Origin of the sequence: Novosphingobium sp., assembly GCF_037133355.1 — a bacterium.
Lineage (GTDB): Bacteria > Pseudomonadota > Alphaproteobacteria > Sphingomonadales > Sphingomonadaceae > Novosphingobium.
This window is the reverse complement of record NZ_JBAXOI010000023.1, coordinates 1-44320: the sequence shown is the minus strand read 5'-3', so window position 1 is coordinate 44320 and position 44320 is coordinate 1. Positions and strand designations below refer to the sequence as shown.

Genomic DNA, 44320 nt, shown 5'->3' with positions numbered 1-44320 from the left:
GCTCGTCAGGCTCATAACCTGAAGGTCGCAGGTTCAAATCCTGCCCCCGCAACCAGCCTTTGGCTTGGTCGGCGTATAACTTGACAAAAGGCCCCCGCTCGCAAGAGCCGGGGCCTTTTGTCGTTTCTGAAGGGTCCCAGATCGACTGCTTCCATCGGTTCGATGGACTTGGGTTCGATGGACTTGTCGCTGCGGCGACGAAGCATCGGCTAATGTACCGTCGCCGCGTGGAAAATTACCGCTTCACGATGCGCCGCGAGTTAGGTGACGGCACTTATGTCTCGCTGGTTAGGGCTAGTTTCGCACTGATAGCATCTGACGTCTGACCAGATCACCTGGCAAACCAACAATCGATCCCGGGCACCCCAGGGCAAATCTCAGTGACCGCAGCGCAGGCACAACGCGGTCTGGCCCCACTGCCCCACTGACTGGGCTCATCGAGGGCGACTTAGTTCCGCCTGATTCTTTATAGCGCCCCCTGACCAGTCTCGCCCGCAAACAAGGTTGACGTGTTCCCACCAACCCAAAGCGGTCCGCCGGGGTCCTGTGTGATGTGGATCCGGCCTGCGCGGCCGAGGCGGGCGCCTTGTGTGGCAGTGTATGGGGGCGTTACGAGGCCCTCTGCGATCATCCATTGGGCGGCGGAGGCATTGAGACTGCCGGTCACTGGGTCCTCGATCAGTCCGCCGCACGGATCGCTGAAGATCGCGCGCACTTCATAGGCATAAGGACTTTCGGCGCCGTGCAGGCCGACCAGGCCAATGTCGATCCGCCCGCTATGCGACCGTGCCGGTTCGACCGCCAGAACGCAGGCGGCATCCCTCAGCTGAATGCCGAGCCAGCCGGGTCCGTTGTCGATCCACTGCGCAGCGATAACCTCGCTCTCCCCAATCCCCAGCACTTGGCACGCTTCGGCAAGCTTGGCCGTATCGACGGGCCCACTACGCAGCAGCGGCGGCGCGGCGAAGGCAAGGCCGTCCGAGCCCCGGCGCACGCTGATGAGGCCCGCGCCGCATTCCTGCACGACCACGTCTGCATTCTTCGGAACGCCGCCCCACGCAAGCCAGGCATGGCATGAGCCGAGTGTCGGGTGGCCGGCGAAGGGCAGTTCACGGTCGAGCGTGAAAATGCGCACGCGATAATCCGCATCCGGCGTGGTTGGCGGCAGGAGGAAGGCGGTTTCGGAAAGATTGAGCCAGCGGGTTATGGCTTGCAACTCGGCGGTCTCACGATCGGCCTGAAGCGCGATTACGGCGAGCGGGTTACCGGAAAACGGCGCTTCGCCAAAGACGTCGACAAGTTGGAACGGATACTGCGACATGGCTTATGCTTCTCTTCGCGCTGGGATGGTCGGAGAACTGAAGTTTGCCAGCGGGCGCCTATTTGCAAGCGTGAAAAGCGTGTGCGGGTAGCAGCTCAACTATCGGGAAGGGCGAAGCTGAAGCGCAGGCCGGCAACGAGCACATTGCGCGCAGTGGGGTTCCAGCCGGGATGGACCACATATTGCAGATCAGGCTGGACGAGCAGCCACGGTGCAAGCGGGCGCTGCGCGGTGAGTTCGATCACGGTTTCGGCCTGGCGAGCGTGGTCCGTGGCATAGAGAGTGCGGCGCGCAGCGCTACCGAGACTTGCATGCGCCCCGGCGAGGCCAAGCCGCCAGTTGCCAACCGTGGCGACCGCTCCGCCGCCGAAATAGGCAGCGATCTGATTGGCGCGGGGATCTGCGGCGCCGACACGTAGCCACGCGCTGACCTTGCGGGTGATCGCTCCTTCGACGAGCCCATAGACTCCCTGTGAAATCGCGGGCGGGCGTGCCGGATCGAGCGCGTCGAAGCGTGTGGTGTAATGCCATGCGCCGGCTTGAAGCATCCATGTGCCCAGCGGCACGCGCGCTTCGGCGATTAGCAGCGCGCCGGTCGTGCCAGGCAAACGCAGCGCTACCTTGCGCGGATCATGGCTGCTGCCGGCGAGTGCATCGAACACGCCGAGTGCGAGGCCCTTGCGACCGTGTTGCAGGCGCAGCACTGCGGCCGCTGCGGTCATCGGGAAAATCGAAGGGCCGTTGAGTCCGCTTTGCGAGATATCGGGCCCGATGCCAAAGGCGCTGTTGACGAACAGCGCACCGGTGTTCTGGATGTCGAACTCGGCGTTTAGGTCGATCAGGCCGGCCTTGGCCGAGACATGCGGATTGGGCTTCCACAGTGCCCAGGCCTCATAAACATGGGGGAGGGTATCTGCCTCCAGGCTGCTGATCGTTTGGTAGGCGCCGACGCGGCGGCCGGAAAAATCCGGACCATGCACGGCCATCACGTCGATATGTGAGGAGAGCTTGTCGAGGCCGATGGCGGCGCCTTCGAGATCTAGCCAGGCATCGACGCGGCCAACGACGTCGGTGCCGTATTCGGGACTGCCGACCACGGCGGACAGAACATCGACTGTCCACGATGCGCCCGGTTGCACGGCAGATTGCGCAACCGCGGGCGCGGCGAAGCCTGCCGCGACCGAGGCCGCGGCGAGAGCGAAAGCGAGGGTGAACGGGCAGCGCATCATTGAACCGGATACTGCAGGAATGGCTAATCTGAGCCTTTTGCACGATCAGGAAAAGGGCGCAGCATGGGTGCAGCAATCTGTCAGGGTTTGGCGAGAGTGTTGCCCCACTGCACCGCCTTGAAGCCTTGGCGCCCGACCGTCACATATCTCGCAATTTCATGATGACTCCGCCGCATCTATGCGGTAATTGCCCGATCACAATGCAAGTCGTTCACCCGGCGCGGCCTTGGGAGAGGATGCGTAAAATTGCACCGCGCCGGGTGTCCAGATTTTTTTGTCCCCTGACCTTGATCGAGACTCCGAAGCGCGCAGCCGCAAGGTTTTGTGCGTTTTGTTGCTGATTGATCGACGCGGTCGATCATAGTGAGCGGACAAATGAACTGGCCCTGAAAGGGGGCCATGCGCCAGAAGGTAACGGCTCGGTGGCCCCCTCCTCCTCCCGGCCCCGGGCACTTCGATCACGAAACCAGAGCGGTATCCGGCCGGGATGCGCGCGCGGGTCGCCATGCGGGCGGCTGCGTCCCCATGTCCGGCTTCCGCAATACGAGAGGACCATAGAGATGCGCGCTTCGCTTTCTACCCTTGCCATGGCGCTGCTGGCAGCCATGCCGGTGGCCGCACAGGCAGCCGATGCGGCTACGACCGGCCCCGCCTCCACTGCCGAAAAGCCCACAACAAACAAGGACTGGTGGCCTGATCAGCTCGATCTTACGCCGCTGCGGCAGAACGAGAACACCGCCGCCAGCCCCTATGGCGCCGACTTCGACTACACCAAGGCATTCCTCAGCCTCGACCTCAAGGCGGTGAAGGCCGATATCGCCAAGGTGCTGACCACCTCGCAGCCGTGGTGGCCGGCGGACTATGGCAACTATGGCCCGTTCTTCATCCGCATGGCCTGGCACAGCACCGGCACCTATCGCACGATGGACGGGCGCGGCGGCGGTGCGGGCGGTGAACAGCGCTTCGAGCCGCTGAACTCGTGGCCGGACAATGCCAATCTCGACAAGGCGCGGCGCCTGCTCTGGCCGATCAAGCAGAAGTATGGCCGCAAGCTCTCGTGGGGCGATCTCATGGTGCTGACAGGCAACGTCTCGCTCGAGCAGATGGGCTTCAAGACGCTGGGCTTTGGTGGCGGCCGCGCGGATACGTGGCAGCCCGACGCGGTCTACTGGGGCACCGAGAAGAAGTGGCTGGAAGCCAATGGCGACCGCTGGAACGAGAAGCGCCAGCTCAAGGGCCCGCTTGCTGCGGTGCAGATGGGGCTGATCTATGTGAACCCCGAAGGCCCGAACGCGAACGGTGATCCGATTTCGGCGGCGCATGATATCCGCCAGTCGTTCGGCCTCATGGCGATGAACGACGAGGAGATCGTCGCGCTGATCGCGGGCGGCCACACCTTCGGCAAGGCACATGGCGCGCATGCGGCGACCTGCGTCGGCGCGGCACCGGCGGGCGCGGGGATCGAGGCGCAGGGCACTGGCTGGAAGAACAGCTGCGGCACCGGCATGGGCAAGGATGCGGTGACGAGTGGTCTCGAAGGCGCCTGGTCGGCCAACCCGATCGCGTGGACGAGCCAGTACCTCGACAACCTGTTCGGCTTCGAGTGGGTCAAGGTGAAGAGCCCGGCCGGGGCGACGCAGTGGCAGCCAGCCAATGCAGCGGACGTGCAAATCGTGCCCGACGCGCACGAGGCGGGCAAGACCCACGCGCCGATCATGTTCACCACCGACATGGCGATCAAGCAGGACCCGGCGTTCCGCGCGATCGCGCTGCGTTTCAAGGACAAGCCCGAGCTCTATGCCGATGCCTTTGCCCGCGCGTGGTTCAAGCTGACCCACCGCGATATGGGGCCGAAGAGCCACTACATCGGCACGGACGTGCCGGCGCAGACCTTCACCTGGCAGGACCCGCTGCCGGTCGAGAACCACCCGCTGATCGGCACGGCCGAGATCGCTGCGCTCAAGGGCAAGGTTCTGGCCTCGGGCCTCAACCCGGCGCAGCTGGTGCGCACGGCCTGGGCCTCGGCCTCGACCTTCCGCGTGTCCGACTTGCGCGGCGGTGCCAACGGCGCGCGCATCCGGCTTGCTCCGCAGAAGGACTGGGCGGTGAATGAGCCGGCTGAGCTCGCCAAGGTGCTGGCCGCCCTTGAAAAGGTGCGCGCCGATTACAACCGTGCTGCGCAGGGTGGCCGCACGGTGAGCATGGCGGACCTGATCGTGCTGGCGGGCAATGCCGCGGTCGAACAGGCGGCCGGCAAGGCGGGCGTTTCGCTCGAACTGCCGTTCACGCCGGGCCGGGTGGACGCAGGCGCCGAGCAGACCGATCCCGCTGCTTTCGCGCCGATGGAGCCCAAGTCCGACGGCTTCCGCAACTTCCATGCGGCGGATGCGTGGCAGTCGCCTGCCGAGGCGCTGGTCGACAGGGCGAGCTTGCTGGGGCTGACCGTGCCCGAAATGACCGTGTTGGTAGGGGGCCTGCGCGTCCTCGATGCCAATGCGGGCGGATCGAATGCGGGCGAATTCACCAGCCGCCTCGGCACGCTCTCGAACGACTTCTTCGTCAACCTGCTCGGCATGGATACCGTGTGGAGCAGGGCTGGTGCAGCCTTTGAAGGCCGCGACCGGGCGAGCGGCGCGGTGAAGTGGACCGCGACGCCAGTGGACCTGATTTTCGGGTCCAACTCGGAGCTGCGCGCGGTAGCCGAAGCTTATGCCAGCGACGATGCGCGCGAGCAGTTCGTGCGCGATTTCGCCAAGGCCTGGACCAAGGTGATGAACGCCGACCGTTCGTAAGTCGGGCAAAGGAAAAGGGGCCGGATCGCTTGCGCGGTCCGGCCCCTTTTTCGTGTCAGGCGTTCGGGCGGTTCGCCAGCAGGTTGTCGACCACCGACGGATCGGCCAAGGTCGAGGTATCGCCCAGATTGCCGGTGTCGTTCTCGCCGATCTTGCGCAGGATGCGGCGCATGATCTTGCCCGAGCGGGTCTTGGGCAGGCCGGGGGCAAACTGGATCACGTCCGGGGTCGCGATGGGGCCGATTTCGTGGCGAACCCATTGCACGAGTTCCTTGCGCAAGGCCTCGTCCGGCTCGACATCGGCGTTGGTCGTCACGAAGGCGTAGATACCCTGGCCCTTGATTTCGTGCGGCATGCCAACGACTGCGGCTTCGGCGACCTTGGGGTGGGCGACGAGCGCGCTTTCAATTTCTGCGGTGCCCATGCGGTGGCCCGAGACGTTGATCACGTCGTCGATGCGGCCGGTGATCCAGTAGTAGCCGTCCTCGTCGCGGCGGCATCCGTCACCGGTGAAGTAGTAACCCGGGAAAGTGGTGAAATAGGTCTGGAAGAAGCGCTCATGATCGCCCCAGACAGTGCGCATCTGGCCGGGCCAGCTTTGCGTGATGACGAGGCAGCCATCCGCCGCGCCTTCGATGAGCTGGCCCTCCCCGGTGAGGAGCGCGGGCTTGACGCCGAACATCGGTCGCGTGGCCGAGCCTGGCTTCAGGGCGGTAGCGCCGGGAAGCGGAGTGATCATCGCACCGCCGGTTTCGGTCTGCCACCAGGTATCGACGATCGGGCAGCGGCCTTCCCCGACGACCTTGTGGTACCATTCCCAGGCTTCGGGATTGATCGGCTCACCGACCGATCCGAGGAGGCGCAGGGATTGCCGTGCGGTTTTCTTCACCCATTCGTCGCCTTCGCGCATGAGGGCGCGCAGCGCAGTGGGGGCGCCATAGAAAATCTCGACCTGGAACTTGTCGACGACCTGCCAGAAGCGCGACGGCTCGGGGAAGTTGGGCACGCCCTCGAACATGACCGTGGTCGCGCCGTTGAGGAGCGGGCCGTAGACGACGTAGCTGTGGCCCGTCACCCAGCCCACATCCGCCGCGCACCAGTAGATCTGGACAGAACCGTCAGATTTAGGCCGATAATCGAAGACGTACTCATGCGTCATCGAGGCCCAGACGGAATAGCCACCGGTAGAGTGGAGCACGCCCTTGGGCTTGCCGGTGGAGCCCGAGGTGTAAAGGATGAAGAGCGGGTCTTCGGCGCTCATTTCCTCCGGCGGGCAATCGGCGGATTGTGCGGTAACCGCGCTGGCCCAGTCGACATCGCGGCCGTCTACATGCGGCACAGCGGCGCCGGTGTGCTTGAGGACAATGACGGTGTCCACGCCGGGGCATTGGGTCAGCGCTTCATCGACGTTGGTCTTGAGCGGCACACGCTTGCCGCCGCGTAGGCCTTCATCGGCGGTGATGACCAAGCGGCTGTCGCAATCCTTGATGCGGCCGGCGAGGGCATCGGGGGAGAAGCCGGCAAAGACGATCGAGTGGATCGCGCCGATGCGTGCGCAGGCGAGCATGGCGACGGCGGCTTCGGGGACCATCGGCAGGTAGATCGTAACGCGCGAGCCGCGCACGACGCCGCGCGACTTGAGCAGATTGGCAAAGCGGCAGACAGCTTCGTGAAGCTCGCGGTAGGTGATGCGGCGGTCGGGCGTTTCCGGGCTGTCGGGTTCCCAAAGTATGGCGATTTGGTCGCCGCGCTCCGCGAGGTGGCGATCGAGGCAATTGGCGGCGAGGTTGAGCGTGCCATCCTCGAACCACTTGATGCCGAAATCGGCCTCGTGGAAGCTGGTGGTGCTGACCTTGGTGAAGGGCTTGATCCAGTCAATGCGCTGCGCTTCCTCGCGCCAGAAAGCGTCGGGTTCGGCCAAGGAGCGCGCGTACATGGCCTGATAGCGTGCATCGTCGATCAGGGCGCCCTTGGCCCAGTCTTCGGGGACCGGATAGGTGGTCTGGCTCATGGGGGCGTCCTCTCGGCTAGTTTGGTTTGGCGCCGTATAAGACGCAATCACCGGGGTTTGCCAAGCCTTGAAATCGTCCCTCCGACCCGCCTGCGGCGGGCCACCTCCCCGAGACAAGCTCGGGGAGGGATGGGCGATCAGTGCGCTGCGGCCATGGCGGTGAGGAACATGAGGACGACGGGGTGGGGTTCGATAGTGGCCAGCTGCGCTTTCACCGAGGCGAAGGCTTCGTCGGCAGCGGTGAGGGCGAATTCGACATCGGCCTCGGTCATCGCGGCGCAGAAGAACATGTTGTGCCAGGGGTGGACGTAGACGCCGCGCTTCAGCATCGCCTCGCCCCATGCGAAGCCCACGCGGTAGTCCGGATCATTGTCGAACAGGATCTGCGGCATCTGGACAGGGCCGGTTTGGCGCAGGGCAAAGCTGTGTTTGGCGGCGAGGGTGTCGAGGCCTTCGCGCCACATTGTGCCGAGGCGGATGGACTTTTCAAGGTAGTCGCTCTCGCGCAGGATCTTCAGCGTTTCGACCCCGGCAGCCATCGGCACAGCGGCGAACCAGAACGAGCCGGTGACGTAGATATGGCTCGCGCCTTCGCGGCAGCGGTCGTTGCCGAGGAGGGCCGAGATCGGATGGCCGTTGGCGAAGGACTTGCCCCAGCAGCTCATGTCCGGCCGCACGCCGACCAGTTCCCAGCTGCAATCGCGGATCAGGCGGAAACCGGCGCGCACGTCGTCGACGATGAGCATGGCGCCGGTCTCGTCGCACAGTTCGCGGGCGCGCTTGGCATAGGCGGGATCAGGCAGCGCCTGATCGACGAAGGCATCGTGCTTGAAGGGCGAGGCGAAGATCGCGGCGAGATCATCGCCCGCTTCGGCGACCGCGGCTTCGAGGCTGGCGATATCGTTGAACTGGTACTTGGAGATGAACGCACGCTCTTCGGGGACGATCCCGGCGGGCATCGGCGTGCACCATGGCGCGGCGCCGTGATAGGCGCCTTCCGCCACGAGAACGCGGCGCTTGCCGGTCTGCGCGCGGGCGGTGGTCATCGCCATGGTGGTGGCGTCGGTGCCGTTCTTGCAGAACATCGCCCAATCGGCGTGGCTGATCATGCTCACCAGCGTCTCGGCAAGCTCGACGAAATGGGCGCTGGGGCCGGTAAGCGTATCGCCCTTGGCGAGTTGGGCGACGGCGACATCGTTTACCTGCCGGTTGTTGTAGCCGAGCAGGTTGGGGCCATAGGCGCACATGAAGTCGAGGTAGCGGTTGCCATCGACGTCCCAGATGTAGGCGCCTTCACCGCGCTCGAAGAACTGCGGGTAGGAGGCGGGAAGCAACTGGGTCGATTCATGGCCATACATCCCGCCCGGCACGACTTTGAGGGCGCGCTGGCGCAGGGCTTGGTCGGCGGCGTTCGTTGTCATTGGACTCTCCCTCTTGTCGTTCAGGCGGCTTGCTCCGCTGCGGCGCGCAGCGGCAGGTGTTCGGGCAGGAAGGTGCGGGCATAGGCTTCACGCGCGAGGCGGGCCTGCTCTTCATAGGCGTCGGTGATCGCACCGTGGCGGTGGACCGAGAGAGTCCAGATCGCATCGTTGATCACGAGGAGTTCGGTGAAGCGCTCGACCAGGTCGGCGCTGGGGGCCACATCGAACAGCTGGCAGAATTCGGCCATGCTGCGCTCCGCCAGCACACTGTCGTTTTCGAGATCGCGGGCGCGGATCGAGGCCGAGAGGCCAGAGCCGAGCAGAAGCCGGCGTGCAGCGCCGTGGGCGTTGTAGTGATCGCGGCCGTGGCCATAGCGCGCGGCAAAGAAGGCCTGCCAGGTGGTGACGCCGGGCGGCAGCGGCTTGTCCAGCAGTTCGACAAACTGGCGCGTGTAACGTTCGGAAAGGGCTACGAAGACTTGCCCCGCATCGGGGAAGAAATGGTAGATCGAAGGGGCGGAGAGGCCTGCTTCCTCGGCGAGGGTGTAGATGCTGATGGCCTCGGGTTCGAGCGTCTCAAGCAGGCGGTCGGCCGAATCGAGAATCGCCTCGAAGCGCTGCTGGCTGCGCTTCTGGCGCGGGCGGCGGATCGCTTCGGCTGTGCCGGGCGCCGCGGGCCGGGGGATCATCGTGACCATCGCGCCAAGCCTAGCGCCAATCGCGCGCCATTCAACCCAGTTTCGGATAAAAATCCGAATTTATGTCAGATTCGGCTTGACGCTGCGGGCGAATGGGGGAAGTTTTGCACCGTGGGATCACGGCCCGCGCCTTTGCGCTGCGGAGCCGAAGCGGGGGAAAGACTATGCGTCGGGCCAATGTGAAGCGGTGCCTCGGGTTCATTCTGGCGGGGAGCGCGCTCGCGCTGGCCATGCCGGCCTTTGCGCAGGACGCCGCGCCGCCCGCCAGGGATGACGTGGTGGCGGAAATCGTCGTTACAGCGCAGCGCCGCGCGCAGAACGTGCAGGACGTGCCCATCGCCATCGCGGCGATCAGCGGCGATGCGCTGAGCGAGACCGGCATCCGCGATCCGCGCGATCTCACGCTGCTCGTGCCGAGCCTTTCGATGCAGGCGGGCACCGCGGCTTCGACCACCTCGCTCTTCATCCGCGGCGTGGGCATCGGCGATTTCAATTCGAACACGACGGGCGCGGTCGGCGTCTATGTCGATGACGTGTTCCTCGGCGCCAATGCGGGCAAGCTGTTCAACGTGTTCGATTCCGACGGGATCGAGGTGCTGAAAGGGCCGCAGGGTACGCTCTATGGCCGCAACACCACGGCGGGCGCGATCCGCTTTGCCAGCCGCAAGCCGACCGACGAACTGAGCGGTGATTTCTCCGCGCTCTATGGCCGGTTCAACGAAGTGCAGCTTGAAGGCGGAATTGGCGGTCCGATCGTCAAGGACTTGCTCAAGGTGCGCGTGGCGGGCTTCTACAACCGGCGCGACGGGACGACCTTCAACCGCCTGACGGGCAACAAGGTCAACAACATCAACCTCTGGGCGCTGCGCGGCATTGCCGATCTGACGCCCGCGCCCAATGTGCTGCTGCGGCTTTCGGTGCACGGCGGCAACAACACCGGCGGGGCGCGGCAGTTCCAACATCGGGGGTCGGGGGTCGACTTCTTCGGGAATACGGCGGTGCTGCCTGATGGCACGCCGACCGACGCCTTCGGCTATGCCGATACCGACAACAACGTCTATGCCGGCGACTACAATGTCGAAGGTAAGGAGCGGATCGGCGTGTTCGGCGCTTCGCTGATGGGCCAAGTCGATTTCGGCGGTGTGCAGCTCACCTCCATCACCGCCTACGAGCAGGTCAACCGCGCGACGCTGGAGGATACCGACGCGAGCCCGGCAGACTTCGTGGTGGCCTATTACGAAGACCGACCGCGCCAGTGGAGCCAGGAGCTGCGGCTGCAATCGACCGGCGACAAGGCGCTCAACTGGATCGTCGGCGGGTACTATTTCCATGATACTCTCGCGACCGACAGCAGCTTCGATTTGCTGCGCAGCCTGCGCGATCCCAATGATCTCCTCGGCACGTTCGATCCGGTCAATTCGCTGGGCCTGCTGCGCTATCCCTATACCCAGCGGACACGCAGCTTCGCCCTGTTCGGCCAGGCGGATTACAAGCTGACCGACAAGCTTACCGCGACGGTGGGGCTGCGCTGGTCGAACGACCGCATCAGCATGGATTACCACAGCCTGTTCGATGCGGTGGGCGGCGTTGTGCCGGTGAAGGCCTATTCGGACGTGACCTTGCCGTTGCTCGACTTCAAGGGCACCAAGACCTTCCGCGATCTCTCGTGGCGTGCGGCGCTCAACTACAAGACGGGTGACACGCTGGTCTACGCCTCGTTCTCCAAGGGCTACAACAGCGGCGGATTTGCAGGCGGCGCCTCGACCGACCCGTTGCAGCTCACGCCGTTCAATTCCGAGAAGCTCTACGCCTATGAAGTGGGGCTGAAGACCGAGTTCCTCGACCGCAAGGTGCGGTTCAACACCTCGGCGTTCTATTATGACTACCGCGATCTGCAGGTCTTCGTGTTCGATCTCACCGGCCCGATCCCGGTGCAGCGCAAGCTCAACGCCGGCAATGCCGAGATCTATGGCCTTGAGGCCGAGCTGACCGTCCGGCCGACGCGGAACCTCGACCTGTTCGGCGCGGTGACTGTGATGCACAGCGAATACAAGAAGTTCGCGGCCTTGGGCGGGGTGAGCTACAACGGCAACCGGCTAGTCAATGCGCCAAAGTTCGCGTTCTCGGGCGGGGTCAATCTGACGGTGCCGCTGTCTGGTGGATCGGCGATCAAGGCGCGCGTGGATGGGACCTATGTCTCCTCGATCGCGCTGTTCCCGGACAATGCGGCGAGCACCGAGGTCAAGGGCAACGGCCGGATCAACGCGCGACTCGCCTGGCAATCGGCCTCCAAGGTCTACGAGGCGGCGCTCTGGGTGAAGAACCTCAATTCGGCGCGGGTGATATCCTCAATTGCGCCAGTCATCACGCAGGACCAGATCAACTACAACGATCCGCGCACCTTCGGGGTGCACCTGGTCGCGCATTTCTGATCAGCGTGGTGTCAATAGAAAAGGCAATAGTTCCAAATGCTTGACGTACATGGCTGGCTCGCAAAGCTTGGCGCCGCGCTTGATGCAGGGAACGGGGCCGCAGCGGCGGCGTTGTTTCTGCCCGACGGGCTTTGGCGCGATTACCTCGCGCTCGGCTGGACTCTGGCGACGCATGAAGGAACGGAGGCGATTGCGGCCTTCGTCAACGCGCGTGCGCCGGGATCGGGTATCGGCCAGTGGGCAAGCGATGCCGCGCCGGGCGCGAGCGAGGGCTTCATCACCTTCGAGACCGCGCAAGGGCGGGGCGAAGGCTATGTGCGGCTGGTGGGCGAGCATTGCCTGACCTTCCTCACCGCGCTGGGTGAACTCAAGGGCTTCGAGGAGCCGCTGCGCGGGCGGCGCCATTCGGGCGTGGTGGACGAGACCGGGCAGCGCACCTGGGAAGACGTGCGCCATGACGATGTGGAGCAGTGGAACGAAGCCAATCCGCCCTATGTGCTAGTGATCGGCGCGGGGCAGGGCGGCCTTGCCTTGGGCGCGCGGCTCAAGATGCTGGGCGTGCCTTGCCTGCTCATCGACAAGTATCCGCGCGTGGGCGACCAGTGGCGCTCGCGCTACAAGTCGCTGCTGCTGCACGATCCGGTGTGGTACGACCATATGCCCTACGTGCCGTTCCCCGATCACTGGCCGGTCTATACGCCCAAGCAGAAGATGGGTGATTGGCTGGAATACTACGCCGGGATTATGGAACTGGGCGTGTGGACCAGCACCGAATGCAAGGGCATTTCGCGCGATCCGGCGAGCGGCAAGTGGCAGGTTGCGCTGGAGCGTGAGGGCAAGCCCGTGACGCTTTCGCCCGAGCATGTGGTCATGGCGGTGGGCAATGCGGGCTTTGCGATCACGCCCGAGTTTCCCGGACAGGACACGTTCAAGGGCCACCAGTGCCATTCGAGCGCACATCCCGGCGGCGAGGGATTGGCCGGCAAGCGGGTGATTGTCGTCGGCGCGAACAACAGCGCGCATGACATCTGCGCCGATCTTGTGAGCCACGGCGCCGAGCCGCTGATGATCCAGCGGTCCTCCACTTTGATCGTGCGGCAAAGCACGATGGAGAAGATCCTGGGCGGGGCCTATTCGCAGGAAGTGGTCGATGCCGGGCTCACCACCGAGAAGGCGGACCTGCTGGGTGCCTCGGTGCCCTTCCGCTTGTCGGAAAAGGTCAACAAGGCGGCGTGGGACCAGATCCAGATCGAGGAGGCACCGTTCTACCAGCGGCTGACCGATGCGGGTTTCCAGGTCGATTTCGGGCCGGACGGCACGGGCATCGCAATGAAGTTCCAGCGCACATCCTCGGGCTATTACGTCGATGTCGGCGCCTCGGACATGGTGGCCGACGGTCTCATCAAGGTGCGATCGGGCGTTAGCATCGAGCGGATCGTCGAGGACGGCATGGTGCTTTCGGACGGGAGCCATGAGCGGGCCGACGTGATTATCTATGCGACCGGCTTCGGCGACATGAAGCAGTGGGTAGCACGGTTGATCAACCCCGAGGTCGCCGAGCGGATCGGCAAGACCTGGGGCTACGGCTCGGGCTTCCCCGGCGACGAGGGCCCGTGGGAAGGCGAGATGAAGAACCTGTGGAAGCCGACGCCGGAGCCGGGTCTGTGGTTCATGGCAGGCAATCTTGCCATGGCGCGCAGCTATTCGCGCTATCTGGGGCTGCAGCTGAAGGCGCGGTTCGAAGGGCTTCCGGTCGAGCCCTACGCCGGGTAGGCGGAAGGGCGCGGGCGGGCGGCAAACGCTGCGAGGATCAGGGCGAGGCTGGCGACCAGCGCGATGGCGCTGGCGAGGATCACGGTGTCGAGCCCCTGTTCGGCGAACAGTACGCCGACAAGGGTGGGCAGGATCGCAGCGCCCAGGAGCTGCGCCGAAGCCCCGAATGGCAAACTGCGGCGGGTCGGGTCTGCCTCCAGCAGGAAGCCTGTGAGCGCCGGGCTGACCACCATCCACACGAACCCGTAGCCGACCACCAACGCCCAGCCTGCCGCGCCCTCGGCACCGCGCAGCAGGAGCGCGGCGACAATGCCCAGCAGCAGGATGGCCATGGCGATGACCCGCGTGCCGCTGTGGCCGCGCTCGCCGATGGCGATGGCGCTCAGCGTGCCGATCATCTGGCCGACCATCGAGGCAGTGAGCATCGGTGTGATCCGCTCCGCAGCAATACCGCGCGCCTCGAGCCACAGGCCCATGTAGGCCCAGACACCGATGCACGCGCCTGCCACCAACCCCACGGCGACGAGCGCGATCCAGCCCGAGAGCGGGGGCAGGCGGGTTGCGGGTTGTCCGGCCAGCTCGGCGTGCAGGGGCGCGAGGCTTGCGGGAACGAGCGGCAGCACGAGCACCGTTATTGCGACGATCACGGCCAGCGACTGCTGCACTGCGGCCGCCGAGGCTGCGCCGGTCTGGGCCGAGAACCATTGCAGGATTGCGTACTGGCTGGCTGCCTGGAGGAACAGAAACGCCGCTGCGGCAGCGTTGAGCCCGCTGCGCCGGGCGATCGCAGCGGCCGCGATGGCAACGAGCAGACCCCCGCCTGCGCCCGACAGCGCGCGGGCCAGAAGCAGCGGCACCATGGCCGGGAGCAGATTGGCCGCGATCGTCAGGATCACGCCGGCCAGCGCCACGAGCCGAGCCGGCATCCGTCCCAGCAGAGCAATGCCGCCCGCGCTGCCGAGCGCAATCGCGGAAATCTCGATGGCGGCGAGCAGGCCGAGGCTGGCTTCGGTTATCCGCCCCTCGTGCACATAGCTGCCATAGAGCAGCGGCTGCACTCCCAGCACAAGAAGGCCCACCGCGCCCAGGATCAGGCTGGCAGCAAGCGGCAGCAGCCCTTCGCGCATGCCGGCAGGCTTCGGGCCAGTTCCGTGCACGTCCCGCATTTCGCTGCCCACCCCTCCGCAACCGGATAATTATCCAATTCATCGCGGAGCCCCGCAAAGGTGTCAAGGAACCAGCGGTGGCTGTCTTTTGAGGTGGCTGGCCGGAAGGAATGGTCGGGGAGACAAGATTCGAACTTGCGACCCTCTGCTCCCAAAGCAGATGCGCTACCAGGCTGCGCTACTCCCCGACTGATGCGAGCCCTAGTGCAAGCGGACCCGTTGCGGCAAGGTGCAATTCTCTGTCACGCGCGGATGCCCCGAAGGGGGCTTGGGACGCCGACCGATTGCTGCCATAATCTAGGGGTTCGGTTCCATCTCGGTGATGGAATGTGCTGAGGGGGCACCGGGCTCGTGGCGGAATTGTTGAAACGGTTGGGATGCCTTGCGGGCCGCCATTCACCCGTGCGCCGCGAGGTGCACTATCAGGGGCACGCGAAGACCGGGCCCTGCCGCTATTGCGGCGCCATGCTTGAGAAGCGCGGGGACGGGCGCTGGGCGCGGCGGCGCGGGGTCTGATCGGTTCCGGCCTGGCGCCACGTGGCGGTTGACCTTCGCGCTGGGCGCGCCCAAGTCGGCGGCTCGTTGACCCATGTGCAAGGAGCGCCCCATGACCAACCCGACGACCGGCTGGATTTCCACCGACCCCATGACCGGCGATGTGCTGTGGCAGGGTGAGGACGCGGACGTCGACGCGGCGGTGGCGGCGGCGCGCGCGGCGCAGGGGGATTGGGCGCTGCGTCCGCTGGCCGAACGGATCGCGATTGCCGAGCGTTATGCCGCAGTGGTCAAGGCACATGCCGAGGCCTTTGCGCAAGTGATCGCGCGCGAAACGGGCAAGCCTTTGTGGGAGGCGCGCACCGAGGTCGGCACAGTGGCCGCCAAGGTTGCCATTTCGATCACCGCACAGGCCGAGCGCGCAGGCGAGCGCCATGGCGAGGCGGCGGGCGTGCCGCAGGCGCTGCGGCACAAGCCGCATGGAGTTCTTGCCGTGCTGGGGCCCTACAATTTCCCTGCGCACCTGCCCAACGGCCATATCGTGCCCGCCCTGCTGGCGGGCAATGCGGTGGTGTTCAAGCCTTCGGAACTGACCCCGGCGTCGGGTGCGTTCATGGCGGACATGTGGAAGGAAGCAGGGCTGGCCGAGGGGCTGCTGGTGCTGGCGCAGGGCCGCGCCGATACGGGGCGCGCGCTGGCGGCGCATCCGGAGCTCGACGGACTGCTATTTACCGGATCGTCGAACACCGGACTTGCGCTGCACCAATCCTTCTCAGCGCGGCCCGACCGCATTCTCGCGATCGAGACAGGCGGCAACAATCCCCTGGTCGCCTGGGACATTGCCGAAGCAGATGTGGCGGCTGCGGCTTCGCTGGTGGTGCAGTCGGCGTTTCTTTCCGCCGGCCAGCGCTGCACCTGCGCGAGGCGGCTGATCGTGGGACCGGATAGCGATGCGCTGCTGGAGGCGGTCGCTGCCATGGCTGACCGCATCATCGTTGGCGGACCGTTCGACGAGCCTGCGCCATTCATGGGGCCGGTGGTTGACATGAACGCGGCGGCGCGGGTGGTGAAGGCGTGGGAGGCGCTGGTGGCCATGGGCGGCAAAGTGATCCGCCCGCTCGAGCAGCTGCGCGAAGGTACGCCGCTGCTCTCGCCCGCGATGATCGACGTGACCGGGCTGCCGGTGCCCGACGAGGAGATCTTCGGGCCCGTGCTGCAAGTGATCCGCGTGCCCGATTTCGAAAGCGCCATGGCATCCGCCAATGCGACGCGCTTCGGCCTTGCCGCCAGCCTCATCGGCGGGGACGAGGCGCTCTACCGCCGCTTCTGGGCTGCCTCGCGCGCAGGCGTGGTCAACTGGAACCGGCCGACGAACGGTGCGGCGTCCTCCGCTCCGTTCGGCGGTGTCGGGATTTCGGGCAACCACCGCCCGAGCGCCTATTACGCGGCGGATTACTGCGCGTGGCCGGTGGCGAGCCTCGAAAGCCCCGCCATCGCGCCGGCGGCGCTGACGGGGCTGCGCTGAGGATTCCGCCTTCAGCAAGGAAGGATCAGCACCCGCCTATCGCTTCCTCCTGTCGACGCCGTGCGTGCAGCGACAACAGGACGGATGCGTCTCCAGGCTGACCTTCTTGGTTCCAGAAATGCCCGGATGAGGTGGTGGCCGGTGCCTGCATTACCGTAAGGTCAGGCGTGCCGGGTTAGCGGTCGACGCGCCTTGTAGAAGACTGTCCGGAATTTCGAGTGCCATGGTAGCGGCACAGAGATCCGCCCGCGGAGCGCATTCCTTACTGCTACCTTGGCACACCAGAGCAGGCTGTCGACGGCCCGCTCATCCTTGCTCTCGAGCACAAGGCCGATTTGTTCGAATGTTCGCCGCATCTGCCCGGGGCCGGAGAAAACAAGGTGGTCCGGCAGGTAAAGCTTGTCGGCAAACTGTTCGCGGTTTGCCAGATCGGCGATGTTTCCGGTCTCGACAAACAAGACCCCGCCCGGCCGAAGTTTCGCCACAAGCTCTGCGCCAAAACTCAGGAAATCGGGGACATGGGAATAGACGTTGATCAGCGAGATCACGTCATATGGCCCGGTCATGTCCTTGAGCAGGCGGCTCGACACCGGCAAACCGAGCGACTGCGCTCGTTCGACCTTCGGCTGCATGGGTTCAATGCCGCAAACAGTGCTGCCTGCGGGCGCGACCTGCTGGACTGCTGCCACAACCTCGCCGTAACCGGCGCCCACGTCGAACCAGCTGATCGGCTTGCCCTCGCTCCAGTCGTGACCGAACAGCTTGCGGATTATGGCGGCGTATTGTCTGGTCTTTGACGCTCGATAGTGGCTTCGGACGTCCAATGCGCCGTCTTCTCCCCGATGCACACCGACCTTGTTTGCGTCGTTGATCTCGTCGTCTGATGGACGGGGATCTACATAGAGCAGGCCGCATTGCTGGCACTTGCCCATGGCAAAGCCATTCTCTTGAGCCCACGGCACGGCTACATCGCTCTTACAGAGTGGACACGTAGTGTGCATGGTTTTTTCCCATCAAGTCAGAGGCTTATGTGAGATCTATAGAAGAGTCCTGGTCCATCTAGCAGTGGGTACCACATAACTTTTATTTATAATAATAGTTATATATTGAATATATAAAAGGTAAGGCCGTGAGACGAATCCGCAGGGGGGACGCCGCACTACGCAGCGGGGTTATGGATCGCCGCCTCAGGTAAGGTCGCGCGCGTCCGGGTTGATGGGGCAACGGCCGCAAGCGGTGGGGCCCCCCAGAGGGGTGGAGCGTTACGCATCGCCCAGCGGGTGCCGGCGCCGATGGAAAGGCCCAGCTTGCGATTCACCCAGACTGGGAAACAGGCCCACGCCGGGAATCTGGCAACGCCGGGCGATAAGGGGGATGTGGTGGGCCCGGCAGGAAGGCCCACAACTTGTTCTAGAGGCATGAAAATCAAGGCATTATCGTTGCAACGGGTTGCACGATAGGACCACGTTTAGGACCACGCAAGGGGTCAGGGCGCATTGTCAGAGAGCACCACCCACCCTTTGTTTTCAGTGGCATGAAGCGTTTGGCGCGTACCTCGATATTCGCTGCTCGATGCGCCAGAAAGCCCGCTTGAAGCACTGTGGGTCTATTCCGGCACTGCGCGCCAACGGCGCTCGGGTTCGCTCTATGCGGGCAAAATCAGCCGGGGGTGCAGCGGTGCTTCCGTGTTCCAGCGTTTCATTTGCGTAGTTGTTACGTCGCTCGTTACATGGAAGGCTGATCCGCGATTTGTTGGCAGGAGGCTGACTGTTCTCGGAAGGGAACCGCGCGTGATTTCAAGCGCCAGCCCTCGCATCACCGCCAATCGTAGAGAAGCCTACTTGATGGATTGGTAGGGCGTTTCGGCATCCGGTTAGGCGAATGTAAACTCTGCTTCGCCATTGTTGCTGGATGGCTTCGGAACCTCCTACGGCGATCCGGCGAACACCGCTGCATCCGTTGCCTGCGATGCCGCAAGGGGCCACGGCGGAACGTGATGCGAGGCCATCTTCTGGTCGATCCCCGATCTATTCGCGGTCGCACCTCAATCGACCGACAGGCCAGCCGCCTAGCGAGCCGTCGCCGCGAACACGAGCCTATCAGGATTTCGCCACAGCATATCCCGACTTCATCAGGCAGATGGCCGTCGCTCGGCGTTACAAGACGACCGCGATGTCCCGGCTTTCCGGAATGGGCCGCCAGCAACAGCGCAGCGAGATACGCCGACTGCTCTCGTCTCGCCGGTTAGCTCGCTATTACGCCTATCAGGCTGTCCTTCGTTGCGGGCAGATCGGCAACGCCACGCCCGCGTCGATTGAAGCCATCGCCGACCAGTGCGACCCGTTTGCGCCTTGCCGTGAGCGCACAACGTGGCGGCACGTCCAGAAAGGCGGCAAGGTCCGCCTTGTCCAGCAGTTCCGCCCCATCAAGCGCATGATGCAGGCATTTGTTGCTGACATCATCAGCGCCATCCATTCTCCCCGTGCAGAGCAATATCTCTTCCACGGTGGGATACCGGCAGCCCTCAAGGCCGCCGAAGCCGCCTACACTGATGGATACACGCACGCTGTGGAGGTTGACGCGGTCGGCTTCTACCACAACGTGCGCCAAGACGTGTTGGCGGGATTGCTGCTGCCCTTACCGGCAGCGGTCACGCACTACGTGGTCTGTGATGCGGTGACACCCATGCCGTCATCGACGACTACTGTATCTATGCGTGGCATCAGTCCTCTCCCCGATGCTCAAATGGGCATACCGTTGGGTGCCGGTTCTTCTCCAGTTGCCGGAGAGGTCGTGATCGCCAACCTGCTGGCCGCAGCCCCAACCGCGATGGGCTGCAAGATCATTACCTATGCCGACAATCTGCTCGTCTTCGGACGATCTGCGCAGGAAGCGACCGAGAACGCAGAACACCTGTTGACGTTGGCCAGCGCGCCAGCCGATCCTGCCGAAGGGGCATCGGGGTCGAGGACATCACCATATCCAACATTGCGCGTGATTGGGCGCGGACGGTTCGCGGGCGGCGGCTCGTCGGACGATGACTTTTGGGCAGGCGTCAGCTTTGTCGGCCAGGTTGGCGAAGTGCAGCCAGACGGCTCGTTTTCGTGGCGGCCATCTGACGGCAAGATGGAAGAGCATAGCGACGCCGACATGCTGCACACGCCGCAGCATCGCCCGATTGACCGCCTCGCTCCGATAGCCCGCATTACGCTGGCCGAACGAAAGGTGGCCGCACGCCGTCGCGCCTACCCCTTTTGGCAAGACGGTGACGTATGGGAAGCTCGCAGGCTGGCCGATCTAGCCAGTGCCCGTTTTCTCCACCAGCCCAACGCCGCCAACCGGGCGGCGGCCTGCCAAGCCTTGATGGTCGCCTTCCTCTTTTCTGGCCAAAGCGAGCCTATCACGGACTTGATACCCGACTATGGGCGGCGGTGGGAAGATAGGCGACAACAACTCACCGACGCAGCCAATGCTCTGCTGGAGCGTATCGGCTCGCTTCGAGCCACCGATGAGGCCGCAGAATAGCGCATCAGGTTTACGACGCCGGTTGCGCCAGCAACTTCGTCGGTGACGCTCACCCGAGTTGGCTCACGTCAAACGGGTCGTCTTGCGTGGCGAGCCAAAGCGACTGCTCGCGGGAAAGCTCGGTCATGGCGATTTTCGTGAACCAAGCGCCCTCGTATGCGTGCTCGTGTGCGCGGGCCATCCATGCCGAGGGATCGTAGAACCTGCGGTGGATGAGCCGGTGACAAGACCGGCAGATTGGCATGGCGCTGCACGGGCGGAAGTAGTTACAGTTGTGCGCGCCGACAAACCGGGTGGAGCAACAGACCGAGCAGAACTTGGGCCATGGGATCAGACCAAGCTCCCTACCGACTACGTACCGGTTGCCGCAGTCGCGGCGTTCCTGCCCGGTCGCGCCATTGTAGCTTTTCAGGATCGGGTAGCGGCTGATCGGGATTGGGTGCCCGGCACGAATGGCGGCGCGCACCTGAACATCAACCGCCCGGTCATCCCATCCGTCCATTTCCCAATAGCCAACTGGCCGCACCGGCTTGTCGCCGAGATCGAGCTTGGACTGCGCGATGAAACGCTGCTTGCGATCAGTCATCGGCTTCGCCAAGCCTGATTTTGATCTCGCCGACGATGCCATCCATGGCGGTGATGGCCATCCGGAGGTGGCAGGCCATTGCCCGCTGCATGTCCTGTGAGTTGTCCCTGCGTTGGCCCTCCACGGTGATCGCTATGGCGTCCTCCAGCATGGCAGTGGCGTCCGCGAACATGTGCGGGACGGTCTTCACGCTGCGCGCTCGGCAACGATCCTGTGCACCGATGCCCGGCTGATCCCTAGCCGTTCCGCGATGGCGGTAGCGCCGACACCCGAAGCCCTCATTTCGTGGACCTGCGGAGCAAGCCGCTTCGCGGTCGGTGCCCGGCCCCGGTATTTCCCATCGGCCTTGGCTTTGGCGATGCCGATCTTCTGGCGTTCGAGCATGACAGCGCGTTCAAACTCGGCGACAGCGGCGAACATGGTCAGCAACATCCGGCCTGTCGGAGATTTTGTGTCAACCTCGGTCCCGCCGAAGTCGAGGATGCGCAAGCCGACACCCTTCGCCTCCAGCTTTGCGACAATGGCCAGCAGGTCCGACGTGGAGCGGGCAAGGCGGTCGATCTTGCAGACCACTAGCGTATCGCCCTCGCGCACGTAATCGAGCGCCGCCTCCAGTTGGTCGCGCTGGACGACTGATGACACCATCTCCCCGAAGACCTTGGAGCAACCTGCCGCCGCCAGTTGCGCGTGTTGGGCTTCGTATCCGGCGACCTGCTCACTGGTGGATGATCGCCGATAACCAACCTGTGTAAGCATCTGATAAGCCTCGCTTTTCGTCTATGAAGCGATGCCACAAAGTCGAGCCCAAGTCACTATTCGGACATGATTTTTTGTCAGACGAAGGCCCCGCAGAGGCCGGATTGCAGGACTTGAGAGCAACGCTCTACGGTCACGCCTAGAGGGCCAACACGGTGCAGCGGCGCACATGGTTCTATGATCCTGCGCGACAATGCCTCACTCGGTTCCAGCCCATTCCAGTGAGACGGGTTTTCGCGGTCGCGCGCTTGTCGCGCTGGGGCAAGGTCTTTTGATGCGAGACGCCAGCGGTGGTGGTGACGGAATAGATGATGTAACTGGCCGTCATTCAGATCATGGAGGTACGAGTTTGGACCCGAGGGCGCTCGAAAAGGCAAGGAGTAGGCTTCGGAACATCGACAAGGCTATCCGGGAGCTAGATGCGGGCGGCACCTTCGAGGCGTTTACCGATGCGTGGTTCTCATTTCTGACGGCCTACAAGTCGATCTACACGGCTCTCGAACAAGGTGCGAAAGTCTCACCGCAGTCCCGTCAGTGGTTTGGTTCAAAATCTAGCGAACGCAGGGCCGATGAACTGCTTCAATACCTGTATCAAGCGCGTAACGATGAAGAGCACGGACTTGAGAACGCAACGAAAGCGGTGCCCGGACGGGCGACCTTGGAGATCGTAGTTCCGGACAGTCTGCAAATCGACCTCTCCAATGTCGTTTTCGATGGCAATACCGCGCGACTGCCAAACGGCGATATGGCCAAGGTCATTGAGAACATACCGCCGCACGTCATCCTCATCCCTGTTCAAGATCGTGGCCGGAATGAGTATCGGCCTCCAACAGCGCATCTTGGCAAGTCCATACAGGATGCGTCGCCGTTGGGAGTTGCTAGGCTGGCGCAAAGCTACATGGTGCGGATGGCCTATGAAGCCGAGCAACTTATTGCTGGCGACAATCGGGCTTCTGCCGATCACAAAGAGGAATGAGCCGATGGCGCTGCATGATACCGTTACTGCAATACGTCAGAAAACCGGTGGCACTCCGGATAGCTTCCAAGGCGTGACGAAGGTACGCATCCGCGAAGTTCTGACCGCGCTGCACCTCGGCACAAACAACGATCTCGTGGATGGCGTTTTCGCGCTGCTCGACGATCAGACGGATAGCTGGTTCTCCAAGGCTCCCGCTGGAACGAAGTTCGCGGATGGCGCTACCACGGCCCATCTGGCCTGCCACATAGGCATCCTGCAACGTGGGCATACCAAACTAGACCGCGAGGGCCGGGATTATTGGATCAAGCCGCTGCGCGAGCTTGGCGGGTTCGAGGCCATCACGTTGCAGGATGGCGCGTTCATCTCCGGGCACGTCAAAGCCAAGTCGCCCAACTCCAGCTATCGCCTGAACGAGGGCTTGAAAGCGATCTTGAAGGCCCCAGCGGGTAAATGGGCGGCGATGCTGCGCGAATGGGCACAAGAGGACGTGGCTCGCGAACGGCGTTCGTTTCAGGCCGAGATGGCCGAAGCTGCCCGCAAGCAAATCGACAACGGGCACGCGGACCTCATCCGCGCCAGCGCCGATCACTATGCGCCCCGCTTCTTGCCCGGCTTTCAGGTGCTTTACATCGACGATAGCGATGGCGACCGGATCACAGCGGCGGAGCGCAAGAAACTGGCCGCAGCCGGGATCGAGCTACTGTTGGAGGATGCCATGCCTGACGTGCTGCTTTGGCATCCCGAGACCGACCATATTTGGGTGATAGAGGCCGTGACCAGCGACGGAGAGGTCGATCTGCACAAGGTGGCGCAGATGACAAGGCTCGCCGCCCGATGCGGCAAGGCAGGCGTCGGCTTCACTACGACCTATCGTTCATGGAAAGAGGCCGCTGCCCGGCAAGGGGTTCAGACCAATCTCGCCGTTGGCAGCTACCTCTGGATACAAGGCGACCCGGCCAAGCAGTTCAAAGTGGAAGGCTAGAGCAGCGCGCGCACGGCGGCGTCGATGTCGGCGGCGTCCGCTAGTGCCTCAAGCTGGGCGATGGTCGGGTAGTGCAGGTTCCGCAGGTCGGTCGCGTTGACCTGCGTGTGGCCGGAGAACGTGCGGAAATACTCATCCACGGCTTCGGAGTTGAGGTAGGCGGCAAGGCCCAGCGCAAGCCGCTGCGGCAAACCGCGCCCACCTGCGTGAAAGTAGTTCAGGTGGTTCTCGAACCCCACGCGCCCACCTTCATAGATGGCGGCAACAAGGCGGCGCTTCTCTTCCTTTGCCGAGAACCGCTTGGTCAGGACGTAGGTTCCGCCCGGCACGATCAGCGATGCCGTGGCCGGATTGTCGGCCAGCGCGTTATGCTTTTTGAAGTCCGAGATTGCGCCACCGACGCGCCCGTTCTCGAAGTGAGCCGGGTAGATCAGCGGGACGGTGCCCACGCCGGGCATCTTGCGGAGGTGTTCTTTCGCACGAAAGTCCACGACCCGCCCCGTGGAAACGGCAATGCCGAGATCAACCAATCGGCATGGCAGTGCCTGCACCTGTTGGGCCAGGTCGTTTCCGGCCACCGGCAAGCGGATGAAGCGATGACGATCTTGCGGGGAGACAATCTCTGCGAACGCAACATCGCGGGCCATGCCAGCGTCGGTTGACAGCCGAACTGTGCCCTGATCGCCGTCCTTGCGGAGTTGGAAGATCAGGTTCTCTTGCAGGACATCGTCATCTTTGAAGGTCGTACGCCGATCCTCAAAAACGTGAAGTGCCTGCAAGGCGCACTCGCCAAGGATTAGATCGCGGATCGGCTGGTAGTAGGGGCCGTTGCAGAATGACCGGGGCGTGATGGCGACCAGTTCGCCACCCCGTTCCATTTGGAGCACGGCGAGGCCGACGAAGGCGGTATAGAGGTTGACTGTTTCGATCCCCAGCGTGCGCAATGCCGCCCGCCAATCCGAACCGGAGCCGATCTTTGCATACGGCGGATTGAGGATCACGCAGTTGTAGGCGCGCCGTTCTGCGAGCAACGGTTGGCAAGTGTCCAAGATGTAGTCAGCGAGCATAACGCGCGATTGGAATGCGATACCAATCTCTGCGCACTGGTCGGCGCAGGCCGCCAAAGTCTCGCGCAAGATCACCGCCAGCGACGGATCAACCTCATAGGCGGTGACGTCTATCGACTTCGGCTTTCGGGTCCGCTTACACGCCTCCAGAACGAAGGCTGCGGTGAGCGCGCCCATGCCCGCGCCCGCGTCGAGCAAGCGCACGTCGTCTGGTAGTTCGCCGAACTTGGATGCCATAAACTCGGCGATCTTGCCCGGCGTCATGAACTGCCCCAGCTTGGACCGCTTCTTGGGGTCGAGCGTTGGCGATACGTCGAGGCGGGTTTGATCGAGTTGGGCAGTCAGCATGATCGTTCCTTACGTCGTGAACATAGCAGGAACACAAAGTGATGCCAAGCAGCACTCCCATCGCCCGTCACACGCTTCAAACACAGCCTAGCTCCAGTTTAGCTCCATGTCGTGGCTCTGGGGCCTCTCCTTCCACAGTTGGACCACCGGAAAGGTGTCCTGTCGGCAGCCGAGATCGTCCCCGGACCAGAACAGAGGTGAACCGCCTTTGGCTCCGTTTTCGCCTGTTTTCCCTGCTGTGGACGTGCTCTAAGGACAGAACTTCTTCCGGAAGTTGCAAGGCCGAAACGAGCGTGAGCGAACTTAGACCACCACGACCGGGAACGAAGCAGGCATTGCTGATAGGACTTCTGCGCAGCGAAGCCGGAATATCCATCCGTGACTTGGCCTTGGCCACCGGTTGGCAAGCCAACACTGTGCACGCTGCGCTGACCACTCTGCGGAAAGTAGGCTACCCGATTACCTCCTGCATGGCAGATGGTGGATCTCGTTATCGGTTGGTTGACCAGCCCAAGCCTTTGAACCCCGGATATGAGCGCATCCGAGGCGAAGGACGGGCCGAGAGCTAGTTTCGGTTCATACGGCGCTTCCCGTTGTGAACATCACCTCGGGCAACTCCAGTCCCTTGAAATCAACCCTCCCGATGGCAGCGGCCAGTTTCGTCACCGTGTATTTTGAGCCGTAGTTCTTCGACACTCCCGGCGATACCCGGCCCGTGATGACGTTGCCTATGGGAGTGTCGGCAAAGTCGATCTCCTTGAGACCATCCTCGAAGGTGTGGCGAAAGCTGTGAAAGCACAACGCGGTCCCCTTCAAACCCAGCCGATCAATCAGCCGGGTGAACCACTTGGATGTTGGATCGCCCCAGTTACCCAGCTTGTTAGGCGATACATCCGGGAACAGCAACTCGCGCCCCGATGCGCGGGCTTCTTCGACGTAATCCCAGAAGCCTAGCTTGATCAGACTTGGATGGACCGGCACCATGCGGCTCTTGTCATTCTTCATGTCCCGGACGCCGGGCCGATGACGAAAATCGAACAGGCGAACCCCGTGTTCTTCGATCATCTCGCTGACCAACTGGCCGCATATCTCGGTAAGGCGCGCGCCGGAGAAGAGCGAGATCAAAGGTGCCCAGTAGCGAGACGGGCGCGTCACAGCCGCGCCGGGACCGCTGCTCCAAGGTTCGCAGGCAAAGATGGCATTGAGTTGGTGGACCTTGAACGGGTCACGCTTGTCTTCGTCGGCGACGGGGTCTTTGACCTCGATCTTGGCCATGGGGTTGCCGACGATCCAGCCCTGATCGCGCCCGTAGCGGATGATCGCGCCTAGCTTGCTCAAGTGGCTGTTGACGGTTGCCGGGCTGATCTTTGGGAGACCCTCACGAGCGGCGATGTCTATTGCTTCCATCAGCGTCTTGCCGCGTGTGGCGGGGCGTTTCTGATAGTTGGACGGCACCTCAAGCAGATGTTTTCGGACGCCGATACAGAAGTCGGTGTCAATATCAGCGAGTGGGGTGTCCTTGCCGCACAGTTCTTCGATCACCCGGAAGATGATGGTGTAGTTCTTGGTGGTCGAGGTTGACCAGTTGACATCGCGCGCCGACGTGAACTTGGTGACGAGATCGCCCAAGGTCATGGAGGGCTTTGAAGGGACGGGCGGGGCAGGTCCGAACATTGGGTCGGCGTCTGGGTCCGGTCCCCTGATGCCCTGCAACTGCCTTACCTCATTCCGATAGCACTGGGTGCGTGCTCGGATCATCAAGCCGCAGAGATCGTAAAACAACTCGTCGTCAGGGGCGAGCGTCCAGCCATACTCATCGCAAAGGCGCTCGGCATCACCAGCCATGATCGACCAAGCGCCATTTTCGTGGGCGCTGACCTGATTTTCGATCATGGATTGAAAGCCCGCAATCCGGTTCGGGAGTGTTCGAGGATTATCTCCTGTGGGGTAGGCCACTTTGCCGCGCATGTTCCGGGACATTCGCAGAAAGTGAGCGTAGCAAGCCGCGTGCACCTGCTCCGGCGTCGGTCGATTGCGGGTGTGATTTGGTCGGTGATTATCGGTGCTGCCACTTTCCCGCGCGGCCTCAAGTTGAGCCAAAAACCCAGCCAGAACACCGGGGTGCTTTTTGCCCACCTGCCTCATGTCGCTTCCCAGCGACTTTTTCAGTTCCCCTTTACCAACAATGGCCTTCAACGGCTGCGGCACTTGCACGCGCACCTCATAACTGTGGCCGCGCTGATACAGGTAGTCGTAGCCTTCGACCCGCCGCTTTGATGCACTCATGTTTGGCCCCTATTTAGGACCAACCATAGGACCAAGTGGTTGACGAAACCCCAACACTTCCGGGAGTTTCCGGGAAATGCTGGGGTTTGGGAGGCGGTGGTGGGCCCGGCAGGATTCGAACCCGCGACCTAGCCGTTATGAGCGGCCAGCTCTAACCGCTGAGCTACAGGCCCACCTTGGCCGCGTGAGTTAGTGCGCCGGTGCGGGCTTGGCAAGCGGGGCTCAAACTTGCGCGGCGGCCATGATCTCGGCGACGCTGGCGGGGCGGACATGCCGCTGCTTGAGATAGGCGAAGACCGCGCGCCACCAGTCGTAGAGCTGGTCGAGCCCGTCCGCATCTCGCACGTAGGGGGTAAGGCCGGGGCGCAGCGAGGGGCTGTGGAACGAGAACACCAGCAGCGGCAGGTGGTCGTCGAGCGCGATGTCGATGCCCTTGATCGCCTCCTCGATGCTCACGCCTTCGGGGGTGAGCGGAATACGCTCGAGCAGTGACATGCGCGCAAGCAGACCGCGCAACTTGGGCATGCGCCACATAGCGGGATACAACAGCGGGCCCTGACGGCGCAGCACACCCCAATAGACTGTGGTGAGCGGTACTTCCATCAGCCCGGCGGCGCGGTCGATCCACCAAGGCACGACCGGGTGGTCGCGGAAATTGGGGCCGCCAGTTGAACTGTAGTCAAAGCGGGCGCGCACCGACGTGTCGATGGCGAGACCTGCCTCGCGCAGAATGCCCGCGCTGGCCGGACCGACGCCGTAGCGCCCTGCGCGGTAGATCAGCGGGGCGGTGCCGAAAGCGCGTTCGATCGCGTCTTTCAGGGTATTGAACTTGGCCGCTTCCAGTTCGGGCGGCAAATTGCCGGCGTAGCTGTTGAAGCCGTTCACTTCCTCGTCGTGCGGCGGGCTGACCCAGGGGTGGAGCTGCACACCGATCTCGGCGCGACCTGCGGTAACCGCCGCCCCCAGCGCCTCGACCACGGTGGGATCGGTCGCGATGGGGTAGTCGATCAGGTAGATCGGCGCGATCCCGAGCCCCTCGCAGAACTGCTGGAACCTGGCGAGGCGCGGCACGTGGCTGAGGCCGTGGCCGGTGCGGCCGAGCGGTTGGGTCCAGTCGAACTCTTCCTCGGTATCGACGGTGACGATGAAGCGCTGGCCGAAGCCCGCGTCAAAGCGCACGCGATCCGCCTCGCCCGGCACATCGAGAATATTCGGCAGCGCCACTCCCCGGATGTCTCCTAGCACGTCTGGTCCATGGCTCGGCCGACCTGCATTTACTTAAAGGATGTGGCTAAGTGTCTGCGGCGCGTCGGTCAAGAGTGGCAGCGTGACGTCAATCGTCGCGGCGCCTCGCTCCGCGACCCCGCCCAGGGCGCGGAACTCGGCCAGGGCGAGGCGCAGGGCAAAGCCGCCGCCCAGCATGGCCGCGCCGCCGCCAGCCATTCCGGCCATTCCCTCGCCCCCCGTAAGTGCGGCATCTTCGCGACCGGCGATCGCGGCGGGCAGCGGCAGCACGAGCCGCGCCTGACCAGTGGCGGCTTGCAAGGTCAGCGCCAGATCCTCGCCGGGGACGGCCATGCTCGCAGCGAGCGAAAGGAGCCGCCACAGCGGTCGTTCCAGCTCCTCGCTCGCCGCACCGACGGGAAGCGGCCCATCGGGCAGAACGCAGCGCAGGCGCACTTCGCGCGGGGCGAGCACCGGATCGAGCTGGTGCACCAGCCGGCCCACCAGCGCGCCGATGTCAGTCTCGTCCGCAGCGTTGGCAGGCGCCTTGCCGGCCGGTGCGGCTTCGAGCACGGCCAGGCGCTCGACATCCTCGAAGCCCGCCAGCATGCGCGCCGCATCGGACGCGATCCCGGCGGCGAGGCTGCGGTACTGGTGGGGCGTGGGGCCGAGCAACTGCTGCTGGATCAGTTCGGCAAAGCCCTGGATCGCATTGATCGGCGTGCGCAGCTCGTGCAGCATCTGGCGCAGGCGATCGGCGCTGCGGCCGGGCGTGTCGTCGTTGGCCGGCTTGGCGGTTGCTGCGGCAGGCGGGCGTCGCAGGCGTGCATGGTACCCCATGAAATGCCCCGCATCGGCGGAAAAGCGCGGTACCGCATCGATCCGCCAGGTTCCCTTAACGTCCGCCGTAGCCCCGGTGCCTTCCAGCGTGAGGTGCCCGCCCGCAATTGGCAGCCGCGCAAGTGCTGCACCGCGAGTGGCTGGATCGCATGCAATCGGCGCATCGGGATCGGCAGCGAAGGGCCTGAGGCCGACGAACGCCGGAGCGCAGGCGCGGTCCGCTGCGACCACGGTGCCATAGGCATCAAGCGTAAGGTCGATCGCGGTGACCGGGCGCGGGGCGGGCTGCGGTTCGTCGGCGAAAGGCAGTCGGGTCTGCATCGCCGGTTCGCCCGGGGCATCGACGGTCTGCGCCGCACGTGCGCGCTGAAAGGCCTCTATCCGGCGGATGATCGCGCTGATGCCCTCTCCCGCCGCGAAGGGCGCCGGGCGTGGCGGAGCGAGCGGGGCCGGCTCTTCCGGAGCGGGAGGGGCGGCTGGTGCAAGGACGGGCGGCATGTCCTCAACGGGGGCAGTCTGCGGCAGCGGCGCCAGTTCCGGCTGCTGAGCCAGCGCCAGCGGTTCGAACCCTTCCGGCAGGGGCAGAGCGAAATCAGTGATCCCCAGCCGCGCGAGCAGTGCCTCGACCGCTTGGCCAAGATCGCGGCGGTGGCGCAGGAAGCCGCGTGCAGGCACCGGCAGGTTGGGGATCAGGCTGAGCCATTCCTGCTCGGCAAGGCGGGCGCTCATCATCGCGGCCAGTGCCGTTTTGGGACTGGCCGCGGCAAGGTGCGCAACAAGATGTGGTGAACGCAGGCTGCAGGTGCGGATCAGTGCGGCACTTGGCGCATCGCCGAGCATGGCGCCCAGCGAATCGATCCGGTCCAGCGCGGCAGCGTGCGTGCCGGTCCAATGCGGGGTGGGCGTGCGGCCGAGCAAGTCCACAAGCTGGCGCATCTGCGTGGCAATCGCGCCTGGTCCGGCCGCGACGGTGCGCAGCACGGTTTCAAGGCGATCGTCGACAATCATGCGCTCTCCGCGTCGCGGACGCGCGCGAAGGCGCCGCCCGTGGTGGTTACCGGGACCCTAACAAAATGCGCGGGGTCGGGAAGGGTCCTGTTGATTGCGTTGCATTGTGGGACGATTGCGATATTAAACAACAAAATTATCGTTCGCAGCCGCACAAGGTGTGGAAAGTTACCAAGATTGGCCGGATTACCCCCTGCATGCCGACCGCTGCGGCGGCATGATGCGGTAGGCCGTTAACCAGTGACCGGATCGCTTTTGGCAGGTTCGGCGGCGGGGTGGCGGAATTCGGGCAACCGGGCACACGCAGGGCACAAGAGGATCATGGCAACACTCGACGGGATCGATCGGCGGCTGCTCGCCGAACTGCAGGACGAAGGCCGCGTGACCAATGTGGAGCTGGCGCAGCGCGTCGGCCTCACCGCGCCGCCCTGCCTGCGGCGGGTGCGAGCGCTGGAAGAAGCCGGGGTAATCCGCGGTTATCATGCCGATCTGGACCCTTCCAAACTGGGCTTTGCCATCACCGTTTTCGCGCTCGTCAGCCTGAAGAGCCAGGCCGAGGAATCGCTTCGCCAGTTCGAGGAGCACATGCGCACCCTCCCCGAAGTGCGCGAATGCCACATGCTCAACGGCGAGATCGACTTCATCCTCAAGATCGTCAGCCGCGACCTGCAGAGCTTCCAGGAGTTCCTCACGAGCAAGTTGACGCCTGCGCCCAATGTGGCGAGCGTCAAGACCTCGCTTACCATCCGCACCGCCAAGCAGCTGCCCGGCGTGCCACTGGGCGATTAAGCGGGGCGGTCACCGCCCTCTACGTAGATATCCTGATCATCGCGCAAGGAATGCGGCCAGGTACGCTTTACCTTGCCGGCCTGCAGATTGCCTGCATTTCCCCGCATATCCGCCGCTTGCGCCGCGCTGAAAGCCCCGCGGTGCAGCGGAGAATTTTAACGCTTATCCGCTAGGTCCGGCCCGAATGGCATGACGTGCACCTGCCGCCGTTAACGAGGCCCCGTGCCTGTTAACCAGCAAGCGGCGCGGGGGCAGTTGGGGACGCGGAATGGTGGAATTTGTAAAATCTGGCAGCGAGTTCCTGGTCAACACCCAGGTCACGGGCTTCCAGGACCTGCCTTCGATCACGGGTTTGACCGGCGGCGGTTTCGTCGCGACCTGGGTGGACTATTCCGCGCCCAGCGGGCTCGGCGTGGCCAAGGCACAGATCTACAACGCAGCCGGTGCCAAGGTCGGCAGCGAGTTCGCCGTGCTGAATGGCATGACAGCCGATCAGTCTCTCCCAACGATCGCCAGCCTTTCCAGCGGCGGGTTCGTGGTGACCTGGACCGAAGCGGGCATCCAGTCGGATTACAAGATCAAGGCTCAGGTCTACAGCGCGGCAGGCGCGGTGACGACGCCGGCATTCCTGGTCAATTCACAGACGTGGACACAGCAGGGCGGCAACAACCTGCCCGGAAATCACAATCCGACGATCACCGGCCTTGCCGGCGGCGGCTTCGTGGTGACCTTGCAGGATTATGCCGGATCGGCCGGCGATACGAGCGGTGCCGGCGTGCTGGCGCAGGTCTATAGCGCCGCAGGTGTGGCGGCTGGCAGCGCGGTGCGGGTCAATACCCAGACCACCGGCGACCAGACCCAACCCATGGTGACGAGCCTGACGGGCGGCGGCTTCGTGGTGACGTGGATCGACGGCAATGCCACCGATCCCCAGACGGGCCAGCCCGCCGTGACCATGAAGGCGCAACTGTTCGACGCGGGCGGCGTCAAGGTAGGCGGGGAGCTGACCGTCGATGCCGAAGTGCAGAGCGATCAGTCGCTGCCTGCGGTGACCGGGCTTTCGACCGGCGGCTTCGTGGTGACCTGGCAGGATTCGAAGCCCGGCGTGGGCGAGCCCGATACACTCATCAAGGCGCAGATGTTCGACAGCGCCGGGGCCAAGGTGGGCACCGCGCTGACGGTGAGCGCGGCTAGTGCCGGCGAGCGCGATTTCCCTTCGGTCACCAGCCTGCCGAACGGCGGCTTCGTAGTGACCTGGCAGCATTTCGTGACCGCCACCGACAGCGACATCAAGGCGCAGATCTTCAACGGCGACGGCTCCAAAAACGGCACCGAACTGGTGATCAACACCGTCACCTCCGACTATCAGGAGCGCCCGGTGGTGAGCAGCCTGCTGGGCGGCGGCTTCGTGATCGCATGGGGCGACGGAAGCGGCCTGGGCGGGGATGCGGACGGCACGAGCATCAAGGCGCAGGTCTACAGCTACGGCGCCTACAGGATCATCACCGGCACCGCCGGCGTCGATACGCTGACCGGCGACGGGCGCGACGACCAGATCCTTGGTCTTGGCAGCAATGACACGCTGAACGGGATGGGCGGCAACGACCTGCTCGACGGAGGCACCGGCAACGACACCATGGTCGGCGGGCTGGGCGATGACCTATATGTCGTCGATGCGGCCGGCGACGTGGTCACCGAACAGGCCGGGCAGGGCACCGATACGGTCGAGACGACGCTGGCAAGCTATACGCTGGGCAGCAATGTCGAAAACCTGACCTTCACCAATGGCGGCGCCCACAGCGGCACGGGCAACACGCTGAACAACGTGCTGATCGGCAATACCGGCAACGATTCGCTTAATGGCGGAACGGGCGCGGACCGCATGGTCGGCGGACAAGGCAACGATACCTACACCGTCGACAATGCGGGCGACACGACGATCGAGGCGGTGGGCGAGGGCACCGATACCGTCTCCTCCTCGATCAGCTGGACGCTTGCCGCCAATGTCGAAAACCTGACTCTGACAGGTACTGCCGCGCTCAGCGGCACTGGCAATGCCGATGCCAATGTGCTCACCGGCAACGGCGCGAACAGCGTGCTGATCGGGCTTGGCGGCAACGATACGATCAACGGCGCGGCGGGTTCCGACACGATGGTCGGCGGGCAGGGCAACGATACCTATTTCGTCGAGAACGCAGGCGACGTGGTCACCGAACTGGCGGGCGAGGGGACCGATCTGGTCAACACCTCGATCAGCTGGACACTGTCTGCCAATGTCGAGAATCTGACGCTGAGCGGCACTGCCGCGGTCAACGGCACCGGAAACGGCGATGCCAATGTGCTCACGGGAAACAGCGGCAATAACGTCCTGACCGGCCTTGGCGGCAACGATACGTTGAACGGCGGCGCGGGCGTGGATACCATGGTCGGCGGGCTCGGCGACGACAGCTATGTGGTCGACAACGTGGGCGACGTGGTCACCGAACTCGCCGCGCAAGGTACCGATCTCGTGACGAGCGCGGTGACCTACACGCTTTCGGCCAATGTCGAGAACCTCACGCTGTCCGGGAGCGCGGTGATCAACGGCACCGGCAACGGCGATGCCAATGTGCTTGTCGGCAACAGTGCGAACAACGTGCTGACGGGGCTTGGCGGCAACGACACGCTGAACGGCGGCAGCGGCAACGACACCATGGTCGGCGGGCTGGGCGATGACACCTATGTCGTCGATGCGACCGGTGATGTGGTGACCGAAGCGGTGGGCGAAGGCACCGACACGGTGCAGACCGTGCTCGCAGCCTATACGCTCGCCGCCAATGTCGAGAACCTGACCTTCACCAACAGCTCGGCGCACAGCGGGATCGGCAATGCGCTCAACAACGTCATCACCGGCAACAGCGGCAACGACGTGCTCGATGGCGGCGCGGGGGCCGACACGCTGATCGGCGGCGCGGGCAATGACAGCTATGTCGTGGACAATGCCAGCGACGTGGTGACCGAGGCGGCCGGCGGGGGGACCGATCTCGTGACGAGTTCGGTGACCTGGGTGCTCGGGGCCAATATCGAGAACCTCACGCTTTCGGGCTCGGCGGCGCTGGGCGGCAGCGGCAATGACAATGCCAACGTGCTCACCGGCAACAGCGCGAACAACGTGCTGAGCGGGCTTGGCGGCAATGACACGCTGAACGGCGGAGCGGGCAACGACACCATGGCTGGCGGGCTTGGCGATGACATCTACGTCGTCGATGCCAGCGGCGACGTGGTCAGCGAGCAGGCCGGGCAGGGCACCGATACAGTGCAGACCGTGCTGGCGGCCTACACTCTGACCACCAATGTCGAGAACCTGACTTTCACCAACAGCTCGGCGCACAGCGGGACAGGCAACACGCTCAACAACGTGATCACCGGCAACAGCGGTAACGACGTGCTTGATGGCGGAGCGGGGGCGGACACGCTGATCGGCGGCGCGGGCAACGACAGCTACGTGGTCGACAACGTGGGCGACGTGGTGACCGAAGCGGCGGCGCAGGGCACCGACCTCGTCACCGCCTCGATCAGCTGGACGTTGGGGGCCAATCTCGAGAACCTCACGCTTTCGGGCACCTCGGCCATCAACGGCACCGGCAACGGCGATGCCAACGTGCTGACCGGCAACAGTGCCAACAACGTCCTTACCGGCCTTGGCGGCAACGACACGCTCAACGGTGGTACGGGCAACGACACGCTGGTCGGCGGGCTGGGCGATGATATCTATGTCGTCGATGTGGCCGGCGATGTGGTCACCGAAGCGGTCGGCGAGGGCACCGATGCGGTTCAGACCGTGCTCGCCGCCTACACGCTGGGCGCCAATCTCGAGAACCTGACCTTCACGAACAGTTCCTCGCATAGCGGGACCGGCAACACGCTGGCCAATGTGATCACCGGCAACAGCGGCGCCGATGTGCTCGATGGCGGCGCTGGGGCCGATACGCTGGTCGGCGGCGCTGGCAACGACAGCTATGTGGTCGACAACGCGGGCGACGTGACCACCGAGGTGGCGGGCGGGGGAACCGATCTTGTCACCGCCTCGCTGAGCTGGACGCTGGCCGCCAACGTCGACAATCTCACGCTTTCGGGGACTTCGGCCATCGACGGCACCGGCAATGCTGATGCGAACCTGATCACCGGCAATACGGCAAACAATGTGCTGGCCGGCATGGACGGCAACGATACGCTGATCGGCGGGCTGGGCAACGACACGCTGCAGGGCGGCATCGGCAACGACCGGCTGACCGGCGGTAATGGCAACGATACATTGAACGGCGGCGCCGGGGCAGACACCTTCGTGTTCGACACCGCGCCCAATGCGTCAACCAATCTCGACACGGTGCAGGACTTCACCTCGGCGAGCGATGTGCTTTCGATCAGCCGCGCGGTGTTCACCGGCTTTGCCGCGACGGGTGCGATGAGCGTGGACGCCTTCTGGTCGGGCAACGGGGTGAACGCGGCGCACGATGCGACCGACCGGTTCATCTACAACACCGCGACCGGGGCGCTGTGGTATGACGCCGATGGCACCGGCGCGACCGCCGCGGTTCAGGTGGCAGTGCTGACAGGGGCGCCGACGCTTGCCTTCAGTGACTTCCTGATCGCGGTCTAGGAGCTCCCAATTCCGCTCACCCCGAGCTTGTCGAAGGGTTAGCAGGGGTGGGGTACCGTCTGCGGGAAGCTCAGCCTGCTGCCGCGATCATCCGCGCCAGCGTTTGGCGGAAGCGGTGCGAGGCGAGGTCGTTCTTGAGGTCGATCGTCGGCGTGGCGCTGGAGTCCATGCCGACTTGCACTGCGTTCAGGATCACGCGGTCTTCCTCGAAAGCGTGCCGCACGTCGTCAGTGAACTCGCGCGAGACGGCATCGTCATCAGGCGCGAAGTTCCGCAGCTGGAACCAGAAATAGCGCGTCTGCCGCGCGTTGACCGGGGTGAGGAAATTGAAGCTGTCCATCAGGAAAGCATCGGGGTGGAGCGGCCGGCCATGCCCGCCGGTGCCCGCCGGCACGAACACCGCCTTGATCACCGCGTTCGAGGGATAGCGCATCTCGTAATGCTGGTGGCGGTCGGCGCGGCCGGAGAATTTCAGATGCTTGGCGTAAAACGGTGCAGGCTCGACATCGACCAGCCAGCGTGACGCCGTCACACCCCCGGGCGCGGAAGTCGTCTCGATCGGCACCGCCCCGCAGGCCGCGTCGCCAAACGAGCCGGGGTGGACCCAGGTTACGTGGGTCGGATCAAGCAGGTTGTCGACCACGTAGAGGTAGTGGCAATCGACCGTCATCACCGGGCCGCGATTGTAACCCCAATCGGGGGCGCCCCATTGCGGGATGTCGATAAGTGTCGCCGGATCGGCGCGTGCGGGATCGCCCATCCAGATCCACACGAGGCCGTAGCGTTCGGCAAGCGGAAAGGCGCGTACGCAGGCCTTGGGCGGGATCGCCGCCTGGGTCGGCGCGGCTATGCAGGTGCCGACGGCATTGAACGTGAGGCCGTGGTAGCCGCAGACCACCGCATCATCCGCCAGCCGCCCCATCGAGAGCGGCAGCTTGCGGTGGGGGCAGGCATCCTCGAGCGCGGCGGGTGTGCCATCGGCGCGGCGGAAGAGGACCACGCGCGTCCCCAGAATTTCCAGCGGCACAAGCTGCCCGGGCGCTATCTCCTCCGCCCAGGCCGCGACGTACCACGCATTCTCGAGGTAGCTCACCCCGCCGCCCCGGCGGCCTGCTCGTGATGGCGGATCACTTCCTCGATAATGAAGCGCAGGAACTTCTCGCTGAATTCGGGATCGAGCTTGGCATCGACCGCAAGGGCACGCAGCCGGGCGATCTGGCGCTCCTCCCGCGAGGGGTCGCTGGCCGGCAACTGGTGCGCCGCCTTGTAGGCGCCGACCGCCTGGGTGATGCGGAATCGCTCGGCGAGGATGTGGATCATCGCCGCGTCGATATTGTCGATGCTCTGGCGAAAGCCTGCCAGCACCGGGTCTTCGCTCATCCCAAATCTCCCTTCGACGACCCTGTGCCGAGGGGCATGGGCCCCACAGTGGCACAACTTGCATCTTGCCAAGCGCCGGTGGGCAGGCCAAGCGAGCGGGTGATGACCGCGACCATCCATCCGCTCCCCCGCCGCGCCGAGCCTTCGCTGCAGCCGCTCATGGCGCTCGTGGCCGATGACATGAACAGTGTCAACGAAGTGATCCTGAGCCGGATGCAATCGCGCATCCCGCTGATCCCGGCGCTTGCCGGCCATCTCATCGCCGGCGGCGGCAAGCGCATGCGCCCGATGCTGACCCTCGCGAGCGCCTCGCTGCTGGGCTACGGCGGCAGCCGGCACTACAAGCTGGCGGCGACGGTGGAGTTCATCCACACCGCGACCTTGCTGCACGACGATGTTGTCGACGGCTCAGACATGCGGCGCGGCAAGAAGGCCGCCAACATCATCTATGGCAATCCCGCGACCGTGCTTGTCGGCGATTTCCTTTTCAGCCGCAGCTTTGAACTGATGGTCGAGGACGGCAGCCTCAAGGTGCTGCGCATTTTGTCCAACGCCTCGGCCGTGATCGCGGAAGGCGAAGTCGACCAGCTCGTCGCGCAGCGGCAGGTGGAAACGAGCGAGGAGCGCTACCTCGCGATCATCAACGCCAAGACTGCCGCACTGTTTGCCGCCGCCTGCCGCATCGCTGCGGTTGTCGCGGAGCGCAACGAGGCGGACGAGCTCGCGCTCGATTCCTACGGCCGCAACCTCGGCATCGCGTTCCAGTTGGCAGACGATGCGATCGACTACGATTCGGACGCCTCCGAAATGGGCAAGGACCAAGGCGACGACTTCCGTGAAGGCAAGATGACGCTGCCGGTGATCCTCGCCTACGCGCGCGGATCGGCAGAGGAGCGTGCGTTCTGGCAGGAAGCAATTGCCGGAGACCGCAACAGCGATGCGGATCTGGCCCATGCCGTTTCGTTGATCCGCAAGCACGAGGCGGTGAACGCCACCCGCGAACGCGCGCGGCACTATGCCCAGCGCGCGATCGATGCGATTGCCAAATTCCCTGCGGGCGCGGCCAAGGCTGCGATGACCGAGGCGGCGGAGTTCGCCGTGGCCCGGCGGTACTAACGCACCTTCCGAACATTCGTGATCACCGCAACAGAGCCGATTTCGGCCCGGCCTGACGCGCGCGCACTACTCGTCCACGATGACAGGCGCCAGCGGTCTTCCCGATGCGATCGCGGTTAATCAGATTGGTCGGGCGGCGCTCCGAAAATGAACAAATGTTCATTTGCTTTTTGGCCATTCTATTTTTGCGCGCGACGCGCTGGTTACCTTGGTTATTGGGGCGATAAACTTTAACCGTACGGAGCGTTAAAGAATACTTAGGTATCTGTACTAAATCACGCGTGATCAATAAAGCGCGCTAGTTGTGCTGCGTGCGGACGATATTCACGCCGAAAGCTGGTAAGATTGCCTTTATTGATTATCGTGTCAAAGTGTGTCTGAAATATAAAATCCTATTGAATTTCGAGGTTATTGCAACCGGCGTTCAGAACTAGGTTGTTGTGCCGCAAACAGTCTTTGGAATGGCTGCAGAACCGTGCTGACACATTGGCAGTGTCACAGGAATTTCACGAATCACGGTTAGGTCCCGGTTAACAAGGGATTTCGTTTTTTAGATCGTCGGCCTGCGCGCGTAAACCGTGCGGCGGGTAGTCGTGTCTGAACTAACAGTCCTGCTTTTTATTGACCGTTGATTTCGGAGTATCGAAAATTCGGAAAATACGGTCGAACTATTCTATTTTTCTCGCCATCATTTACCTGTTCCGACCCTAACGCAATCACAAGATCTGAACCTCTGCTGAGAGCAAATCTATGCCTGCAATGATCGCCGGAACCGTCATTGACGACGTGGCCGATTCCACCCTCCAGGGGGTGAGCTCGCCGACCGCGACCAATGATGCCGTGCTGCTGCGCCTTGGCAATGTCGCCTCGGTGTTCAGCGGCGTCGGCGCCGAAATCATCGCATCCACTCAAGGCGGCGGGGCCGGGTCGATCCGTGCGTCGCTGGCCAGGCCGCTCATGCAAATCATTCCATAAGCCACGTGCGCCCTGATCGGACCGCACGCGACGACCTTACGCCACAACAAACACAACCAATCTTCTGGGGATCAAAATCATGCCGTTGACCACGACTCCTTCGAACGCCTTGGGCCTTACCCAGGTAAGCGCGTTGAAACTGCCGGGTGCTGAAATCTCGGCTTTCGATGCGGCCACCAAGACCCTCTGGGTGACGTCGCTCTCGGGCGTGCGGGTGGTCGATCTGTCCAATCCGGCCAGCCCGACGGTTACCCAGACGATTACCTTCACTGGCACTGCCGGCTCTTCAAATGACGTCAACAGCGTGGCGATCAAGAACGGAATTGTTGCCGTTGCTGTCAACGCGGCGACACCCACCGACAACGGCAAGGTGTTCCTGTTCAACACCGCTGGCACTCTGCTCAAGACCGTCGACGTCGGCGCGGTGCCCGACAATCTCGTGTTCACGCCCGACGGCACCAAGATCCTTGTCGCCAACGAGGGCGAACCGAACCTTGAGACGGCGGGTGCGCAGCTGACCACCAACCCGGTTGGCTCGATCAGCATCATCGACATCTCGACCGGCGCCGCCAATGCGACGGTGCAGACCGCCGGGTTCGATGCCTACAACAGCCAGGCCGCAACGCTGATTTCCAACGGCGTCCGCCTGTTCACGTCGGTTCCCGCCTTCTCGAGCGCCGGCACCACCGTCGCGCAGGATCTTGAGCCTGAATACATCGCCATTTCGCCGGACGGGACCAAGGCGCTGGTCACGCTGCAGGAAGCCAACAGCATCGCCATCGTCGATATCGCGACGGCCACCGTCACCGATATCAAGCCGCTGGGTCTGAAGGACTTCAGCACGCTGAAGTTTGACGGCAGCGACCGCGACAATGCTGCCGGCAACGGCACTTCGATCAACCTCCAGACCGGCGTGAAGGTGTTCGGCCTTTACCAGCCCGATGCCATCGCCAGCTTCACCACAGGCGGCCAGACCTATTACATCATCGCTAACGAGGGTGATGATCGCAACGACTTCCTCAACCCGGACGAGACCACCACGGTAGGCAACGCCGGTTATATCCTTGATCCGACCATCTTTCCCAACGCTGCGACGCTGAAGGGCACTGGCCCCAATGGTATCGGCCGACTGACCGTCTCCAATCTGCCCGGCCTGCGCGGCGATATCGACAATGACGGCAAAATCGACCAGATCATCACCTACGGCGGACGGTCGTTCTCGATCCTGGATGCCAACGGCAACCGCGTGTTCGACAGCGGCTCGCACATCGATGAGACCGTTGCTGCGATCTCGCCGCAGAACTTTGACGACACCCGCAGCGACAACAAGGGATCCGAACCCGAAGGCGTAACCACCGCCGTGATCGGCGGCAAGGTCTATGCCTTCGTCGGGCTCGAGCGCTTCGCCGGCACGATGGTCTACGACGTGACCAATCCGACCGACCCGAGCTTCGTGACGTTTGCCAGCAGCCCATCGGCCTTCACCGCCGGAGCCACCAACGGTTCGGGCTTCGGCACCGGTGACACGGCTTACCAGCGCCCCGAAGGCGGCATCTACATCAGTGCAGCAGACAGCCCGACCGGCAAGGCGCTCTATGTGGTGTCGAACGAAGGCACCGGCGGCACCAGCCAGGGCTCGATCGTGACCTATGAGGTCGCCGAAGCCGGCAACAGCGCGCCGACGATCACCAGCAACGACGGCGGGGATACCGCTTCGATCAACGTTGCCGAGAACAGCGCCGTGGTGACCACGGTAACCGCAAACGATGTCGATGCGGGCACGACGATCACTTATACGATTGCGGGCGGCGCGGATGCGGCCAAGTTTGCGATCAACTCCACGACGGGTGCGCTGAGCTTTGTCAACGCGCCGAACTTCGAGCGTCCGACCGATGCGGGCGGCAACAACGTCTATGACGTGATTGTCCGGGCCTCGGACAGCACCCTGAGCGACACGCAGGCGCTGGCGGTGACGGTGACGAACGTTGCGGACACGACGAGCAGCCAGACGCCTTATCTGGTTGGGACGCAGTCGAACGTGACGTTCCAGGCGATCATCACGACGGGCGATGCGACGAGCAAGGTTGGTGGTGGCACCTATCTGTTCGGCGGCATCCCCGATGGTCTGGGCATGTTCGACAACGGCGACGGCACGGTGACGGTGCTGACCAACCACGAGATCGGCAACACGCTGGGTGTGGTGCGCGATCACGGGGCGAAGGGCGCCTATGTTTCCAAGCTGATCATCAACAAGACCGACCTTTCGGTGATTTCGGGCGGCGATGCCTTCTCGACCTACAAGGCGTACAACCCCGTAACCGGGGCGTTCGAGACGGCGACCTTTGCGTTCACCCGCTTCTGCTCGGCTGATCTGGCCCCGACCAACGCGTTCTACAACGCGGCAACCGGCAAGGGCACGCAGGAGAAGATCTTTCTCACTGGCGAGGAAAGCGGCGCGGAAGGCAAGCTTCTTGGCGTGGTGGCGAGCGGTGCGGAGAATGGCACGGCTTACGAGCTGGCCGGGCTGGGCAAGTTCAGCCACGAAAATGCGGTCGCCAACGGCTTTGTGACGCAGGACAAGACGATCGTTCTGGGCACCGACGATTCGACGCCCGGCCAAGTCTATGTCTATATCGGCACTAAGACGGACACCGGCACTGCGGTGGAGAAGGCCGGCCTCACCAACGGCAAGCTCTTTGGCTTCAAGGTCGACAACCTCAACGCCTCGGGCAACGCGGAGACGAACGCAACCGCGGCGAACGGCACATTCTCGCTGGTCGATCTCGGCGATGTGAAGAGCAAGACCGGAGCCCAGCTGCAGTCCGCAAGCGATGCTGCCGGCGTGACGACCTTCCTGCGTCCGGAAGATATCAGCTGGGATCCTACCAACCCGGCGCGCGGCTACTTCGTGACCACGAACAACTTCACGTCGCCCTCGCGGCTCTATCAGTTCACCTTCAACGACATCGCCAATCCGGAAGCGGGCGGCACGATCACCGCGGTGCTTGATGGCACCGAAGGCCAGAAGATGCTGGACAACATCACGGTGAACGCCGACGGTAAGGTGATCCTGCAGGAAGACGTCGGCACTCAGGACCACTTGGGCAAGATCTGGCAGTACGATCCGGTGACGGACAAGCTGACGCAGATCGCGGTGCATGATCCGGCCCGCTTCCAGCCCGGCGGCGCGAACTTCATCACGAACGACGAGGAATCCTCGGGCGTCATCGATGTGACCGCGACGTTCGGCGATGCCAACACCAAGGCCTATCTGCTCGACGTTCAGTCGCACAAGTCGGTGGGCGGCGAACTGGTCGAGGGCGGCCAGCTGCTGCTGATGAAGGTGGCGCTCAACGCGCCGGTGATCACCAGCAACGGCGGCAATGCCACGGCCTCGATCTCGGTGGCGGAGAACGGCACGGCGGTTACCACGGTCGTCGCCACCGACGACGCAATCGACACGGTGACTTATGCGATCACCGGCGGCGCGGACGCCTCCGCGTTCGACATCAACGCCGCGACCGGCGTGCTCACCTTCAAGACCGCGCCCGACTTCGAGACGAAAGCCGATGCGGGCGCTGACAACGTCTACGATGTGACCATCACCGCTTCTGACGGCCTCAAGACCGACACACAGGACCTTGCGATCACGGTCACGAACGTGAACGAAGCGCCGGCGCCCACCGGCACCAAGGCCACTCTGGCGAACGGGACTGAGGACACCAGCTACACGGTGACCAAGGCGCAGCTGCTGCAGGGCTTCACCGACGTTGATGGCGATACGCTTTCGATCGGCTCGCTGAGCGTCAATAACGGCTCCGCGAGCCAGAACCTGGACGGCAGCTGGACGGTCTCGCTTCCTGCCAACTACAACGGCGCACTGGCCTTCACCTACTCGGTGGTTGACGGCAACGGTGGCAGCGTGGCCGCCTCGCTCACAGCAACCGTCGATGCCGTGAACGACGCCCCGGCGTTGACGGGCACCAAGGCCACGCTGGCGAACGGGACCGAGGACACCGACTACACGGTAACCAAGGCGCAGCTGCTGCAAGGCTTCACCGACGTTGACGGCGATACGCTCTCGATCGGTTCGCTGAGCGTCAATAACGGCTCCGCCAGCCAGAACCCGGACGGCAGCTGGACGGTCTCGCTTCCTGCCAACTACAACGGCGCGCTGGCCTTCACCTACTCGGTTGTCGATGGCAACGGCGGCAGCGTGGCCGGCTCGCTCACGACCACGGTCAATGCCGTGAACGACGCCCCGGCGCTCACCGGCACCAAGGCCACGCTGGCGAACGGGACCGAGGACACCGCCTACACGGTGACCAAGGCGCAGCTGCTGCAGGGCTTCACCGACGTTGAAGGCGATACGCTTTCGATCGGCTCGCTGAGCGTCAATAACGGCTCCGCGAGCCAGAACCTGGACGGCAGCTGGACGGTCTCGCTTCCTGCCAACTACAACGGCGCACTGGCCTTCACCTACTCGGTGGTTGACGGCAACGGTGGCAGCGTGGCCGCCTCGCTCACAGCAACGATCAACGCGGTGAATGATGTCCCGGTGATCGATTCCAACCTCGGCGGGGCCACCGCGGCCATCTCGCTCGCGGAAAACACCACCGCGGTGACGACCGTCCACGCGGTCGATGCCGATACCGGGACGACGCCGGCCTATTCGGTCGGCGGTGCCGATGCGGCGCTGTTTGCCATCGATGCGGTGACCGGCGCGCTGACGTTCAAGGTCGCCCCGAACTTCGAAGCTCCGGGCGATGTCGGCGCCAACAATGTCTACGATGTGGTCGTGACCGCCAGTGACGGCACGGCGACCGACACCCAGACGCTGACCATCACGGTAACCGATGTGCTCGAAACCACCGACCCGGTCGGCACGGCGGGCAACGACAAGATCATCGGCACGTCCGGTGCGGACAGCCTCTACGGCCTTCTCGGCAACGACACG

The 44320-nt window shown here is 63.8% G+C and carries 29 protein-coding genes and 2 tRNA genes; 13 read left to right on the top strand and 18 right to left on the bottom strand.

Features of this window, described 5'->3' with window-relative positions:
- Nucleotides 1-466: 466 nt before the first annotated feature.
- Nucleotides 467-1321: a PhzF family phenazine biosynthesis protein gene (locus tag WCL10_RS18270; RefSeq protein ID WP_336897079.1), complete on the bottom strand. Its 855-nt coding sequence runs from the start codon at nucleotides 1319-1321 to the stop codon at nucleotides 467-469.
- 95 nt (nucleotides 1322-1416) lie between these two features.
- Nucleotides 1417-2550, bottom strand: coding sequence for a carbohydrate porin (locus WCL10_RS18265; RefSeq protein WP_336897078.1), 1134 nt, complete (start codon nucleotides 2548-2550; stop codon nucleotides 1417-1419).
- A 560-nt stretch (nucleotides 2551-3110) separates the two neighbouring features.
- Between WCL10_RS18265 and katG the strand changes: the two genes are divergently transcribed.
- The gene (katG, locus tag WCL10_RS18260; protein WP_336897077.1) at nucleotides 3111-5342 is read left to right on the top strand and encodes a catalase/peroxidase HPI; all 2232 of its coding nucleotides are present in this window, start codon (nucleotides 3111-3113) and stop codon (nucleotides 5340-5342) included.
- 55 nt (nucleotides 5343-5397) lie between these two features.
- Here the strand turns inward: katG and acs are convergent, their stop codons facing one another.
- From acs to WCL10_RS18245, 3 genes are all read right to left on the bottom strand, one after another.
- Entirely contained in the window at nucleotides 5398-7353 is a 1956-nt protein-coding gene (acs, locus tag WCL10_RS18255) for an acetate--CoA ligase (RefSeq protein WP_336897076.1), read from the bottom strand.
- A gap of 137 nt (nucleotides 7354-7490) precedes the next feature.
- The gene (locus WCL10_RS18250) at nucleotides 7491-8774 is read right to left on the bottom strand and encodes an aminotransferase class III-fold pyridoxal phosphate-dependent enzyme (protein ID WP_336897075.1); all 1284 of its coding nucleotides are present in this window, start codon (nucleotides 8772-8774) and stop codon (nucleotides 7491-7493) included.
- 20 nt (nucleotides 8775-8794) lie between these two features.
- The gene (locus tag WCL10_RS18245; protein ID WP_336897074.1) at nucleotides 8795-9472 is read right to left on the bottom strand and encodes a TetR/AcrR family transcriptional regulator; all 678 of its coding nucleotides are present in this window, start codon (nucleotides 9470-9472) and stop codon (nucleotides 8795-8797) included.
- A 164-nt stretch (nucleotides 9473-9636) separates the two neighbouring features.
- Between WCL10_RS18245 and WCL10_RS18240 the strand changes: the two genes are divergently transcribed.
- Nucleotides 9637-11904, top strand: a complete 2268-nt coding sequence (locus WCL10_RS18240) for a TonB-dependent receptor (RefSeq protein WP_336897073.1) — start codon at nucleotides 9637-9639, stop codon at nucleotides 11902-11904.
- Nucleotides 11905-11940: 36 nt separating this feature from the next.
- On the top strand, nucleotides 11941-13677 hold the full coding sequence (locus tag WCL10_RS18235) for an NAD(P)/FAD-dependent oxidoreductase (RefSeq protein ID WP_336897072.1): 1737 nt from the start codon (nucleotides 11941-11943) through the stop codon (nucleotides 13675-13677).
- Here WCL10_RS18235 and WCL10_RS18230 read toward each other — a convergent pair.
- On the bottom strand, nucleotides 13665-14804 hold the full coding sequence (locus tag WCL10_RS18230) for a hypothetical protein (RefSeq protein ID WP_336897071.1): 1140 nt from the start codon (nucleotides 14802-14804) through the stop codon (nucleotides 13665-13667). The two genes, WCL10_RS18235 and WCL10_RS18230, sit on opposite strands and share 13 nt — an antisense overlap.
- Nucleotides 14805-14954: 150 nt before the next feature.
- Nucleotides 14955-15031 (bottom strand) — tRNA-Pro (locus WCL10_RS18225).
- Nucleotides 15032-15450: 419 nt separating this feature from the next.
- On the opposite strand from WCL10_RS18225, the gene astD reads away from it, so the two are divergent.
- Nucleotides 15451-16863: a succinylglutamate-semialdehyde dehydrogenase gene (gene astD / locus WCL10_RS18220; RefSeq protein ID WP_336897070.1), complete on the top strand. Its 1413-nt coding sequence runs from the start codon at nucleotides 15451-15453 to the stop codon at nucleotides 16861-16863.
- A gap of 161 nt (nucleotides 16864-17024) precedes the next feature.
- On the opposite strand, the gene WCL10_RS18215 is transcribed toward astD, so the two are convergent.
- A complete protein-coding gene (locus WCL10_RS18215) occupies nucleotides 17025-17795 on the bottom strand; it encodes a class I SAM-dependent methyltransferase (protein WP_336897069.1) in 771 nt (256 codons plus the stop codon).
- A 1207-nt stretch (nucleotides 17796-19002) separates the two neighbouring features.
- Between WCL10_RS18215 and WCL10_RS18210 the strand changes: the two genes are divergently transcribed.
- Complete coding sequence (locus tag WCL10_RS18210) at nucleotides 19003-20388, top strand: reverse transcriptase domain-containing protein (protein WP_336897068.1); 1386 nt, start codon at nucleotides 19003-19005, stop codon at nucleotides 20386-20388.
- 49 nt (nucleotides 20389-20437) lie between these two features.
- Here WCL10_RS18210 and WCL10_RS18205 read toward each other — a convergent pair whose 3' ends face one another.
- The 3 genes from WCL10_RS18205 to WCL10_RS18195 are packed head-to-tail and all read right to left on the bottom strand — an operon-like array spanning nucleotide 20438 to nucleotide 21730.
- Complete coding sequence (locus WCL10_RS18205; RefSeq protein WP_336897067.1) at nucleotides 20438-20974, bottom strand: hypothetical protein; 537 nt, start codon at nucleotides 20972-20974, stop codon at nucleotides 20438-20440.
- On the bottom strand, nucleotides 20967-21146 hold the full coding sequence (locus WCL10_RS18200; RefSeq protein ID WP_336897066.1) for a hypothetical protein: 180 nt from the start codon (nucleotides 21144-21146) through the stop codon (nucleotides 20967-20969). The genes WCL10_RS18205 and WCL10_RS18200 overlap by 8 nt, the downstream gene beginning before the upstream one ends.
- Before the next feature lie 14 nt (nucleotides 21147-21160).
- The gene (locus WCL10_RS18195) at nucleotides 21161-21730 is read right to left on the bottom strand and encodes a recombinase family protein (RefSeq protein WP_336897065.1); all 570 of its coding nucleotides are present in this window, start codon (nucleotides 21728-21730) and stop codon (nucleotides 21161-21163) included.
- 274 nt (nucleotides 21731-22004) lie between these two features.
- On the opposite strand from WCL10_RS18195, the gene WCL10_RS18190 reads away from it, so the two are divergent.
- Both WCL10_RS18190 and WCL10_RS18185 read left to right on the top strand, forming a co-directional pair.
- On the top strand, nucleotides 22005-22706 hold the full coding sequence (locus WCL10_RS18190) for a hypothetical protein (RefSeq protein ID WP_336897064.1): 702 nt from the start codon (nucleotides 22005-22007) through the stop codon (nucleotides 22704-22706).
- A gap of 4 nt (nucleotides 22707-22710) precedes the next feature.
- A complete protein-coding gene (locus WCL10_RS18185) occupies nucleotides 22711-23691 on the top strand; it encodes a BsuBI/PstI family type II restriction endonuclease (protein ID WP_336897063.1) in 981 nt (326 codons plus the stop codon).
- On the opposite strand, the gene WCL10_RS18180 is transcribed toward WCL10_RS18185, so the two are convergent.
- On the bottom strand, nucleotides 23688-25106 hold the full coding sequence (locus WCL10_RS18180) for an Eco57I restriction-modification methylase domain-containing protein (RefSeq protein WP_336897062.1): 1419 nt from the start codon (nucleotides 25104-25106) through the stop codon (nucleotides 23688-23690). The genes WCL10_RS18185 and WCL10_RS18180 overlap by 4 nt on opposite strands.
- A gap of 41 nt (nucleotides 25107-25147) precedes the next feature.
- On the opposite strand from WCL10_RS18180, the gene WCL10_RS18175 reads away from it, so the two are divergent.
- Nucleotides 25148-25675, top strand: a complete 528-nt coding sequence (locus tag WCL10_RS18175; RefSeq protein ID WP_336897061.1) for a DUF3489 domain-containing protein — start codon at nucleotides 25148-25150, stop codon at nucleotides 25673-25675.
- A 7-nt stretch (nucleotides 25676-25682) separates the two neighbouring features.
- Here the strand turns inward: WCL10_RS18175 and WCL10_RS18170 are convergent, their stop codons facing one another.
- The 4 genes from WCL10_RS18170 to WCL10_RS18155 all read right to left on the bottom strand — a co-directional run bounded on the left by WCL10_RS18170 (nucleotide 25683) and on the right by WCL10_RS18155 (nucleotide 30464).
- Nucleotides 25683-27392, bottom strand: a complete 1710-nt coding sequence (locus tag WCL10_RS18170) for a phage integrase SAM-like domain-containing protein (protein ID WP_336897060.1) — start codon at nucleotides 27390-27392, stop codon at nucleotides 25683-25685.
- A 97-nt stretch (nucleotides 27393-27489) separates the two neighbouring features.
- Nucleotides 27490-27565, bottom strand: a tRNA-Ile gene (locus tag WCL10_RS18165).
- 49 nt (nucleotides 27566-27614) lie between these two features.
- On the bottom strand, nucleotides 27615-28616 hold the full coding sequence (locus WCL10_RS18160) for a polysaccharide deacetylase family protein (RefSeq protein ID WP_336897059.1): 1002 nt from the start codon (nucleotides 28614-28616) through the stop codon (nucleotides 27615-27617).
- A gap of 54 nt (nucleotides 28617-28670) precedes the next feature.
- Entirely contained in the window at nucleotides 28671-30464 is a 1794-nt protein-coding gene (locus WCL10_RS18155) for a histidine kinase dimerization/phospho-acceptor domain-containing protein (RefSeq protein WP_336897058.1), read from the bottom strand.
- 321 nt (nucleotides 30465-30785) lie between these two features.
- Between WCL10_RS18155 and WCL10_RS18150 the strand changes: the two genes are divergently transcribed.
- Nucleotides 30786-31253: an Lrp/AsnC family transcriptional regulator gene (locus WCL10_RS18150; protein WP_336897057.1), complete on the top strand. Its 468-nt coding sequence runs from the start codon at nucleotides 30786-30788 to the stop codon at nucleotides 31251-31253.
- 268 nt (nucleotides 31254-31521) lie between these two features.
- A complete protein-coding gene (locus tag WCL10_RS18145; protein ID WP_336897056.1) occupies nucleotides 31522-35892 on the top strand; it encodes a calcium-binding protein in 4371 nt (1456 codons plus the stop codon).
- A gap of 70 nt (nucleotides 35893-35962) precedes the next feature.
- Here WCL10_RS18145 and WCL10_RS18140 read toward each other — a convergent pair whose 3' ends face one another.
- Both WCL10_RS18140 and WCL10_RS18135 read right to left on the bottom strand, forming a co-directional pair.
- Nucleotides 35963-36985 carry an aromatic ring-hydroxylating dioxygenase subunit alpha gene (locus WCL10_RS18140; RefSeq protein ID WP_336897055.1) on the bottom strand — a complete coding sequence of 341 codons (1023 nt, stop codon included), beginning with the start codon at nucleotides 36983-36985 and terminating at the stop codon, nucleotides 35963-35965.
- A complete protein-coding gene (locus tag WCL10_RS18135; RefSeq protein ID WP_336897054.1) occupies nucleotides 36982-37272 on the bottom strand; it encodes a chorismate mutase in 291 nt (96 codons plus the stop codon). Before WCL10_RS18135 ends, WCL10_RS18140 begins: the two co-directional genes overlap by 4 nt.
- Nucleotides 37273-37374: 102 nt before the next feature.
- Between WCL10_RS18135 and WCL10_RS18130 the strand changes: the two genes are divergently transcribed.
- The 3 genes from WCL10_RS18130 to WCL10_RS18120 form a co-directional block, all read left to right on the top strand.
- Nucleotides 37375-38388: a polyprenyl synthetase family protein gene (locus WCL10_RS18130; RefSeq protein ID WP_336897053.1), complete on the top strand. Its 1014-nt coding sequence runs from the start codon at nucleotides 37375-37377 to the stop codon at nucleotides 38386-38388.
- 750 nt (nucleotides 38389-39138) lie between these two features.
- Nucleotides 39139-39363 carry a hypothetical protein gene (locus tag WCL10_RS18125; protein ID WP_336897052.1) on the top strand — a complete coding sequence of 75 codons (225 nt, stop codon included), beginning with the start codon at nucleotides 39139-39141 and terminating at the stop codon, nucleotides 39361-39363.
- 79 nt (nucleotides 39364-39442) lie between these two features.
- The coding region (locus tag WCL10_RS18120) for a choice-of-anchor I family protein (RefSeq protein ID WP_336897051.1) at nucleotides 39443-44320 on the top strand (4878 nt) is incomplete at its 3' end.

Excerpts from the sequence above, each read along its gene's own strand:
- WCL10_RS18180 (WP_336897062.1), bottom strand. The coding sequence starts at position 25,106 with ATGCTGACTGCCCAACTCGATCAAACCCGCCTCGACGTATCGCCAACG.
- WCL10_RS18230 (WP_336897071.1), bottom strand. The coding sequence starts at position 14,804 with ATGCGCGAAGGGCTGCTGCCGCTTGCTGCCAGCCTGATCCTGGGCGCG.
- astD (WP_336897070.1), top strand. The coding sequence starts at position 15,451 with ATGACCAACCCGACGACCGGCTGGATTTCCACCGACCCCATGACCGGC.
- WCL10_RS18205 (WP_336897067.1), bottom strand. The coding sequence starts at position 20,974 with ATGACTGATCGCAAGCAGCGTTTCATCGCGCAGTCCAAGCTCGATCTC.
- WCL10_RS18195 (WP_336897065.1), bottom strand. The coding sequence starts at position 21,730 with ATGCTTACACAGGTTGGTTATCGGCGATCATCCACCAGTGAGCAGGTC.
- WCL10_RS18190 (WP_336897064.1), top strand. The coding sequence starts at position 22,005 with ATGCGAGACGCCAGCGGTGGTGGTGACGGAATAGATGATGTAACTGGC.
- acs (WP_336897076.1), bottom strand. The coding sequence starts at position 7,353 with ATGAGCCAGACCACCTATCCGGTCCCCGAAGACTGGGCCAAGGGCGCC.
- WCL10_RS18245 (WP_336897074.1), bottom strand. The coding sequence starts at position 9,472 with ATGGTCACGATGATCCCCCGGCCCGCGGCGCCCGGCACAGCCGAAGCG.
- WCL10_RS18215 (WP_336897069.1), bottom strand. The coding sequence starts at position 17,795 with ATGGGCAAGTGCCAGCAATGCGGCCTGCTCTATGTAGATCCCCGTCCA.
- WCL10_RS18265 (WP_336897078.1), bottom strand. The coding sequence starts at position 2,550 with ATGATGCGCTGCCCGTTCACCCTCGCTTTCGCTCTCGCCGCGGCCTCG.
- WCL10_RS18235 (WP_336897072.1), top strand. The coding sequence starts at position 11,941 with ATGCTTGACGTACATGGCTGGCTCGCAAAGCTTGGCGCCGCGCTTGAT.
- WCL10_RS18145 (WP_336897056.1), top strand. The coding sequence starts at position 31,522 with ATGGTGGAATTTGTAAAATCTGGCAGCGAGTTCCTGGTCAACACCCAG.
- WCL10_RS18135 (WP_336897054.1), bottom strand. The coding sequence starts at position 37,272 with ATGAGCGAAGACCCGGTGCTGGCAGGCTTTCGCCAGAGCATCGACAAT.
- WCL10_RS18150 (WP_336897057.1), top strand. The coding sequence starts at position 30,786 with ATGGCAACACTCGACGGGATCGATCGGCGGCTGCTCGCCGAACTGCAG.
- katG (WP_336897077.1), top strand. The coding sequence starts at position 3,111 with ATGCGCGCTTCGCTTTCTACCCTTGCCATGGCGCTGCTGGCAGCCATG.
- WCL10_RS18175 (WP_336897061.1), top strand. The coding sequence starts at position 25,148 with ATGCCAAGCAGCACTCCCATCGCCCGTCACACGCTTCAAACACAGCCT.
- WCL10_RS18170 (WP_336897060.1), bottom strand. The coding sequence starts at position 27,392 with ATGAGTGCATCAAAGCGGCGGGTCGAAGGCTACGACTACCTGTATCAG.
- WCL10_RS18155 (WP_336897058.1), bottom strand. The coding sequence starts at position 30,464 with ATGATTGTCGACGATCGCCTTGAAACCGTGCTGCGCACCGTCGCGGCC.
- WCL10_RS18185 (WP_336897063.1), top strand. The coding sequence starts at position 22,711 with ATGGCGCTGCATGATACCGTTACTGCAATACGTCAGAAAACCGGTGGC.
- WCL10_RS18125 (WP_336897052.1), top strand. The coding sequence starts at position 39,139 with ATGCCTGCAATGATCGCCGGAACCGTCATTGACGACGTGGCCGATTCC.
- WCL10_RS18250 (WP_336897075.1), bottom strand. The coding sequence starts at position 8,774 with ATGACAACGAACGCCGCCGACCAAGCCCTGCGCCAGCGCGCCCTCAAA.
- WCL10_RS18240 (WP_336897073.1), top strand. The coding sequence starts at position 9,637 with ATGCGTCGGGCCAATGTGAAGCGGTGCCTCGGGTTCATTCTGGCGGGG.
- WCL10_RS18210 (WP_336897068.1), top strand. The coding sequence starts at position 19,003 with ATGGCCGTCGCTCGGCGTTACAAGACGACCGCGATGTCCCGGCTTTCC.
- WCL10_RS18270 (WP_336897079.1), bottom strand. The coding sequence starts at position 1,321 with ATGTCGCAGTATCCGTTCCAACTTGTCGACGTCTTTGGCGAAGCGCCG.
- WCL10_RS18130 (WP_336897053.1), top strand. The coding sequence starts at position 37,375 with ATGACCGCGACCATCCATCCGCTCCCCCGCCGCGCCGAGCCTTCGCTG.
- WCL10_RS18200 (WP_336897066.1), bottom strand. The coding sequence starts at position 21,146 with ATGTTCGCGGACGCCACTGCCATGCTGGAGGACGCCATAGCGATCACC.